Raw genomic sequence first — 56,614 nt, forward strand, 5'->3', positions numbered from 1 at the left:
CCTGCGCGTCCACTTGGCAGGCCTGCCAGGGCGTTTACCCTCTGGGAGCAGCCGCTCCAGCACCCGCCACTGCCGGTCGGTCAAGTCCTTGCGCCCCGCGATCGATACCCTGGCCATCGAGGTCTCCTGCAGATGGTCTTCTTGGTCGTTGATCCATCTACCGGAGACCTCACCTGTATCCAGGCACCGACATGCCGCGACCGAACCGACAACCAGGACTTTCTAAACACGGCCTAGAGGTAGACCTGTCCCGCCGAGGCCGCAGTAGCCGTTCGGGTTCTTGGCGTCCGACAGGTACTGCTGGTGGTAGGCCTCGGCGAAGTAGAAGGGGGAGGCCGCGGTGATCTCGGTGGTGATGCGGCCGTAGCCGGCTTCGGTGAGGACCTTCTGGTAGGCGTCGCGGGAGGCTTCGGCGGCCTTGCGCTGGGAGTCGTCCTGGTAGAAGACGGCCGAGCGGTACTGGGTTCCGATGTCGTTGCCCTGCCGCATGCCCTGGGTGGGGTCGTGGGCTTCCCAGAAGACGCGTAGGAGATCGTCGTAGGAGATCCGGGCCGGGTCGTAGACGACGCGGACGGTCTCGGTGTGGCCGGTCAGGCCGGTGCAGACCTCTTCGTAGGTGGGGTTGGGGGTGTAGCCGCCCTCGTAGCCGACGGCCGTGCTGACGACGCCGGGCGTCTGCCAGAACTTGCGTTCGGCGCCCCAGAAGCAGCCCAGCGCGAACTCGGCGACCGCGGAGCCCTCCGGGTAGGGCGGGGCGAGCGGGGCGTCGAGGACCTCGTGGCGAGGCGGGACGGGCATCGGCTCCTCCCGGCCGGGGAGCGCCTTCTCCGGGGAGACCATCTCGGTCTTCGCAAAGCCGAACATGTCTTCCAGACTAACGCGCGGACGCGGCGGCCATCAGGGGCCCGTCAGGAGTGTGTCCGGGTTTGACAGATTACGTCCTGATACCGTGATGCCCGTGGTGGATCGTCGGGGGATGCTGGCAGGCGTCGCCGCCTACGCGCTGTGGGGGCTGTTCCCGCTCTACTGGCCGCTGCTGAAGCCGGCAGGGTCGATGGAGATCCTGGCTCACCGGATCATGTGGTCGCTGGTGGCCGTGCTGGTGATGTGCGCGGTGCTGCGGCACTGGGGGTGGGTGCGCGCCGTCGGCGGGCGCCGGCTCGCACTGCTGACCGTCGCGGCCGTGGTGATCAGCGCCAACTGGGGCACCTACATCTACGCCGTCAACACCGGCCACACGATCGAGGCGTCGCTGGGGTACTTCATCAACCCGCTGATCAGCATCCTGCTCGGCGTGGTGGTGTTCCGGGAGCGGCTGCGGGCCGGGCAGTGGGCGGCGGTCGGGTTGGGTGCGGCGGCCGTCGCGGTGCTCACCGCCGACTACGGACGGCTGCCGTGGATCGCGCTGGTGCTCGCCTGCTCCTTCGGGACGTACGGGCTGGTCAAGAAGTTCGCCAACATGCCGTCGGTGGAGAGCCTGGCGGTGGAGACCGCGGTGATGTTCGTACCGGCGCTCGTGCTCGCGCTGGCGCTGGAGGCGGACGGCTCGGCGGCGTTCGGGCGCCACGGGGCGGGCAACATGGCGCTGCTGGCCGGCGCCGGGGTGGTGACCGCGATCCCGCTGCTGCTGTTCAACTCGGCGGCGACGCGGATCCCGATGAGCACGGTCGGCATGCTGCAGTACCTGGCGCCGGTGCTGCAGTTTTTGATCGGGCTGCTGGTGCAGCACGAGCAGATGCCGGCCAGCAGGTGGATCGGGTTCCTGCTGGTGTGGGCGGCGCTGATCGTGCTGACGGCGGACGGCATGTCGGCGGGCCGCCGGGCACGCCGGGCGGTGCGCTCCCCGGCCCCCGAGACCGCATGACCATTTCGGACGTTTCGATACATCCCTAGAGGTGGTGCCCGGAAGCCACTAGAGTGCCGACAGTCACGTCCCGCGGACGGCGCGTCCGCGGTGGACGGCACGTCCCCTGTCACCATCCCGAGGAGTACGGTTGCGCCTGCGCGGCATCGCCGTGGTCGGCACGGCCCTGGTCGCCGCCGGCCTGGTCTGCCCGGTCTCCGGACAGGCCACGGCGATCGGCGCGCGGCCGGTGCTGGTATCTCCGAACACGCCGCGCCCGGGCGAGCGGGTCGACGTCACGGTGCCCGGCTGCGACGCGGCGGGACCCGGGCGGCGCTGGGCCCGGTCGGCGGCGTTCACCAGGACGGTCACGCTGACCGGCGACGACGACTACGGCGTCGGCACGGCGGTGGTCCGCCGCGACGCGCGTCCCGGTGTGTACGACGTGACGGCCCGCTGCGGCGACCGGACGATCGTCGGCGGCATCAAGGTGTCCACCAAGCGGCCGTGGTCCGTCCTGCTACCGACGCCGCTGAACGCGCACATCGCCGACGCCGGTCGCCTCAAGGGCTGACGACACCCGTTTTATCCCTTTTGCCGGAATAAGCATGCACGCTATGCGGATAGCCGGAAAATCGATACTTCGTTCGACTGATCATGGCGAATAAATAACGCAGCGTGATTATCGGCGATCAGCCGTCACGCTGCGTTTTGTCAGGGCGCCTCAACAGCGCAGACAACGCGCCGGCAAGTGAGGAAGGTCACTCCCACGAGCCACAAAAGTCAACATGCGCACCCTTGATCGCGTTAATTGATCATGCGATACTTCCCCAGAAACGCCCATAACGTACAAGTTTCTCAAAAGCCAATAAACGCCTAGCTGCTCCCATCTCTTCCGCGTCGGGAATGCACCGCGAGAGGTCGAGGATGTCCGTCGGAACAGGCACCGCGCACAGGCGTAGGCCCTCCCTCTCGCGACCCGGCTCCCCTGTCAGGCGGCACCCGGCGGCCTGGCGGCCCGCCTGCCGCCGTCCCCGCGCGCGGCCTCCGGTGGCGCACACCGGTGTCACCGCAGGACGTCCGGGCACAGGAGCCGTGACCGGGATCGCGGGGAGCCGCCGATCGCCGGCAGAGGCAGGGACCGACAGGCACGCCCCGGCACCGCGGTTCGCGGGCTCGGCGAGCGGCAGGGCGGCCCGTCCGGCCGCCCGAAAGCTCCGCGGGCCGGCGCGGGACGCTCTCGGCGCGTCGAAGGAGATCGGCAACGCCCGGTCCGGACAGCGCCGACAGCTTCGGCTCCGACCTCGTCGACCTCTCACACCGGATCCTCGCTTTCGACGCGCCCGCGCTGGAGCGGCTGGACGAGCCGCAGGCGGCCGGCCGGCAGGCGCAGCGGCTGCTCGACGACCTGGCCTCCTTCTGCCGAGACGCCGAGCGGAGCGGCCTCAACGCGCCGCCGCTCGGCGTGAGCCGGGACGAGGCGACCGCGCGGCTCGGCGCGCTCGTCGACCGCTGCCGCCGCATGATCGAGCCCCCGCGGGCGGGCTGCCCCCGGGACGCGGCCTACCTGAACGCCAGACCGGCTCATACGGCCGCACCGATCACCGGGGCGAGCTGTGAGCCACACCATCCCCTCCCACGGCATGGACGACTGGAGCGAGCAGTGACAGTGGGCGACGCCATCTCCGTACGCACAGCCTCCGCAAGCACACAGGAACCGTCCGGCACGGAGGCCGACCTGGCCGCGGCCGCCCGTGAGCTGGTCGGCGGGCTCCTGGCCGAGCCCTGGGGGCAGGTGTCCCCGTCGATCTACGAGACCGGCAAGCTGGTGACCCTGGCCCCGTGGCTCACCGGCCACGGCAGGCGCGTGCGGTACCTGCTGTCGACGCAGCGGCCCGACGGCGGCTGGGGCGCGCCGGGCGGCTACGCCATGGTCCCGACGCTGAGCGCGGTGGAGGCGTTGCTGACGTCTTTGGACCGCGACAAAGGCGCCGCGCAGGCCGCCGAGCCGGGCGAACTGCTCGTGGCCGCCGACCGGGGGCTGCGGATGCTGGAGCGGCTGCTGCCCGCGCTCGACGCCGACGGCGTGCCGGACATGCCCGCGGTCGATCTCATCGCCGCCTCCCTCGTCGACTCGATCAACCGGCGGCTGGACGAGCTGGAGCGGACACGGCCGGACCTGGCCCGGTCCGTCTGGTCGCCGGGGGCCCGGCTCGGCCTGCCGCCCGGGCTGGACGACTCCCGGCTGGTCAAGATCCGCAAGGTGCTGGCGGCCGGCATCGCACCGCCCGACAAGGTGGTGCACGCGCTGGAGACCGTCGCCGACCTGGCCCGGGGCACCGCGGCGGTCCGACCGGCCGGCACGGGCACGATCGGCGCGTCCCCGGCGGCCACCGCGGCGTGGCTGGACGAGCGGTCCGCCGGCGATCCGGGCAACCCGGCGCGGATCTTCCTGGAGGCGGTCGTGAGCCGCCACGGCGGGCTGGCGCCGTGCGGCTTTCCCATCACCGTCTTCGAGCGGGGCTGGGTGCTGTCCATCCTGGCGCGCGCGGGTCTGGTGTCGTCGGTGCCGGCCGACCTGCGGACGAGCCTTCAAGACGCGCTCGGCCCGACCGGGACCCCCGCGGCGGAGGGGCTGCCGGCCGACGCGGACACCTCGTCCGGCGCCCTGTACGCCCTCGCCCTGCTCGGCGCGCCCACACCACCCGACCCGCTGTGGACGTACGAGACGGACACGCACATCTGCACCTGGCCCGGCGAGGACGGCTTCTCCGTGACGACGAACGCGCACGCGCTCGAAGCCTTCGGCGCCTACCTGCGGCACATCACGGCGAACGGCGCCTCCCGGCCGGACGGGACCGGCCGCGGCGGTCCCGTCCCCGTCGAGCGGTACCGGGCGACCGTCGACAAGCTCGTCTCGGTGCTGCGCCGGAACCAGCACGCGGACGGGAGCTGGACCGACCGGTGGCACGTCTCCCCCTACTACGCCACCATGTCCTGCGTGCTGGCTTTGCAGCACTTCGGCGGGCCCGAGGCGGCGGCCGCGGTCGAGCAGGCCCGGCGCTGGGTCCTCGACACCCGGCGGCCCGACGGGTCGTGGGGGCTGTGGTCGGGGACGGCCGAGGAAACGGCTTATGCCGTGCAAACCCTGCTGCCCAACACCGACACCTCCGAAGGACTGCGAAAAGTCGTTGCGCAGGCCAATGAATTCCTCTTGAGCCACGAAGTCGGACAAAACGGATACGGTGCCGGGCCGGCGCTGTGGCACGACAAGGATCTGTACCACCCCACCGCCATCGTCCGGGCGTCCGTTCTCGCCGCACGCCACCTGGCGCGCCGCCATCTGGGCGCGGAAGACTGAGTGGGAGCGCGCCCACGGCACCCTTGTCATGAACATCACACAAATGCGTGCCGTGGGCGCTTCCGAAGGTCAGAGCAATACACGCCTGATCACGTCGGCGTGATTCCGCATTAGCGCGACTCAGTGGGAACAAGGTACGCCAAGGCGGGCACCGACGTTGCTAAGGTACTTGCGCGTGCCATGCGGTCCACCTGACCGCACCGGATACCGGGACCCCTCCGGCTCGCCGCCGTCAGCCACCCTCATGACGGGCACCGAGTCCCCCGGGAGCCCATCTGAGGACTCACTGAGGACAAGCCGATGCGTTTCCGCAACTCGCGCCTGCGGACCAGGAGCACCGCCCTGCGCGCCTTCGCCGCATGGGCGCCCCTGCACGAGTTCCGGGCGTCGGTCCGCGGCGGTGGCGCCTGCGGGGCCACCGACCGGCGTCCCTGGGCGACGGTGGAGTCGGCCGGACACGCGGTCCGCGACGTCCCCCACCCGCTGAACGCGGTGTCGTCCTTCCCGCCGGACACGGTGGTGCAGGTCGGCGGGCACGCGGCGGCCGACGGCCTCGCCACCGACATCGACGGCCGGGGCATGACCGACGAGAAGTCGGCGCAGATCAACGAGCGGATCGCCGGCTCGGCAGAGCGGTACGGCGTGCAGGTGTCGCGCAAGCGCTCGGCCCACGGCGGCACCACCGCCGTCGCGGTCATCCCCCGCGCGCCGGTGGTCGAGCCGTCGGGCCTGCAGACCACCGCCAAGCCGCAGCAGACCACCGCGACGGCCGTGCGGAAGACCGCGGTGCCGGGCGGCCCCGGGGAGCACCGCCTGCCGGTCGCGGTCCCCTCTCTCACTTCCGAGCGTCCGGCGGCCCACTCCAACGGGTGGGGCGCCGCCTCGTCCACCGGCCGCGGCGGCGACGCTCGCACGGCCGGAGACGACAAGAGCGACGACGCGCCCGCCAAGGCCCGTACGCGTCCCGGCAGGGGGATCGCGAACGGCGCCGCGCGTCCCGAGGACGATTCCGAACCGCCGGAGGAGCAGCCAACCGTGCCCGAGAACGCCAGCACACCGTCCGGTCTGCCCGTCCGGGTCCCCCAGGCCAACCTGGTCTCGCCGCTGCGCGAGGCGGCGCAGGACGAGCGGCAGGACGAGGAGCCGGACGAGCCGGGCGGTCGCTCCCCGGAGGAGGTGCTGCGGATCATGGGTTCCTACCAGGAGGGCACCCGCCGCGGGCGTGATGAGGCGGCCCGGACGATGGGCACGCGAGCAGCAGAAGGCGAGGACGATCACTGATGCAGAAGTCTGCTTCGTCGGCCGATTTGGGCTGGTTGCTGGACGATCTGGTGAAGCGGGTGCCGCACGCCCGGCATGCGGTCGTGCTGTCCGCCGACGGCCTGCTGATGGCGGCCTCGCAGGGCATGAGCCAGGACGACGGCGAGCACCTGGCCGCCGTGGCGTCGGGCATCCAGAGCCTGGCCAAGGGCGCGGGCATCAGGTTCGACGGCGGTCCCGTCCGGCAGTCCATCATCGAGATGCAGTCGGCGTTCCTGCTGGTCACGGTGGCGGGCAAGGGCGCCTGCCTGGCCGTGCTTGCCGACGAGGCGGCCGACGTGGGCCTGATCGCCTACGAGATGGCCATGCTGGTCGGCAGCATGGGCCATCATCTGACGTCTCCGGCGCGGGTGCCGGGTGCCGAGGACCGGGCCGAGTGATGATGCCTCCCGAGGACGACGCAATGCCGCCCGAGGCCACAGGCGAACACACGCCCGACCAGCAGTGGTCCGACGGGCAGTGGTCCGACGGGCAGTGGTCCGAGGACAGCACCGGCCCAATGGTCCGCCCGTACGTGATGACCAGCGGCCGACTCGAACCCACCCGCGGCCACTTCGACCTCATCACCCTGGTCGTCGCCATCGGCCCCCTCCCCGACGGCGAGGTCGGACTCACCCCCGAACACCTGGCCATCCTGCAGCTGTGCCAGGAGGTCATGTCGGTCGCCGAACTCACCGGCCACCTGAACCTCCCCGTCGCCACCGTGCGCGTCCTGCTGGGCGACCTGCTCGACAAAGGGCTGATCACCATGCAGGAACCACACCCCGAAGCGGACATGCACGACATCAGGCTCTACAAGGCGGTGATCGATGGTCTCCGGGCCCTCTAAGCGCACGCCGAACGCCCGCAAACTCCCCACCGCGGTCAAAATCGTGATCGCAGGCGGCTTCGGCGTCGGCAAGACCACCATGGTCGGCACGGTCTCGGAGACCCAACCCCTGCGCACCGAAGAACTCCTCACCGACCGCAGCATCGGCATCGACGACGTCTCCGGCGTCGAACGCAAGACCACCACCACCGTCGCCATGGACTTCGGCCGCATCACCATGCGCGACGAATACGTCCTCTACCTCTTCGGCACCCCCGGCCAAGAACGCTTCTGGTTCATGTGGGACGAAGTCGCCCTCGGCGCCCTGGGCGCCGTCGTGCTGGCCGACACCCGACGGCTCAAGGACTGCTTCCCCTCGGTCGACTACTTCGAACGCCGCGGCACCCCCTTCGTCGTCGCCGTCAACTGCTTCGAAGGCGCCCGCCAATACGAACTCGGCGAAATCGAAACCGCACTCAACCTCGGCCCCAACGTCCCCGTCATGCTCTGCGACGCCCGCAAACTCGACTCCTGCAAGAACGTCCTGATCAACCTGGTCATGCACGCCATGAAAGTCCGCGGGCTGGACCCCGTCGCGCAGGTCTGATCCAGTGGCTGCCGAAGTCGGCCGGCTTCGGCAGCCGCTCGCCTTCCACCGGCCGACCGGCAACCCGGTTTCGAGTTGCAGCTGCTGGGGCGGTCGGCCCGTTCCACCCGGGGCATTCTGCGGCCATGCAGGCCACTGGGTGCCCTGCGGGTGGTTACAGCCGCACGGCGTGCCGGAGCCTGCCACGGTTGCCCATGTGACGCCGCCCGCGCGAGACACGGCGGCGTGACCGGCGCATCGCGTGGTGCAGCGGGGACCTGGACTTCGGACGTCCGCCCCTACGGCTCTTGAGCAGGCCGCTGCGGGAGCGGAAGAAGCGGGTCCGCGCCACGGGCGGGCGCGGGCTTGTGCTCGCGGCCGCCGGGCGTATCCCGATCGTGCCCGCCGTCGCCGGTGCACTCGGCGCGGTCGTCGCGCCGCGGACTCCACATCCCGTCCCTGTACCGGGCCCACGTCTTGCACAGATCAAGGTGGTCGGGGATTCGCGCGGCGTATCGGGCAGCACCGCCGTGCGCACGCATGGCCGCGAGCCGGCAGGCCATGGGGATCGTCTCGGTCCGCCATCCCGGCCCTGCGATGGGCATGCACGTACCCGTCCCTCCCCTGCCGGTCGCCTTGACCGACACTGTTACGATCAACGGCGGACACTGTAATGCCATGCGCATGCGCGCGCGGCACGATCGTTGACGTCGGCCTGCACCCGGCCTCCGGGCCCGGTCAGCGTTTGACGCGGATGCCCGGGAGAGACCCCGCCCACGCCGACCTGGTCCGCCATATTCGGCGGGGCGGGAGGACGGCTCCGTACGGGCGGTTCTCGGGCTGGGCGTCGGCCGCACCGGAAACAAGGTCGGTGATCAGTGCATGGTGCGGGTCGGGCGTGGACCGGCCGGTACGGCGGGCATGAATCGTGATCTTGGCGGGGCCGGGGGCTGCGGTCGGCCCGTCACGCAGGACAGGCGCCCAACCGCCGGGATGGCTGGCCGACCGGTACCCCTGGGTACCTGTTGCGCGGATACCTGTCCATGCTCTGATCTTCGAGCCGTGGCACGACAACGTGCTGTCGCCGCGGGACGAGCGTCGGTCACGCCGGTGATGGGGCAGGATGCAGCATCCGGCTGGGGCGCGAGGGGGACGCCATGGCGGCGGTCCGCGGCTCCGTCTGCGCGTCCGCCCTCGACCACGTCAGCTCTCTGGTTTGCTGCGGTTTGTCGCTGAAGATCACGGGCATGATCATCGGGGCGACTGCCATCGTCAGCCCGCCGCGTCGGGCCCCCTGGCCCCGCTACCCCGGCGCGCGGGTTCACCTGGTGACTCATAACCGCCACCCGAATCGATCTTGTAAGAAGATTGCACCATATGTGATACTTCGCTGCGGAGTGGTGCAAGGATCAGCGCGTTGTCTACTTTGTGGTGGAGTTCGCCAAGTGCAGACGAGAAATCGGTCACCCGCGCTACCTGCAGGCCGGACGTAATGGCATGAACCACGCCGCGCGACGGGGGACTCGCGAGACGCGAGGGGCGCACCTGTAAGTCCCATAGCTCTGCCAGGCCAAGGCCGCGTCTTGGAAAGGGGCCGCGTTGTCGATCACCGCCGACCACACCCGCACTACCCACCAGCACGCGCGAGACCCGATCAGCATCCCGTTCCGGCGTATCACCCGCGGCCTGCGGAAGACCGGTGACCTGTACAACGCGTTGACCGACATCGTGCAGGAGCATCAGGGCGGCATCTGCCGGCTGAACATGCTGGCGTTCCGCCCGTACCTGGTCACCCGGCCGGAACACGTCGAGCACGTGCTGCACGGAGCCACGGCCGAGAACTACCCGCGCGAAGGCATGATGTGGAAGCCGATGCAGCGGCTGGTGGGAGAGCAGGGCATCGGCACGCACGGCCCGACGCACCGGGCGGCGCGCGCCGCCCTGCAGCCCGCGTTCACCGGACGCGCGTTCCGCAACGCGTTCGACGGGCTCGCCGCCGCCATCGACGAGGCGGTGGACGACCTGGTCCAGCGCAGCGCCGACGGGCGGCAGCTCGACTGCTACATAGAGATGACCGGCATCATCCACCGGGCCGTCAACAACGTCTTTTTCGGCAGCAGGATCTCGCTTGAGGATTCCGCGGTGGTCGGCGAGGCCATCCGCGTCGCCGTGACCAGTTTCGCCGCCCGGCTCGCACTGCCGTGGGCGCCGAACTGGGTGCCGCTGCCGGGAGACAGGCGCTTCCGCCACGCGGTGGCCACCGTCGACAAACTGGTGCTGCCGCTGGTGCGGATGGCCCGGGAGGAGGGGGCCGACGCCCCCGGGATCGCCGGGATGCTCGCCCGCGCCGGCCGCACCGATCAGCAGATCCGCGACGACCTCGTCGCCACCTTCGTCGCGGGGTCGGAGAGCACGGCCGTGGCCCTCACCTGGCTGTGGCCCGTGCTGGAGCAGCACCCGGACGTGGCCGAGCGCATGTACGCCGAGGTCGACGCGGTGATCGCTTCCGGTTCGCCGAGCTGGGACCAGGTGCAGCGGCAGATGCCCTACACCAGGCAGGTGCTCAAGGAGCTGCTGCGGATCTACTCGGTTGGCTGGATCATCCCGCGCAAGTCCCGAGACGACGACGTGATCGACGGTGTGCGGATCAAGGGCGGCTCGTACATCATCATCAGCCCGTATCTCACCCACCGGGTGCCGGACGTGTGGCCCGATCCCCTCCGCTTCGATCCCGACCGCCATGACCCGGCCCTGTCCGCCGACCGGCACCGGCTCGCCTACCTGGCGTTCGGGTACGGCGAGCACAGCTGCGTCGGCCAGCCGTTCTTCTTCCTCGAAGCCCTGCTGATCCTGACGGCCCTGCTGCGCCGCTGCCGTCCCGTCGTGCAGCGGGGCACGACCGAGCTCAAACCGCGGGTGTCGCTGGCGCTGATCCCCAACCAGCCAGTCCAGATCGTTCTGGAGCCCCGGGCGCGGGCCGCGCAGCACTAGACTGCCGCAGCCGTTTCATGATCGGCGCGGGGCGGGCACCGCTCCGCGCCGCGCGGGTCGTCCGGCAGGCGACGCCCGCCGACGCCGCAGGGCGCGTCCTCGCCGGGCACTGCCGCCGGCGGCTCGGCGACCGACAGGTGCCGAACACAACAAGGAGTAGGGCGTGGAAGAGACCGCCGCAGACCACCGCTCCGCCCAAGGGACGGTGGGGCGCGACCTGCTGGACTGCCAGGCAGATCTGGACCAGGCCAGGGAGCGGTACCGCGATCTGTTCCCCTCTCCTCCGTTCAGCCGGAAGGTCACCTTCGGTGTGGCCGCGGCGGTCACCGCGCAGGCCCCCGGCTGCACCACCGAGCAGCTGCGGCCGAGCGCGCGCACCAGCCTGTGGATCTTCGGGCTGGACTACATCGTCGACACCCTGGCGACCGAGGCCGACCAGGTGCACGACGCCGTACAGCGATGCCGGAGCGTCGCCGACGGCGGCCGTCCCGCGCCCGGCGACACGCTCGCGGAGTTCCTGGCCGACCTGCGCGACGAGCTGGCCGCCGCGCCGGCCTACGGCATGCTGCAGCCGCGCTGGCGCAAAGCGCTGGACCGCATGCTGACCGCCATGGTCCGCGAATGGCACTGGAAGACCTCCGAGCGGCCCACCCTCGACCAGTACCTGGACAACGCCGACAACTTCGGTTCCACCTGGGTCAACATCACCCACTGGATCGCCACCTGCGACGAGCGGATCCTCGCCTGCCTCGACGAGCTGGAGGAGGCCAGCCAGCGGGTCCAGCAGGTGCTGCGGCTGTACAACGACCTGGCCACCCAGGAGCGGGACCGCACCTGGGGCGAGAACGGCGACCTGAACGCGCTGGCCCTGGTCGACGGCGACGAAGGCGCCGTCCAGCGCACGATCGACGACCTGCTGGCCGACTGCCGCCGGCTGCTGGAGCCGCTGCGCGACCGCTGCCCGCACGCAGCCGCCTACCTGCACCGGCAGATCGAGTTCAGCCGGAACTTCTACGTCCGCCGCCGCGACGACTACTGGGACCGGATGTAGTGCTCCCCCGCGCGCGGCGCGAGCGTGCCATACCTGTGGGAGACATTCGACATTCGCTGCGTTATCGACGTTGCTAGTGTTCTCACGAGTCATGTGGGACTGCTGAGGCCGCAGCCTCCGGGCATCCCCACAGCTCTCCTCCCTATGGCACGTGTTGATACGAGGACTGCTGATGCGTTCGCGCCTGCGCAAGGACGGCCGTACCCCCAAGGCTCGTCTGCGGCCGAAGATCACCGTCATGTTGATCGCGCTGTTCGCGCTGTGGATTTTCGCCGCCTGGGTCACCTGGAACGACGCCGGCAACCTGTGGACCGTCCAATCCCGTGACAACACCGCGGGACGCCCCACCAAGACGTTGATCAACGTGCTGCAGGTGGAACGGCGCGCGACGCTGGTGCAGATCGCCCAGTCGGCGACCCGCTCGGGCGGCGCCAAGGCCCAGGTGCGGCGCGACATCCGCGTGCAGACCGACCGCTACGTGGAGCAGTGGCGGAAGAAGGCCTTCAAGGCCGACCAGGAGATCATGCCGTATGTGAAGGAGACGGACCGGCGGTTGCGGAGGCTGGCCGGCGTCCGCGACGGTGCCGACGCCGGTGCCGTCTCGGCGGCCAGTGCGGCGCAGGTGTACAACGACGCCATCGACGCGGCCTTCCGGATCAGCCGTGCCACCGCGGGACTGGACGACCCCGAGCTCGCCGCGGACGGCCGCGCGCTCATCGAGCTGACCCGTGCCCGGGAGATGCTGGCCCGCGAGGACGCCACGGTGGCCGAGGTGCTGACGAAGGGACGGCTCGCCGCCGGCGACTACCAGCGGGTCATCGAGGCCATCAGCGCGCAGCGGCAGGTCACCAGCGACGCCGCCGCGTCCTTGTCGACCGACGCGCGGGACAGGTACGAACGCCTCAGCCAGACCCCCGCGTACGCCCAGATGGAAAGGCTGCAGAACCGGCTGCGCCAGGAGCAGCGCCCCAACGCCCGGGTCGTCGTGCGCCCCGCGGAGTGGCAGCAGGCCACCGAGCAGGTGTTGCAGCAGTGGGACGAGACGATCGACGCCGGCGGTGACCGGCTGGTCGAGCGGTCCTTCCCCATGGCCGCCGGCGTCATCGGGCGTCTGACCGTCGCCGGCGGGCTCGGTCTGGTGGCGGTCATCGCGTCGGCGTGGCTTGCGTTCACCGCGCTGCGCAACCTCGCCCGCGGCCTCAGCGAGCTGCGTTCGGCCGCCGAGGATCTGACCCGCAAGCTGCCGCATGTGGTGGAGCGGCTGCGCAGCGGGGAGAGGGTGGACGTCGACGCCGAGGTTCCGCCGCTGAAGGGCGGCGGGGACGACATCGACCGGGTCGCCAAGGCGTTCAACGAACTGGCGCGGGACGTCGTCTCCTCGACGGTGCGTGAGATCGACATCCACAACCGCCACAAGGAGGCGCTGCAGGAGGTCGCGCAGCGGCCCCAGGCGCTGGTCCGGCAGGCGCTCAGCACGCTCGACGAGCTCGAGCGGCGTCCGGACCTGGGCACCGAGGAACTGCGCCGCCTCTTCGTCGTCGACAACAAGCTGGTGCTGATCGGCCGGTTTTTGGCGAACCTGCAGTTGCTGTCCGGCGGCAGGCAGATCCGCGGTCTGATCCGGCCGCGCAGCCTCTACGACCTGATCCGCGCCGCGATCGGCGAGGTGGAGGACTACGACCGCGTTGTCAGCGAGCCCGTCGCCAAGGACTACTGGGTGATCGGGCCCGCCGTGGACGATCTGGTCCGCGTGCTGGCCGAGCTGATCGAGAACGGGCTGAAGTACTCCCCGTCGCAGAGCCCGGTGCAGATCTCCGTCACCTACCCCGCCAGCGGTGTGGCCATCGAGATCGTCGACCACGGTCTGGGGCTCACGCCGGAGAAGCTGGAGGAGTACAACCACCTGCTGGCGAACCCGCCCGCCGAGCTGGACCCCAAGCACATGGGTCTGTACGTGGTCGCCCAGTGCGCCAAGGCGCGCGGCATCCAGGTCACTCTCATGAGCGGCCCGTACGGGGGCGTTCAGGCGGTCGTCCTGCTGCCGCAGGACCTTCTGACGACCCCTCCGGCCCCGGCCCCCAAGCCCGCGAAGCCTCCTGTCGCCGGCTCGGTTTCGGGTGGCCACGCCGCCGTCTCCAACGGCGGCCGCCCGCAGGGCAGCGCCCCGTCCACCGCGCCCCAGCCGACGTTGAGCCTGGTCCGCTCCGCCCAGCCCAACGGCTCCCGCGACGCCGAGGGGTTGCAGACCCCGGCCACCGGCAATCGGATCCCGCAACGCGCCGAAGCGGAGGACCAGCGCCGTCCCGCCGACAACGGCACCGCAGGCCGGACGGACGAGGGGGCAAAGTCCCTCACCGAGAACGGGCTGCCGATCCGCAGACCGCAGGAGAGCCTCGCCGAACCGCTGCGCGAGCCGACTTCCGCCGACGCCGGTCACGTCGCCGAGGACGCGCCGAACCCCGAGGAGGTCCGCCGCCGCCTCAGCAACTACCAGAGGCTCACCCGCCAAGGCCGCGCCGACGCCCAGCGCACGCAGGCCGCCGACGCGGCAGATGCGCCGGCGCCCGCAGAGACGACCGACAGGGCCCCGGACGGGCAGTGACACGGCGAGGATGATGAACGAGCATTCGCAGCATCCCGAGCACCGCATGATCACGGATGCGGCGCGATCTCACGTCACCCATTCCGGCGCTTCGCGGCACCTGCGGTACCGCGAGTTCCATCCGCTCAGCATGGTCGTCGCCACCGTGCCGATGCGCCTGCCGGAAAACGGCGGAACCAGTCCCGCCATGGGGGGCGCTCTGGCCGGCTTAGAGAGGCTCAGTCCCGAATATCTGCGCCTGCTGGGCTTGTGCCAGCTCCCCCGCAGTGTTCTGGAGATCGCCCATTACTGCGGCGCGGCGACGCACGACAACGTGATGATCCGCGTCCTGCTGGACGACCTGCGCATCCCGGTCGGTGGCCGAGGCCTGCGTGAAGTGCTCAGCGACCTGCTCGACCAGGGCCTCATCCATGTCGAGCATCCCGATTTCGACGTCGAACTGCACGACCCAAGGCTGTATCGCGATCTGGCATTCCACCTCAGGGCTCTGCGAACGACGGCGGGCGCGTCGAGGCACATGCCGTCCCGGGCGGCCTCTGGTCTGTGAGGACCCGGGCACTCGCCGCGCGCAGGCGGCCCTCGGAGTGAAGTACCAGAGGCGCAGAAGGTGAGGACGACAGTGATGCAGAAGTCTGGTTCGCCGGCCGATTTGGGCTGGTTGCTGGACGATCTGGTGAAGCGGGTGCCGCACACTCGGCATGCGGTCGTGCTGTCCGCCGACGGCCTGCTGATGGCGGCCTCGCAGGGCATGAGCCAGGACGACGGCGAGCACCTGGCCGCGATCGCCTCGGGCCTGCACAGCCTGGCCAACAGCGGTGCCGACCGCTTCGACTGCGGCCCGGTGCGGCAGAGCCTGATCGAGATGCAGTCGGCGCTGCTGCTGGTCACGGTGGCGGGCGACGGCGCCCGCCTGGCCGTGCTGGCCGATGAGGAGGCCGACGCCGGGAGTATCGCCTACGAAATGGCGGCGCTCACCGCCAAGATGGGCCATCATCTGACGTCTCCGGCGCGGGTGCCGGGTGCCGAGGACCGGGCCGAGTGATGATGCCTCCCGAGGACGACGCAATGCCGCCCGAGGCCACAGGCGAACACACGCCCGACCAGCAGTGGTCCGACGGGCAGTGGTCCGACGGGCAGTGGTCCGAGGACAGCACCGGCCCAATGGTCCGCCCGTACGTGATGACCAGCGGCCGACTCGAACCCACCCGCGGCCACTTCGACCTCATCACCCTGGTCGTCGCCATCGGCCCCCTCCCCGACGGCGAGGTCGGACTCACCCCCGAACACCTGGCCATCCTGCAGCTGTGCCAGGAGGTCATGTCGGTCGCCGAACTCACCGGCCACCTGAACCTCCCCGTCGCCACCGTGCGCGTCCTGCTGGGCGACCTGCTCGACAAAGGGCTGATCACCATGCAGGAACCACACCCCGAAGCGGACATGCACGACATCAGGCTCTACAAGGCGGTGATCGATGGTCTCCGGGCCCTCTAAGCGCACGCCGAACGCCCGCAAACTCCCCACCGCGGTCAAAATCGTGATCGCAGGCGGCTTCGGCGTCGGCAAGACCACCATGGTCGGCACGGTCTCGGAGACCCAACCCCTGCGCACCGAAGAACTCCTCACCGACCGCAGCATCGGCATCGACGACGTCTCCGGCGTCGAACGCAAGACCACCACCACCGTCGCCATGGACTTCGGCCGCATCACCATGCGCGACGAATACGTCCTCTACCTCTTCGGCACCCCCGGCCAAGAACGCTTCTGGTTCATGTGGGACGAAGTCGCCCTCGGCGCCCTGGGCGCCGTCGTGCTGGCCGACACCCGACGGCTCAAGGACTGCTTCCCCTCGGTCGACTACTTCGAACGCCGCGGCACCCCCTTCGTCGTCGCCGTCAACTGCTTCGAAGGCGCCCGCCAATACGAACTCGGCGAAATCGAAACCGCACTCAACCTCGGCCCCAACGTCCCCGTCATGCTCTGCGACGCCCGCAAACTCGACTCCTGCAAGAACGTCCTGATCAACCTGGTCATGCACGCCATGAAAGTCCGCGGGGTCGGCGAGTTCGCCTCTGCCGGGAAGGTCTGACCGCTCGGGCACGGCCGCGGGCCCGCCGTCCCACCGTGCCCGAAGTCCGCCAAGCCCGCTTCCCGCGAGCAGAATGACCAGATGGGTGACGTGGAGATCCGCACATCGCACACCGCCGAGTTGGACGGCGCGACGCTCGCTTTGATCCGGGCGCTGCTGGACGACGTCTTCGAGGGCGACCTGTCCGACGCCGACTGGGAGCATGCGCTGGGCGGCGTCCACGCACTGGCCTGGGACGGCGCCGAACTGATCGGGCACGCGTCGGTGGTCCAGCGGCGCATGCTGCACGACGGCCGCGCACTGCGCACGGGCTACGTCGAGGCCGTGGGAGTCCGCGGCGACCGGCGGCGCGAGGGCTGCGGCGCCGCCCTCATGGCGGCCATCACACGCGTGCTGACGGGAGCGTACGAACTGGGCGCCCTGTCCGCCGCCGACCAGGCCGGCGAGTTCTATTCGGCGCTCGGCTGGACGCGGTGGCAGGGGCCGACCTACGCGCTCACCCCCCAGGGTGTCGTACGGACCGAGGAAGACGACGACGGCGTCTTCGTGCTCCCCCTGACCGCACCGGTGGACGTGTCCGGCGCACTCACCTGCGACTGGCGCGACGGCGACGTCTGGTGAAGCCACCCCGGGGCTTTCAGGCCGGCTCACACACCGGCAACCGCGCTCCGGCACCGTGGTTGACAGACCTGTCCCGAAAAGGCTCTACAAAAGACATCCGCGCCGAGCACGGGGCCCGGCGCGGAGGGAGAGGCGGACGGACGTCAGCCCGTGCGGGACACCACGTAGTCGCACAGGCCCGTCAGAGCGGCGCGGGCCGGGATGTCGGGCAGCGTCATCAGCTCGGCGCGGGCGTCCTCGGCCCAGGCGCGCAGGTCGGCGCGGGCCTGGTCCATGGCCGGGTGGGCGCGCAGCAGCGTGAGCGCCTCGCGGTGCAGCGCGTCGTCGGTCAGGTCGAGCGTCAGCAGCTCGCGCAGCCGGGCGTCGTCGGGGCCCGAGCCGATGCCGGCCTGCACGTGGTGGATCGGCAGGGTGCGGATGCCCTCCCGCAGGTCCGTGCCGGGCGTCTTGCCGGACTGCTCGGTCTCCGACGCGACGTCCAGGATGTCGTCCGACAACTGGAACGCAACGCCGATCTTCTCGCACGCCGAGGTAATGGTGTCGACGATATGCGCCGGCGCCCCGGCCAGCATGGCGCCGAGCTGGCCGGACGTGGCGATCAGCGACGCGGTCTTGTCGGCCAGCACCTGCAGGTAGTGCTTGAGCGGGTCGGCGTCCGCGGCCGGGCCGACGGTCTCCTGGATCTGGCCGCGCACCAGCCGGGCGAACGAGCGCGCCTGGATGCGCACCGCCTCCGGCCCGAGGTCGGCCAGCAGGTCGGAGGCGCGGGCGAACAGGTAGTCGCCGGTGAGGATGGCGACGGTGTTGGTCCACCGGGCGTTGGCCGACTGGTCGCCGCGGCGCACCGTCGCCTCGTCCATCACGTCGTCGTGGTACAGGGTGGCCAGATGGGTCAGCTCGACCACCACCGCGGCCGGGACGACCCCGGACGCGGTGGGATCCCCGAAGTGCGAGGCGAGCAGCACCAGCGTCGGACGGAACCGCTTGCCGCCCGCCTCCAGCAGGTGCCGGGACGCGTCCGCGAGCAGCGGTACGTCGCTGCGCACCGACTCGCGGAGCAGGTCCTCGACCGCGGCGAGCCGTTCCCGGATGTCCGCCGCGAGACCGTCATCCACTGTCAGGTCGAACGCAACGGCACTACTCACCAGGACCCCCGGTCTACCGGACGAACATCTGCGACGCGGCGTGCCCCGCGAGGTCCAGCACGGGCTGGGGCAGCACGCCGAGTACAACAGTAGCCGTCAGACCGAGCGCGACGGCCGTCGCGGTGGCCGGTCCGGCGACCACCCACGGCCCGTCGGCCTCCGGCTCGGAGAAGAACATCACCACGATCACGCGGACGTAGAAGAACGCCGCGATCGCCGAGGCGACCACGCCGACCACGACCAGCGGGGTGGCCCCGCCCTGCACGGCCGCGCTGAACACCGCGAACTTGCCGGTGAACCCGCTGGTCAGCGGGATACCGGCCATCGCCAGCAGAAAGAAGGCGAACGTTCCGGCCACCACCGGGGAGCGGCGCCCGAGCCCGGCCCAGCGCGACAGGTGCGCGGCCTCGCCGCCCGCGTCCCGCACCATCGAGATCACCGCGAACGCGCCGATCACGGTGAAGCCGTAGGCGGCCAGGTAGAACAGCGAGCCGGACAGGCCGTCGCGGGACGTGGCCACCACGCCCGTGAGCAGGAAGCCCGCGTGCGCGATCGAGGAGTAGGCCAGCATCCGCTTGACGTCGGTCTGGGTGATCGCGATGACCGCGCCGGCGACCATCGTGAGAATCGCCACACCCCACATCGCGGGCCGCCAGTCCCAGCGCAGGTTCTCGAACGCGACGTAGTACACCCGCAGGATCGCGCCGAACGCCGACACCGTGGTGCAGGACGCCATGAGCGCGGTGATCGGGGTCGGGGCGCCCTGGTACACGTCCGGCTTCCACATGTGGAACGGCACCGCGCCCAGCTTGAACAGCAGGCCCACCGACAGCAGCGCGGTCCCGGCCAGCAGCAGCGTCTCCTGGCCGGCATTGCGGCTGAGCTGGTCGGCGATGGCCGACAGCCGCACCGACCCGGCGTAGCCGTACAGCAGCGCCACCCCGTACAGGAAGAACGCCGAGGAGAACGCGCCCAGCAGGAAGTACTTGACCGCGGCCTCCTGCGACAGCAGCCGACGGCGCCGCGCCAGCCCGCACAGCAGGTACAGCGGCAGCGACAGGATCTCCAGCGCCACGAACATGGTCAGCAGGTCGTTGGCGGCCGGGAAGGTGATCATGCCGGCGACCGCGAACGTCATCAGCGGGAACACCTCGGTCTGGGTGCGTCCCGCCGCCGCGGTCGCCTGCTCGGCGTCCGTGCCGGGCAGCGCCGCGGCCTGCGCGGCGAAGTGGCCCTGCCGGCGCTCGGCGATCAGCAGCAGGCTGACCAGCGCCAGCACCAACACGGTGCCCTGCACGAACAGCGTCGGCCCGTCCACGCCGAGCGCGCCCTCGGCGGCGACGTGGAACGGCTTGTCGAAGGCGAGCTTGATCGTACCGAGCAGCGCCGCGATCAGGCCGACGAACGCCACCGTCAGCTGCACCGGGTACCGCCAGGCGCGGCCGACGAACGCCTCCACCAGCACGCCGAGCACGGCCGCGCCGAACATCACCAGGATCGGCGCGATCTGCCCGTACTCGATGTGCGGCGCGGGGATGTCGTTCTGCGCCAGCACGACGCTCACCGAAGTCGAGGTGCTCACGGACGCGCTCCGTTCTCAGCGACGATCTGGGGCGCCGGGTCGGACTTGTCGACCCGGGCCAGCGTGTGCTGCACCGAAGGGTTGATCACATTGAGGACCGGCTGCGGGAAGAAGCCCATCGCCACGATGATCGCGATGATCGGGCCGATGGCGAGCCGTTCGCGCAGCGACAGGTCCTTCATGCCGCCGACGGCCTCCTTGGCCGGGCCGCCCATGGTGCGCTGGTACATCCACAGGATGTAGATGGCGGCCAGGATGATGCCGGTGGCGGCCAGCACCGCGGCCACCCGGTAGCGGGTGAACGTGCCGGTGAGCACGAGGAACTCCGACACGAACGGCGCCAGCCCGGGCAGCGACAGCCCGGCCAGGCCGGCGATCAGGAAGCTGCCCGCCAGCAGCGGCGCCACCTTCTGCACGCCGCCGAACGCGTCGATCCGCGCCGACCGCCGCCGCGTGATCATGAAGCCGACCACCAGGAACAGCGCCCCGGTGGCGAACCCGTGGTTGATCATGTAGAGGGCGGCGCCGGACTGGCCCTGCGAGGTCATCGCGAACACGCCCAGCACGATGAACCCGAAGTGCGACACCGACGTGTAGGCCACCAGCCGCTTGAGGTCCACCTGCCCGATCGCCAGCACCGCGCCGTAGATCACGCTGATCACCGCCAGCGTGATCACCACCGGGGTGGCCCACTTGGCGGCGCCGGGGAACAGCTCCAGGCAGAACCGCAGCATGCCGTAGGTGCCGACCTTGTCCAGCACGCCGACGATCAGCACCAGCGCCCCGACCGGGGACTGCGCCGCCGCGTCCGGCAGCCAGGTGTGCACCGGCACCATCGGCGCCTTGATCGCGAACGCGACGAAGAAGCCGAGGAACAGCCACTTGGCCGTGGTCGGGTCGATCCGCAGCTCGGTCAGCTCGCTGAACAGGAACGTGCCGTGCCCGAGCCCGCCCTCGCTCACCGGGCGGTTCGACAGCGGGTACAGCCAGATGACGGCCACCAGCATCAGCAGCCCGCCGAACAGCGAGTACAGCAGGAACTTGACGGCCGCGTACGAGCGCTGCGCCCCGCCGTAGTACCCGATGAGGAAGTACACCGGGACCAGCATGGCCTCGAAGAAGACGTAGAAGAGGAAGACGTCGGTCGCCGCGAAGACGCCGATCATCATCGCTTCCATGGTCAGCAGCAGCGCGAAGTACGTCTTCACCGACCGGCGCGGCGGCACGTCCACGCCGCCGGAGCGGTCCTCGGCGCGCCAGGACGCCAGGATCACCAGCGGGACGAGGATCACCGACAGGCCGATCAGGGTCAGCGCGACGCCGTCCACGCCGAGCGCCCAGTGCACCCCGAACGCGCGGATCCACCAGTAGGTCTCTTCGAACTGAAAGCGCGGCCCGCCGGTGTCGAACTGGATCGCCATCGCCAGCGCGACCAGCGCGACCAGCACCGACACGCCCAGCGCGGCCTGCTTGGCCAGCTCCTCGCGGGCCCGCGGCAGCAGGCCGACGACCAGCGCGCCCACCGCGGGCAGCGCGATCAGGACGGACAGCCAGGGAAAGTCTTCCATCAGACGTTCACCACCAGCAGCGCCGCCACGACGATGGCCGCACCGAAGAGCATGGACAGGGCATAGGAGCGGACGAACCCGGTCTGTATCCGCCGCAGCCGGCCCGAGCTGCCGCCGATGCCGGCGGCCAGCCCGTTGACCACGCCGTCCACCCCGCGGTTGTCGAACCAGACCGCCAGCCGGGTCAGCCACTGCCCGGGACGCATCAGCAGCGACTCGTTGATGGCGTCGCCGTACAGGTCCTTGCGGGCCGCGACGGTGAGGAACGACCCGGCGGGCGCGCTGCGCGGCACCGGGCGGGCCCCGTACTGCCGCCACGCGATACCGACGCCGATGACCATCAGCACCAGCGTGGCGATGCCCGGCGCGGTGATCCAGTGGAACTCGCTTTCGTGCGGATGCCCGACCACCGGGCCGAGGAAGTCGGCGAACCCGCCGAGGATGAGGAAGCCGCCCGCGAACAGCGACCCGACCGCCAGCAGCATCAGCGGCACGGTCATCACCTTGGGCGACTCGTGCGGGTGCACGCCCTCGTCCCAGCGCTGCTCGCCGTGGAACGTCATGAACATGACCCGGGACATGTAGTAGGCGGTGACGCCCGCGCCGACCAGCGCGCAGGTGCCGAGGATCGCGCCGGACGTGCCGCCCTTGTGGAAGGCGGCCTCGATGATGGCGTCCTTGGTGAACCACCCCGACAGCAGCGGGAACCCGATGATCGCCAGGTAGCCCAGGCCGAACGTGGCCCAGGTGATCACCATGACCGCGCGCAGCGCCCCGTACCGGCGCATGTTCACGTCGTCCTTCATGGCGTGCATGACCGACCCGGCGCCCAGGAACAGCCCGGCCTTGAAGAAGCCGTGCGCGATCAGGTGCGCGATGGCGAAGGCGTACCCGGCCGGGCCCAGCCCGGCGGCCAGCATCATGTAGCCGATCTGCGACATCGTCGAACCGGCCAGGGCCTTCTTGATGTCGTCCTTGCCGCACCCGATGATCGCACCGGCCAGCAGCGTGGCCGCGCCGACGATCGTCACCACCAGCTGCGCGTCCGGCGCCATCTCGTAGATCGGGGCGGACCGAACGATCAGATACACGCCCGCGGTCACCATCGTGGCCGCGTGGATCAGCGCCGACACCGGGGTCGGGCCCTCCATCGCGTCCAGCAGCCAGGACTGCAGCGGCAGCTGCGCCGACTTGCCGCACGCGCCGAGCAGGAGCAGCAGCCCGATCGCGGTGGCCGTGCCGGTGCTCAGCTGGGACGCCGCGCCCACGTGCTCGGCACCCTCACCGAGCACCTGCTCGAACCCGACCGTGCCGAACGTGGCGAACATCAGCATGATCGCGGTGATGAAGCCGAAGTCGCCGACCCGGTTCACCACGAACGCCTTCTTGGCGGCGGTGGCCGCGCTGGGCTTGTGCTGCCAGAACCCGATCAGCAGGTAGGACGCCAGGCCCACGCCCTCCCAGCCGATGAACATGGCCAGGTAGTTGTCGCCCAGCACCAGCAGCAGCATCGCCGCCACGAACAGGTTCAGGTAGGCGAAGAAGCGCCGCCGGTCGGGGTCGTGCTCCATGTAGCCGATGGAGTAGATGTGGATGAGCGAACCCACCCCGGTGATCAGCAGCACGAAGCTGATGGACAGCGGGTCCACCAGCAGCCCCATGTCGACCTTGAACGACCCGACGTCGAAGAACTCCCACAGGTGCAGCATGCGGCGCCGCTGCTCCGGGTCGTAGCCGAGCATCTGGACGAACATCGCCGCGCCCACGACGAAGGACGCCAGCGACATGGCGACGCCGAGCAGATGCCCCCACCGGTCGGTGCGGCGCCCGCCGAGCAGCAGGACCGCCGCACCGGCCAGCGGCAGCGCGATGAGGAGCCAGGCGGCAGCCTGGATGCCTTCCGCTTTCATCCCCGGCCTCTCAGTACTTCAGCAGGTTCGCGTCGTCCACCGACGAGGACCTGCGGGTTCTGAAGATGGTCATGATGATCGCCAGACCCACCACGACCTCCGCGGCGGCCACCACCATCACGAAGAAGGCGATGATCTGGCCTTCGAGGTTGCCGTGCATGCGGGCGAACGACACGAACGCCAGGTTCGCGGCGTTGAGCATGAGCTCGACGCACATGAACACCACGATCGCGTTGCGGCGGACCAGCACGCCCACGCCCCCGATGGTGAACAGGATCGCCGAGAGCGCCAGGTAGTGCCCGGGACTCATTGACCTGCCTCCCCTTCGCTCGTCGCGGCGCCGCCGGAGCCGTCCGCGCCGCCGGCCTCGGGCGAGCCGCCGGACACGGGGGTGCCGCTCTTGGTCTCGCGCCCCTCGGCGCCCGCCGCGTCCGCCTCGGCGGTCGCCGCGCGCACCGCGGTCAGATCCGCCTGGACGGCCGCCGTCTCACTGCCGCCCTCCAGGTCGGCGTGCCGCCGCGCGGTGTCGACGCGGGCCGCGATGATCGGGCTGACCGACAGCTCCGACGGGGTGCCGTCGGGCAGCATCGCCGGCATGTCGACCGCGTTGTGCCGGGCGTAGGTGCCGGGACCGGGCAGCGGGCCGGGGTGCTTGCCGGTCTGAAACCGCCGCTTGGCCAGGTCCTTCTGCGTCGGCTTGGGCGTGGTGCGCTCGCGGTGCGCCAGCACCATCGCGCCCAGCGCCGCCGTGATCAGCAGCGCGCTGGTCGCCTCGAACGCGAACACGTACTTGCCGAACAGCAGCCGCGCCAGGCCGATGACGTTGCCCTCCTGGTTGGCCTGCACCAGCCCGACCGAGTCGTCCAGCGCCGCGTTGCCGAGCCCCGCGGTCACCAGCACCAGGAAGCCGAGCCCGGCGACCGCCGCCCACAGCCGCTGCCCGCGGATCGTCTCCACCAGCGAGTCGGTGGAGCTCACCCCGACCAGCATCAGCACGAACAGGAACAGCATCAGCACCGCGCCGGTGTAGACGATCACCTGGACGAACGCCAGGAACGGCGCCCCCTGGACCGCGTACAGCGCGGCCAGCGACAGCATCACCGCCGCCAGCAGCAGCGCCGAATGCACCGCCCGCCGCATGAAGACCATGCCGAGCGCGGCGCACACCGACACGATCGCCAGCAGCCAGAAGAAGAACGGCTCGCCCGACTGCTTGTCGGCGACCTGCGCCAGCACCGGCGCGTACTGGGCCGCCAGCACCTGCGCGTTCACTTGTCGTCTCCGCTCTTGCGCTTGCGCCGGCCCTCGCGCGCCGCGGCCGCGTCGGCGCTCGCGCGCCCGTCGCCCTCGGCCGGGACGGCGGCCGCGGGCTCCTCGGGCTGCAGGCCGAGGCGGTAGTAGTCCTCCTCGGTCTCGCCGAGCCGCATGGGGTGCGGCGGCGCCTCCATGCCCTCGCGCAGCGGCGCCAGCAGCATGTCCTTGGTGTAGATCAGGCTCTCGCGGCTGTCGTCGGCCAGCTCGTACTCGTTGGTCATCGTCAGCGCCCGGGTGGGGCACGCCTCGATGCACAGGCCGCACAGGATGCAGCGCAGGTAGTTGATCTGGTAGACGCGCCCGTACCGCTCGCCCGGGGAGTAGCGCTCCTCCTCGGTGTTGTCGGCGCCCTCCACGTAGATGGCGTCGGCGGGGCAGGCCCAGGCGCACAGCTCGCACCCGACGCACTTCTCCAGCCCGTCCGGCCACCGGTTGAGCTGGTGCCGGCCGTGGAAGCGCGGCGCGGTCGGCTTCTTGACCTCGGGGTACTGGACGGTCTCGCTCTTCATGAACATCTGGTGGAACGAGACCCCGAACCCCTTGACCGGGTTCAGGAAGTCAGTGAGTCCCACTGGTGACCTCCTTGGACGGGGTACGGGTCTTGCCGGGCTTCCCGTGGTAGTGCGGGGCGTCCATCGGCGGCACCGGGAAGCCGCCCGCCGCGGCGTCCTTCGCAGCGGCGCCCTTGCCCACGCCGCCCGTGACGATGCCGGAGGCGGACTCGGAGGCGGACTCGGCGGCCGCGGCCTTCTCCGCGGAGCCGCCCCGGACCATCTCCCACAGGATGGTGGCGACCAGGACGACGGCGGCGACGACCGCGACGATCAGCATGATCTGCCGGACCTCGTAGCCCTCGTTCTTGAACGCCTGGATGGCGGCGACCAGCACGATCCAGCCGAGCGAGAAGGGCATCAGCACCTTCCAGCCGAGCTTCATGAGCTGGTCGTAGCGGACGCGGGGCAGCGAACCGCGCAGCCAGATGAAGAAGAAGATGAACAGCCACACCTTGACCAGGAACCACAGCACCGGCCACCAGCCCTGGTTGGCGCCCGCCCAGACCGTGGAGATCGGCGCGGGCGCGCGCCAGCCGCCCAGGAACAGGGTGGTGCACAGCGCCGACAGGGTCGCCAGGTTGATGTACTCGGCGAGGAAGAACATCGCGAACTTCAGCGACGAGTACTCGGTGTGGAACCCGCCGACGATCTCGCCCTCGCCCTCGGGCAGGTCGAACGGGATGCGGTTCGACTCGCCCATCATCGTGATCACGTAGACCGCGAAGGACGGGAACAGCAGCACCACGTACCAGGTGTCCGTTTGCGCCGCCACGATCTCCGAGGTCGACATCGTCCCGGCGAACAGGAACACCGCCACGAACGACAGCGACATCGCGATCTCGTAGGAGATGATCTGCGCGGACGAGCGCAGCCCGCCCAGCAGCGAGTACGGCGACATCGACGACCAGCCCGCCAGCACCACGCCGTAGGCGCCCATGGACGCCATCGCCAGCACCAGCAGCACCGCCACCGGCAGGTCGGTGCCCTGCAGCGGGGTGTGGTGCCCGAAGACCGACACCTCGGGGCCGAACGGGATGATGGAGAAGGCGATGAACGCCGGGGCCGCCGACACGATCGGCGCCAGGACGAACACCACCTTGTCGACGCCGCGGGGGACGATGTCCTCCTTCAGCGCCAGCTTGATGCCGTCGGCCAGGCCCTGCAGCAGGCCGAAGGGGCCAGCGCGGTTGGGGCCGACGCGCAACTGCATCCGGCCGATGATGCGCCGCTCGACCCACATCGACAGCAGCACCGTCAGCACGAGGAAGACGAAGATGGCCAGGACCTTGCCCAGGATCAGCCACCAGGGGTCCTTGCCGAAGTCCTCCAGCGTGGGGCCCGTCTCGGCGGGCGCGGCGGCCAGCGCGGTCAGGCTCATGCGGCACCTCCAGGCGTGGTCGCGGAGCCGGCTGCGGCGCCGTCACCCGCGGCGATCTTGACGATCTGGCCGGTGTCGGCGCCCAGCTCCCGGTACAGCGCGCAGCCCGCGGAGTCGGTCGGCAGCCACACCACGCGGTCCGGCAGGTCCGGGACGATCTCCAGGGGCAGCGTCAGCGCGCCGCGGGTCTGCGACGACACCGTGACCGTGCCGCCCTCGGCGGCGCCGATCTCGGCGGCGGTCGCGGGCGACAGCCGGGCCACCGCCGGTTTGGCGGTACCGGCCAGGTACGGCTCACCGTCCTGCATGCGGCCCTTGTCGAGCAGCAGCTTCCAGGTCGCCAGCAGCGCCTCGCCCTCGCCGGGACGCGGCGGCACGAACGGCGTCACGTCCGGCGCGGCGGGCCGCTCGCCCCGGTAGGCGCCCAGCTCGGTCAGCTCGCGGCGGGCGGCCTCGGGGCCGGGCAGGCCCAGGTGCACGTCCATCTCCCCGGCCAGGGCGTCCAGCACCCGCAGATCCGACAGCTTCGCGGCGGACTTGAGGGCGGTGTCGAACTGGCGGCCGCGGCCCTCCCAGTCGACGAACGTGCCGGACTTCTCCGGGACGGCCGCGACCGGCAGCACCACGTCGGCGCGGTCGGTGACGGCGCTGACCCGCTGCTCCAGGCTCACCACGAACGAGGCGGCCTCGATGGCCTCCAGCGCGGCGGCCGGGTCGGGCAGGTCGTAGGGGTCGAACCCGCCGACCAGCAGGGCGGCGCCTTCGCTCCGCGCGGCCGCCAGGATCCCGGCGGTGTCGCGTCCGGGGGCGGCGGGCAGGTCGGCCACGCCCCACACGCGGGCGACCTCGGCGCGCGCCTCGGGGTCGGTGACCGGGCGGCCGATCGGCAGCAGCCCGGGCAGCGCCCCGGCCTCCAGCGCGCCGCGCTCGCCGGCCCGGCGCGGCACCCACGCGATCTTCGCGCCGGTGACCTGGCCGAGCCTGACCAGGCTGGACAGCGCGCCGGGGCTGGCGGCCAGCCGCTCACCGGCCAGCACCACCGCGCCCGGCTGCGACAGCAGCCGGTGGATGGCGGCGACCTCGTCACCGCCGTCGGTGGCGGTGGTGAGGGTGCCGATGACCTCGGCCTCCGCGCCCGGCAGGGTCGGCAGCAGCGTGCCGCCCATCTTCTTCAGACCGCGGGTGGCGTACGGGGCGATCGAGTAGACCTTCACGCCCTTCTTGCGGAAGCCCTTGCGCAGCCGCAGGAAGACGATCGGCGACTCCTCTTCCGGCTCGAACCCGGCCAGCAGCACCACCGGGGCCTTCTCCAGGTCGGTGTAGGACACCTCGATGGAGCGGCCCGCGACCGAGGACGCCAGGAACTCGGCCTCCTCGCGCGAGTGCGGGCGGGCGCGGAAGTCGACGTCGTTGGTGCCGAGCGCGATCCGGGCGAACTTGGCGTAGGCGTAGGCGTCCTCAAGGGTGAGGCGCCCGCCGGTCAGCACGCCCGCGTTGCCGCGCGCCGCCGCCAGGCCCTTGGCCGCTATGGCCAGGGCCTCCGGCCAGGACGCGGTCTCCAGCACCCCGTCCTCGTTGCGCACCAGGGGGTGGGTGAGCCGGTCGGGCTGGGTGACGTAGGTGAACGCCCACCGGCCCTTGTCGCAGTTCCACTCCTCGTTGACCTGCGGGTCGTCCCCGGCCAGCCGCCGGGTGATCTTGCCGCGCCGGTGGTCGGTGCGCAGCGCGCAGCCGGACGCGCAGTGCTCGCACACGCTCGGCGAGGACACCAGGTCGAACGGGCGGGACCGGAACCGGTACGCCGCGCCGGTCAGCGCTCCCACCGGGCAGATCTGCACGGTGTTGCCGGAGAAGTAGGACTGGAACGGCCGGTCCTCGGCGGCGCCGACCTGCTCCTTGGCGCCGCGTTCGAACAGGTCGATGAAGGCGTCCCCGGCGATCTGGTCGGAGAAGCGGGTGCACCGGGCGCACTGGATGCACCGCTCGCGGTCCAGCAGCACCTGGCTGGACAGCGCGATCGGCTTGGGGAAGGTGCGCTTGGTCTCGGTGAACCGCGACTCGCCGCGCCCGTTGGACATCGCCTGGTTCTGCAGCGGGCACTCGCCGCCCTTGTCGCAGATCGGGCAGTCCAGCGGGTGGTTGATCAGCAGCAGCTCCATCACGCCGTGCTGGGCCTTGTCGGCCACCGGCGAGGTGAGCTGCGTCTTGACCACCATGCCCGGCATGACCGCGGTGGTGCAGGACGCCTGCGGCTTGGGCATGCCCCGTCCGTTGCCCGCGTCGGGGATCTCCACCAGGCACTGGCGGCACGCCCCGACCGGGTCGAGCAGCGGGTGGTCGCAGAACCGCGGGATCTGGATGCCCAGCAGCTCGGCGGCCCGGATGATGAGCGTGCCCTTGGGCACCTCGATCTCGAACCCGTCGATGGTGACCTTCACCAACTCTTCGGCCCGCTTTTCGGTCGGGGCGGTGTCGCCTTTGGTCACCGTCACTTGCCGTCACCTCCCCAGAGGGTGGAGGCGGCCGGGTCGAACGGACAGCCGCCTTGCTCGAAGTGCTGGACGTACTCGTCGCGGAACCGCTTGATGGACGACGTGACCGGGCTGGTCGCGCCGTCGCCGAGCGCGCAGAACGCCCGGCCGAGGATGTTGTCGGACAGGTCGAGCAGGGTCTCCAGGTCCTCCTCGGTGCCCTGCCCGGCCTCCAGCCGCTTGAGCATCTGCTTGTACCAGTAGGTGCCCTCGCGGCACGGCGTGCACTTGCCGCACGACTCGTGCGCGTAGAACTCCGACCAGCGCAGCACGGCCCGCACCACGCAGGTGGTCTCGTCGAAGATCTGCAGCGCCCGGGTGCCGAGCATGGACCCGGCCGCGCCGACCGACTCGAAGTCCAGCGGGACGTCCAGGTGCTCCTCGGTGAAGATCGGGGTGGACGAGCCGCCCGGCGTCCAGAACTTCAGCCGGTGCCCGGCGCGGATACCGCCCGCCATGTCGAGCAGCTCCCGCAGCGTCACCCCGAGCGGCGCCTCGTACTGACCGGGCCGGGTGACGTGCCCCGACAGCGAGAAGATCCCGAAGCCCTTGGACTTCTCGGTGCCCATCGAGGCGAACCAGTCGGGCCCGTTGGCCACGATCGAGGGAACCGACGAGATCGACTCGACGTTGTTGATGACCGTAGGCCCGCCGTACAGGCCGGCGACGGCCGGGAAGGGAGGCTTGAGCCGGGGTTGTCCGCGGTAGCCCTCGAGCGAGTCCAGCAGCGCCGTCTCCTCGCCGCAGATGTAGGCGCCCGCGCCGGTGTGCACCACCAGCTCCAGGTCGTAGCCGGAGCCGAGGATGTCCTTGCCGAGGTAGCCGGCCTCGTACGCCTCCGCGACCGCCTGCTGCAGCCGGCGGATGACGTGCAGCACCTCGCCGCGCACGTAGATGAACGCGTGGTTGGACCGGATCGCGTAGGAGCTGATGATGACGCCCTCGACCAGCACGTGCGGGTTGGCCATCATCAGCGGGATGTCCTTGCACGTGCCCGGTTCGGACTCGTCGGCGTTGACCACCAGGTAGCGCGGGTTGGGGCTGCTCGGCGGCAGGAACCCCCACTTCATGCCGGTGGGGAACCCCGCGCCGCCGCGTCCGCGCAGCCCGGAGTCCTTGACCGCCTGCACGATGGCGTCGGGGTCCATCGCGAGCGCCTTGCGCAGCGCCCGGTAGCCGCCCGCCCGTTCGTACCCCTCGCGGGTGAACGAGTCGGGCTGGTCCCAGTTCCTGGTGAGGACGGGGGTGAGCGTCGTGGTCACTTGTTGCGCCCCTCCTGACTACCGGGCTCGGCCTGCCCGTCGCCCCTGCCGTCCGCGCTGCCGTCCGCGCCGCCGTCCGGCGCCTGGTCGGCGGGGGGAGCGGTCCAGCCGTTGCGCTTGGCGACCTCCAGTCCGCGCAGCGACTCGGGGCCGGCCTGCACGCCCTCGTGCGCCCTCCCGTCGGGGAACCCCGCCAGGACCCGGGACGCTTCCTTCCAGGTGCACAGCCGGTTCGGCCCTCGGGTCGGCGCGACCTGCTTGCCCGCGCGCAGGTCGTCGACCAGCTGCCTGGCCTTCTCGGGAGTCATGTTGTCGAAGAACTCCCAGTTGACCATCATCACCGGCGCGAAGTCGCAGGCCGCGTTGCACTCCAGGCGCTCCAGCGAGATCTTGCCGTCCGGGGTGGCCTCGTCGTGGCCGACGCCGAGGTGCTCGCTGAGCTCCTCCCAGATCTGGTCGCCGCCCATCACCGCGCACAGCGTGTTGGTGCACACCCCGACGTGGTATTCGCCGACGGGCTCGCGCTTGTACATGGTGTAGAAGGTGGCGACGCCGGTGACCTGCGCGGGCGTGATGCCGAGCTGCTCGGCGCAGAACTCGATGCCGTCCTGGCTGATATAGCCGTCCTCCGACTGCACCAGGTGCAGCAGCGGCAGCAGCGCCGAACGCGGCTTGGGGTACCGCGCGATGATCTCCTTGGCGTCCCGTTCCAGCCGCTCGCGTGTCTCCACGGAGTAGCTCATCGGTCAACTCCCCCCATCACCGGGTCGAGGCTGGCGACCGCCGCGATGACGTCGGCCACCATGCCGCCCTCGCACATCGCCGGGACGGCCTGCAGGTTGGTGAACGACGGGTCGCGGAAGTGCACGCGGTACGGACGGGTGCCGCCGTCGCTGACGACGTGCACGCCGAGCTCGCCGCGCGGCGCCTCCACCGCCGCGTACGCCTGGCCGGCCGGGACGCGGAAGCCCTCGGTCACCAGCTTGAAGTGGTGGATCAGGGCCTCCATCGAGGTGCCCATGATGTGCGCGATGTGGCGGGGCGAGTTGCCCATGCCGTCGGCGCCGATGGCCAGCTGCGCGGGCCACCCGATCTTCTTGTCCTCGATCATCACCGGGCCCTTGACCGTCTGCAGCCGCTCCACGCACTGCTCGACGATCTTCAGGGACTCCTCCATCTCGCGCACGCGCACCAGGTAGCGCCCGTACACGTCGCAGGTGTCCTCGGTGATGACGTCGAAGTCGTAGGTCTCGTAGCCGCAGTAGGGCTGGGACTTGCGCAGGTCCCACGGCAGGCCGGTGGCGCGCAGCACCGGGCCGGTCACGCCGAGGGCTATGCAGCCGGTCAGGTCCAGGTAGGCGATGTCCTTGGTGCGGGCCAGGTAGACCGGGTTGTGGTCCATCAGCTTGCGCAGCGCCTGGATGCGCTTGGGCATGCGGTCCAGGTAGTCGCGCAGCTTGCTGAGCGCACCGCTGGGCAGGTCCTGCGCCACGCCGCCGGGCCGCACGTAGGCCATGTTCATCCGCAGCCCGCAGATCTCCTCGAACAGGTCGAGGGTGTACTCGCGCTCGATGAACCCGTTGAGCATGACGGTGGTGGCGCCGAGCTCCAGGCCGAACGTGGCGATCGCGACCAGGTGCGAGGAGATCCGGTTGAGCTCCATCATCATCACCCGGATGATCTGGGCCCGCTCGGGCACCTGGTCGGTGATGCCGAGCAGCTTCTCCACACCCAGGCAGTACGCCGTCTCGTTGAAGATCGGCGACAGGTAGTCCATCCGGGTGCAGAACGTTGTGCCCTGCGTCCAGGTGCGGAACTCCATGTTCTTCTCGATGCCGGTGTGCAGGTAGCCGATGCCCACCCGCGCCTCGGTCACCGTCTCGCCGTCGAGGGTGAGGATCAGCCGCAGCACCCCGTGCGTGGACGGGTGCTGGGGACCCATGTTGATCACCAGGCGCTCGTCGCCGAGGTCCTCGGCGCCGGACACGACCTGGTCCCAGTCCTGCCCGTTGACGTCGAAGACCCTGCCCTCGGCCGCCTCCTCGTCGGCGGCGGCGTAGGCGTCGTACTCGGTGTACTTGGTGGACGGGCTCACGTGTACGACCTCCGCTGGTCCGGCGGCGGGGTCTCCGCGCCGCGGTACTCGACGGGGATCCCGCCGAGGGGGTAGTCCTTGCGCTGCGGGTGGCCCACCCAGTCGTCGGGCATCTCGATGCGGGTCAGCGCCGGATGGCCGTCGAAGACGATGCCGAAGAAGTCGTAGGTCTCCCGCTCGTGCCAGTCGGCGGTCGGGTAGACCGACACGACCGACGGGATGTGCGGGTCGGCGTCGGGGCAGGCGACCTCCAGCCGGACCCGCCGGTTGTGCGTGATGGACAGCAGGTGGTAGACGGCGTGCAGCTCGGCGCCGGTGTCCTGCGGGTAGTGCACGCCGGACACCCCGGTGCACAGCTCGAACCGCAGGTCGGGCTCGTCGCGCAGGCGCCGCGCCACGTCCGGCAGCCGCTCGCGCCGCACGTGGAAGGTCAGCTCGCCGCGGTCGACGACGACGCGTTCGACCGCGTCGTCGAAACCGGAAAGGGACCGCTCCAGCGTGTCGGCGATCTCGTCGAACTCGCCGGGCTCGCCGGTGACGTCCGGCCCGCCGTAGGGACGCGGCGACGCCACCTTCGGCGCCTGCCGCACCACCAGGCGGCCGTAGCCGGAGGTGTCGCCGGTGGTCTTGGCGCCGAACATGCCGCGCCGGACGATGGGCTGCTCCTGCGGCTTGGGCGCGGGCTGCGCGGGCAGCCGGTCGGCGGCCTGCTCGGCCTTCTGCTCCGGATGCTGCGAGCTCACAGCGCACCTCCCGGCCGGCCGAGCAGCGGCAGCTGCCGCCGCTTGGCCTCCTCCAGCTCGGCGATCTGCCGCCGGCGCTGCGCACCGAGCTTGGTGTTGCGGATCTTGTCGTGCAGCTTGACGATCGCGTCCAGCAGCATCTCCGGCCGCGGCGGGCAGCCGGGCAGGTAGATGTCCACCGGGACGATGTGGTCGACGCCCTGCACGATCGCGTAGTTGTTGAACATGCCGCCGGACGAGGCGCACACGCCCATCGCGATGACCCACTTGGGCTCGGTCATCTGGTCGTAGATCTGCCGCAGCACCGGCGCCATCTTCTGGCTCACCCGGCCCGCCACGATCATCAGGTCGGCCTGCCGCGGCGTGGCCGAGGCGCGCTCCATGCCCCACCGGGAGAAGTCGTGCCGCGGGTCGCCGGTCGCCATCATCTCGATCGCGCAGCAGGCCAGGCCGAACGTGGCCGGCCACACGGAGCTGGCGCGCGCCCACCCGGCCACCTGCTCCACCGTGGTCAGCAGGAACCCGCTCGGGAGTTTCTCTTCCAGGCCCATGTCAGTCCCACTCCAGACCACCGCGCCGCCAGATGTAGGCGTACGCCACCAGCACGGTGAGGATGAACAGGACCATCTCCACCAAACCAAAAAGCCCCAGACGGTCGAAGGCGACCGCCCAGGGGTAGAGGAAGATGATCTCGATGTCGAAGACGATGAACAGCATCGCCGTCAGGTAGTACTTGATCGGGAAGCGCCCGCCGCCCGCCGGCTGCGGCGTCGGCTCGATGCCGCACTCGTACGCCTCGAGCTTGGCGCGGTTCCACCGCTTGGGGCCGGTGACTGACGCCGCCAGCACCGAGAAGACGGCGAACCCGAAGGCGAGCGCCCCCAGCACGATGATCGGAACATAGAGATCCATGTCTCTACAGCCCCTCCTCGGTTCGTACGACGCTGTACGAGGCACGCGGCCCGATGCCGCCCACCGGGGTGCGGGCGGCGCGGACCGGACGCGCCGACGCGGCGGCGCAACCCGTCGCACATCCGTGAAGTTCCTCACGGACACGGGTCGCCACCTTAGCCAAGGTGACCAAATCCACTCCCCTCGGGGGTCGGCCCACGCTCATGGCGTGCTCTCGCTCATGCCGCCGGCGCCACCTTCTGCATCGCGTTGATGAGGCGGTCCATGGCGTCGCCGCCACGCCGGTCGGTCAGGTTGGCCAGCAGCTTCAACGTGAAGCGCATCAGGGTGGGGTGCGGCAGGCCGTGCGAGGTGAGGAACTTCATCACCCGCGGGTCGCCGATGGCCTGGACGAAGATGCGGGCCAGGGTGAAGTAGCCGCCGTGCTCGTCCTTGAGGATGCGCGGGTACTCGTGGAGCGTCCGCTCGCGCTGGGCGGGGGTGCGGCGGGACAGCGCCTGCACCATGATGTCGGCGGCCAGCCGGCCGGACTCCAGCGCGTAGTCGATGCCCTCGCCGTTGAACGGATTGATCATGCCGCCGGCGTCGCCGACCAGCAGCATGCCGCGGGTGTAGTGGGGCTGGCGGTTGAAGCCCATGGGCAGTGCGGCGCCGCGGATCGGGCCGGTGGCGTGGTCCTCGTCGAACTGCCATTCCTCGGGCATCTGCGCGCACCAGGCGCGCATCATGCCGCGGTAGTCGACGTTCTGGAACGCCTTGCTGGTGTTGAGCAGGCCGAGGCCCACGTTGGAGGTGCCGTCACCGGCCGGGAACACCCAGCCGTAGCCGGGGAGCAGGCGCTGCCCGTCCCACAGCTCCAGCCACGCCTCCATGTAGTCGTCGTCGTGGCGGGGCGTGCGGAAGTACCGGCGGACGGCCACGCCCATGGGGCGGTCCTCGCGGCGGCGCAGCCCCATGGCGACCGACAGCCGGGTGGAGTTGCCGTCGGCCGCGACCACCAGCGGCGCGTGGAACTCCACCTCCTCGCCGAGGTACTTGGCGGTGACGCCGATGATGCGGTCGTTGCGCTCGTGCAGGATCGGGCCGGTGACGGTGCAGCCCTGCAGCAGCCGGGCGCCGGCCTTGGCGGCGTGCTCGGCCAGCAGCTGGTCGAGGTCCATGCGGGGGCGCACCAGGCCGTAGTCGGGGAAGCTGGCGAGCTCGGGCCAGGGCAGCTCGATCTTGACGCCGCCGCCGTAAATGCGCAGGCCCTTGTTGCGGGACCAACCGGGGGCGTTGACGTCCACGCCCATGCCGACGAGCGCGCGCACGGCGCGCGGGGTGAGCCCGTCACCGCAGATCTTGTCGCGCGGGAACGTGGCCTTCTCCAGCAACAGCACGTCGAGGCCCGCCTGGGCCAGCCAGTAGGCGGTCGACGACCCCGCGGGGCCTGCCCCGACGACGATGACGTCTGCCTGTCGGGTGGAGTCGGTCACAGCGTTCCTTCTCAGCTCGTTCGCTTGTGAAGTACTTCACAAGGTTTTCGTCAGGGAGTCTATTCCTTCTTGACGGCCGATGGGTACCTCTGGCCCGTCCCGGTTTTGGACCGGTCCCAACGGCCTTGCCCGGTTCAGCCCGCGTTCACGGCCCGGTGCAGCGCCACCACGCCGAACGTCAGATCGCGCCAGCGCACCGACGTCCAGCCCGCCTCCTGCAGCAGCCGGGCCAGGGCCGCCTGGTCGGGCCAGGCCAGCGTCGACTCGGCCAGGTAGCGATAGGAGTCGGGGTTGGAGCTGACCCGCGCGAGCAGCGGCAGCCCGTAGCGCAGGTGCAGGCGGTGCCCGAAGCGCAGCAGCACGTTGGGCGGGTGACTGACCTCACACACCAGCAGCCGGCCGCCCTTGCGGGTGACGCGGCGCAGCTCGCGCAGCGCCTGGACGGTGTCGGCGACGTTGCGCAGCCCGAAGGAGATCGTCACGGCGTCGAACGCCCCGTCGGCGAACGGCAGGCGCAGCGCGTCCCCGGCGACGAAGCGCGGGCCCGCCGGGCCGCCGTTGCGGCGCGTGCCCACGCGCAGCATGCCGAGGGAGAAGTCGCAGGCGACGGTGCGGGCCCCGGCCGCGGCGAACGGCACCGCGGAGGTGCCGGTGCCGGCGGCCAGGTCCAGCACCTTCTCGCCGGGTCCGGCGTCCAGCGCCCGGACGACCTCGCGCCGCCAGTACCGGTCGCGGCCGCCGGTCATGAGGCTGTTGAGGAGGTCGTAGCGTTCGGCGGTTCGGTCGAACATCGCGGCCACGTCGGCGGGCCGCTTGTCGAGGAAGGCGCGGGTCATGCCCCCCAGCCTAGGGGGCGGGGTTCAGGCGTCCTCTCGGGCGCGGGACTCCTGGAAACGGCTGCGGCGCCGACTCAGCCCCGCCACCACGGACGCCGACATCGCATCGCGCTGCGCGGACAGCAGCACATAGCTGATCAGCCCGCTGATCACCAGCGCGCCCAGCAGCAGGAACAGCGGCGCCTTCTGCATCGGCGTCAGCCAGAGCACGCCCGCGGTGGCCAGGAAGATGCCCAGGCGGGCGGAGGTGTAGACGAGGACGGCTCGCATGACAGTTCAGAGCCTACCTGCGCCGTTCGTCCCGTCCATCACCACCCGCCCCTCGGCGCCCCGCGAGGACTCAGGCGTAGATGTCCAGGAACAGGGCCGGATCGACATTGCCGCCCGACAGCACCGACACGTAGGTGCGCGCGTCCGGCAGCTCGTCGCGGCGGAACAGGTACGCGGCGGTCGCCACGGCACCGGCGGGCTCGGCGATCAGCCGGGCCTCGCGGGCCAGGCGGCGCACCCCCTGCCGGATCTCGTCCTCGGTGACCGTGACGATGCCGTCGACGAACTCGCTGATGTGCGCGAACGGCACGTCACCGAGCCGCTGGGCGCGCAGGGCGTCGGCGACGGTGCGGCCGGTCTCCTCGGCGGCCCAGGACACCGGGTGCCCGGCGCGCAGCGAGGCGCGGGCGTCGGCGGCCAGCTCGGGCTCGACGCCGATCACCTTCGCCTGCGGGCGCAGCGCCTTGACCGCGGCGGCCACGCCCGCCAGCAGTCCGCCGCCCCCCACCGGGACCAGCACCACGTCGGCCTCCGGGCAGTCCTGGGCGATCTCCAGGCCCACGGTGCCCTGCCCGGCCACGATCCGCGGGTCGTCGAACGGCGGAATCATCGCGAACCCGTGCGCCTCGGCGAGTTTTTCGGCGGTGGCGATCCGGGCCTCCATGGTCGGTTCCACGTACACGATCTCGGCGCCGTGCCGGACGCAGGCGTCGACCTTCACTCCCGGAGTGGTGTGCGGAATGACCAGCACCGCGCGAATTCCGAGCAGCCGCGCGGTGTAGGCGACGGCCTGCGCGTGGTTGCCGCTGGAATGCGTCACCACGCCGCGCGCGCGTTGCCTGTCCGGCAGCGCCGAGATCGCCGCGTACGCGCCGCGCAGTTTGAACGCGCCGATCGGCTGGAACGACTCGGCCTTCACCAGCAGCGGGGGGTCGGTCGAGGGAAAGGGGACCAGCGGGGTGCGCACGCAGACGCCGGCCAGCCGTTCGGCCGCCCGCTCGACGTCCGCCAGTGACACGAGATCCGACATGTGAGGGAGACTATGCCGTGCGGTGCGCCGCGCGGGAACCCTGGTTCCGGTGACGATTCGCGCGTGCTGCGGGGGCGGTTGTGACCGCAGGAGCCGAAGCACCATTTACTTCTCGTTATTTGCGCAGGTCAACCGGCTACGCTCGGTGATCTTTTCCGAAAACAAGGGAGAAATCGGTCTTGAGCCGCCACACTAGAAACAGTCCACCCGCACCGAGAGCGGGACAAAGGGGGAGAGACAACGTGGAAAGCACCAGCGAGCGCCTGCTGACCCCCGGAGAGGTCGCCGCCCTCTTCCGGGTCGATCCGAAGACGGTCACCCGATGGGCCGCGGCGGGCAGGATCAGCAGCATCCGCACTCCCGGGGGCCACCGCCGCTTCCGCGAGTCGGAAGTGCACGCGCTGCTGCGCGGGGAAGAGCCGGTCGCCGAGCACTCGGCGCGCTGATTTCGCGCCCGGTCCGTCCGGCCCGGCCGCCCGGCGGCCACCCCTCCGCCCGGCATCCGGTCGCGTGATCACCCTTCCGCTCCGGACGGTCCGTCGCCCTCCAGGTCCGCCTTCCACTCCTCGAACCGGCGCAGCAGGTCCGCATCCTCGTCCCGCCACCGGCGCCTTTTCTCCGCCAGCTCCTCCTCGGTCAGCGACTGGCCGAGCAGCCGGTCGTAGTCGGGGTCGCCGGGACCGATCTCCACATACGCCTGGGCGATGATCCGTCCCGTTCCCTCCGCGGAGTCGGCAAGAACGCTGTGCGGAACGCGGAGCCTGCCGTCGGGCAGCCGGATCACGTACATCGTCGATCACCTTCGGTGCTGGTCGTCGCACATCGGCATGTGCCGGTCGTCGTCGCGGCTGGTACGGATCGGCATGTCAGATCCCGAAGCGTCGGTTGAAGAACAGCATGACATCCAGCGCCAGCCGGATGTCGCCGGCGAGCATATCGACCAGAGCGGGGCGCTGGCGGGCGGAGATCGCGGCGAACGCGTCGGCGAAGAACTCGCGGCGGCCGAGCGCCGCGGGCTGCTTGTGGAAGTCGCTGGCCAAATGCGGGCGGACCCGGTCGTAGAGGGCGCGGAACTCCGGGCTGTCGGACGTCCAGCCGCCCGGGCCGCCGTCGATGTCGTCGAGCGCGTGGCCGACCTCGTGCATCATCACGTCGGGGGTCGGGGACGGCCGGTCGCCCACGACGATCTTGCGGTCGCCGTAGGCGCCCGCGCAGATGTCCCAGGTGGCCGCGCCGGACGGCAGGGGCCGGTCGCGCAGGTGGCCCATGTCGTCCAGCTGCGGGACGCCGCCCGGCCCGACGTAGATGCCGTCCAGCCCGGCGGCCAGCTTGGCCTTCAGCCGGTCGGGCAGGGCGGCCAGGCTCTCCACCGCGCGGATCACCTCGGGCGTCGGCGGGCCCTGCCGGGCGTCCCACTGCCGGTGCAGGATGCGCTCCAGCACGCCGCAGTGCCGCCGGCCGTCCGGGGCATGCGGCAGGCCCGGCGGGTGGGGTTCGACGCGCGGCTGCCGCGGTTCGTCGTCCAGTTCGAAGTCGCGCCAGGAGAAGCCGTCGCGGGGGCTGACGTGCCTGCCGCGGGGACGCTGCCCGCGGTCCGGGACGGCGTCCGGGTCGGCCTCCGCGCGGGGTGCGTCGGCTGCGGTGAAGGCGTCGTCGCGTCCGGCCTTGCGGAAGCGGCCGAAGCGGTCGCGCGGCTGGTTGAGGCGCGGCCGCACCCAGCGCGGGATGCGTGCCGCGTCGGCGGCGCGGGCCGGGTCCGGGGACCGCGGCGGATCCTGGGACGAGTCCGGCGGCGAGGGCGAGTACGCCGCGTCCCTGCTCTCCCGGGGCTTGCGGTGGATGCCTCTGAAGCGCATCGGGCTCCTCTGTCAGCGGGCCCGCTTCGGGCCTCCGTGGCAGAGTAAGCCCCCGGCCGACTCTCCGTCATCCCCGCACGTTACGGACTACTCTCTTGACATGGCGTATGTGCTGCTCGCCCTCGTCCTGGTCGGAGTGTGGCTGTTCTGTCTGTTCGACGTGCTGGCCACGGACGAGGAAGAGGTACGTCACCTGCCCAAGTTCGGCTGGTTTCTGATCGTGCTGCTGGGCGCCTTCCCCGGTGCGGGCCTGTGGCTGGCGCTGGGCCGTCCCCGCCGCTCCCTCGTCGGCATGCCCGGCGCCGCTCCCCGTCCGGACGCGCCCAAGGGACCCGACGACGATCCGGCCTTCCTGCGCGAGCTCGAACGCCGTCTGCGCGGCGACGACGACCGCACCTGATCACCGCGCCTGATCACCGCGCCCGGCCGCCGCGCCGGGGTCGGGCGCAGCGGCCGGGCGCGGCGGCGGTCAGGCGTAGGAGTGCAGGCCCGAGAACATGTAGTTGACGCCGAAGAAGTTGAACAGCAGCGCGGCGAACGCCACCAGCGACAGGATCGCGGCGCGGCGGCCCTTCCATCCGGCGGTCGCGCGGGCGTGCAGGTAGGCGGCGTACCCGATCCAGGTGACGAACGACCAGATCTCCTTGGGGTCCCAGCCCCAGTAGCGGCCCCAGGCCTCGTCCGCCCAGATCGCGCCCATGATGATGGCGGCGGTCCAGATCGGGAAGGCGAACGTGGTGACGCGGAACGCCATCCGGTCCAGGACGTCGGTCGCCGGGATGCGCGCCCACACGCCCTCGCCGGCCTTGCCGCGCGCCTCCTGCCGGCTCTTGAGCATGTAGAGGATGGTGGACGCGCCGGCGACGGTGAACGCGCCGGTCGCGACGATGGCGGCGGTGACGTGGATGGCGATCCAGTACGAGTTGAGCGCCGGGACGACCGGGCCCACCGAGTTGTAGAGCCAGATGTTGGCGATGCCGAGTGCGACCACCGCGGCCAGCATCACGAAGGCGCCGAGGAAGCGGGCCCGGAACCGCCACATCACGATCAGGAAGGCGGTCACCGCGGCGAACGCGATCGCGGTGAGGAATTCGTACATGTTCGCCCACGGCCACCGGCCCGCGGCGGCCGCGCGGGTCACCAGGACGCCCAGGTGCGCGCCCCAGCCGAGGACGTTCAACACGACGGCCAGCCGCGCCCACTCGACGCGGTTGCCGGCGGTCTCGTCCTGCTCCGCCCCGGCGGTCGCCTCGGCGGCCGGCTCGCAAGCCGCCGTCTCGGCGGCCGCCTGCGCGTCGCCGCCCGCGCCGGCGCCGACCAGCACCTTGGCCTCGGCCTTGACCTGCGCCTTCACCTCGGCTTCGGCGTCGGCCCCGGTCTCGGCGGCCGCCGGGCGGCGGCGGAAGCCGAGATCGGCCGCGTAGGCGACCATGGCGACGATGTACAGCACGACGGTGCTCAGCATGAGCTTGTCGCTCAGCTCGGCGAGCTCGGCACTACTCACCTGGTCACTCCTTCGCTTCGGTTGCCGACGCGTCCGCCCCGCCGGAAGCGTCCTTATCCCGGCCGTCCGCCGGGGCGTCCCCGGCACCCCGCAGCGCGGTCACGATGTCGTCGAATTCGGATGTCGGGTGGCCGAGCGTGAGCCCGCCGACCTCGACCACGGTACGCCCGCCGTCGCCGGGCCGCGCACGGACCCACACCCTGCGGCGGCGCACCATGAACGAGGCGACCAGGCCCAGCACGGCGAGGACGGCCGCGACGAGGGCGGGCATGCGGCCCGGGTCGTGGTTGACCGACAGGCTGGCCCACTCCCGCACGCCCTCGAAGGTGATCGAGCCCGAGCCGTCCGGAAGCTTGAACGTCTGGCCCGGCTCCAGCAGTTTCTGCCCGTCCTTGACGGGCTGCAGCGTCTTGCCGATGCCCTCCAGCCGGTACACCGACTGGGGGTTGCCCGAGTCCAGGCCGATGTCGCCCTTGAACGCGGTGATCGTCACCACCGGGCGCAGCGCCGCGGGGAACGCCGAGACGATCTGCTTGCCGTCCTCCGACGACGCGGCGCTCGGCCACAGGATCGCGTAGAACGCCAACTGCTCGGGCTCGGCGTCGGGAGCCTTGATGACGCCCTCGGAGGTGTAGTTGCGCTGCTCCATCGGCAGGAACGGCACGGCGTCCTGGTAGGCGATGTTGCCCTTGGCGTCGCGCACCGTGAACACCGGCGAGTACCCGTGGTTCAGCAGGTACACCTTGGCGCCGCCCACCTTGAGGGGGTGGTTGACGCGCAGGTCGTGGGTCTTCTCCGGGGAGGTGGGGGTCTCCCGGTAGCGCACCTTGGCGAGGTAGTCGGTGGCCTGGCCGCGCCGCGCGCCCTGGGTCTCGTACGTGGCGGTGAAGCTGTCCAGCTGGAAGGAGAACGGGGCCAGCTCGCTGCTGTCGAACTGGCGGCCCGGGGTGAACTGGTCGTACTGCGCCAGCGAGTTGGCGAACGACTTGCCCTCGGTCAGCAGCACGTTGCCGCGGTAGCCGAACGCGTTGCCGATCCCCAGCGCGAACAGCAGCCCCAGCAGGGCCAGATGGAACACCAGGTTCCCGGTCTCGCCCAGGTAGCCCTTCTCGGCGGCCACCCAGCGCCCGGCCTCGGGGCCTCCCCCCTCGTCCACCCGGAAGCGGCGGCGGCGCAGCAGCGCGCGCGCCTGCGCCAGCGCCTCGTCGGGTGAGGCGTCGGTCTCGTACGTCGCGGACTGGGGAAGCCGCAGCAGGTTGCGGGGCGCCGCCGGGGGACGCGACCGCATCGCCCGGTAGTGCTGGACCGCGCGCGGCAGCACGCACCCGGCCAGCGACACGAACAGCAGGATGTAGATCGCGGCGAACCACGGCGCGGCGAACACGTCGAACAGCGAGAACCTGTCCAGCCACGGCGCCAGGGTCTTGTGCTGCTCGAAGTAGTCGGCGACGCGCTCGGGGGACTGCCCGCGCTGCGGCAGGATCGAGCCGGGCACCGCGCCCAGCGCCACCAGGAACAGCAGCACCAGCGCGGTGCGCATCGAGGTCAGCTGGCGCCAGCTCCAGCGCAGCCAGCCGATCACGCCCAGCCCCTTGGGCGCGGGGCCGCCGTCGTCGGGCGTCGTCAGCCCCTCCGGGGTCGCGGCCGCGGCCTCCAAAGTCTCGTCCTGCAGGGTCTCGTCCTGCTCGCCCTCGGTGCGGGCTTCACCCTCGGTGCGCGTCCGGACGGTCCCGGAGGCGGCGCCGGCGGTGTTCGGCGTGTCGCTCATGGTCAGATCACCGTCTCGAAGCCGCCGATCCACGACTTCAGCTCAATGGTCAACTCGCCCCACAGGCCCGTCACCAGCAGCACCCCGATGGCGACCAGCATGCCGCCGCCGATCCGCATGACCAGGCCGTAGTGGCGCTTGACGGCGCCGAACGCGGTCAGCGCCCGGCGGTAGGCCAGCGCGGTCGCCACGAACGGCAGCCCGAGGCCCAGGCAGTACGCCAGCGACAGCAGCGCCCCGCGCCCGGCGGACGCCTCGCTGAACGACAGCGCCTGCACCGCGGCCAGGGTGGGGCCGATGCACGGCGTCCAGCCCAGTCCGAACAGCACGCCGAGCAGCGGCGCCCCGGCCAGCCCGGCGGCGGGCAGCCGGCCGGACTTGACGGTGCGCTGCAGCCCCGGCACCAGGCCCATGAACGCCAGCCCGAACACGATCGTGACCGCGCCGAGCACCCGGGTGATCGGGTCGGCGTACTCCAGCAGCCAGCGGCCGAGGCCGCCGAACGCCAGCCCGGCGCTGACGAACACCAGGCTGAACCCCGCGATGAACAGCACGGCCCCCGCCACCAGCCGCCCGCGGCGCTGCTCGGCCAGGTCGGCGCCGGTCATCCCGGTCACGTACGACAGGTAGCCGGGCACCAGCGGCAGCACGCACGGGGACACGAACGACACCAGACCGGCCAAAGCGGCCAGCGGCCCCGCCACCAGCAGCGATCCGCTGGTGACGGTCTGGTCCACCCCCGCCGAGACGATCACTTCTCCGCGAGGACCCGGGTGACGATCGGGTTCAGCTTGGAATAGGTGGTGGCGCCGATGACGCGGGCGGCGACGCGGCCCTGGCGGTCCAGGACGAGCGTGGTGGGGATCGCGTTGGGCGGCACGGAGCGGAACGCCAGCGTGATGCGGCCGTCGGCGTCGAACAGGCTCGGGTAGCCGACCTTGAACTTGCGCTCGAACGCCTGGGCGTTCTGCTTGCTGTCCTTGAAGGCCACCCCGAGGAACTCGACGCCCTTGCCCTTGTTCTCGCTGTGCACCTGCTCCAGCGACGGCGCCTCGCCCCGGCAGGGGGCGCACCAGGACGCCCAGAAGTTGACGACGGTGACCTTGCCCTTGTAGTCGGCGAGCGCCACCTTCTTGCCGTCCAGGGTGTCGCCCTGGACGCCCGTCATCGGCTTGCGCTCGGACACCGGGATCGCCTGCGCGGAGCCGTCGCCCGCGATGAAGCGGTTGTCGCTGCCGCCGGGCCCGTTCTGGGACGCCTGCGAACCCGCGCAGCCCGCCAGGAGCCCGCACATCGCGGCCGCGACGGCGATCCGGGCGGCGGCCGGGACGCGCCTGGGCCGGATCGCGGCGGTGCTCGGCACGGCGGAGATCCGGGGGCTCACCAAACCCTCCTACTACAGGATGTAGTACTCAATGTAGCGACCGGTTCAGGCCCCTGCGACACCGGGGTCCTTGGCCAGCCCGGCGGCCGGCTCGCAGTAGGAGACCTCCACCAGGCGGGTGCCCTCGAACGTCAGGCTCGTCACGCTGCACAGCCCGCACTGCCGCTTGCCCGGGTGGTGCCACAGGCGCCGGTGCTCGGCGCGGCGGCGCAGCACCCAGATGGGCAGCTGGTGGCTGACGCACACCGCCTCGTGGCCGCGCGCCGCCTCCCGGGCGCTGATCACCGCGGCCTTCATCCGCGCGGCGAGCTCCTTGTAAGGCTCGCCCCACGACGGCTTGAACGGGTTCACCAGGCGGCGCCAGTGCTCGGGGCGGCGCAGCGAGCCCTTGCCCACGCCGAACGTCAGCCCCTCGAAGTGGTTGGCGGCCTCGGTGAGACGCTCGTCCACCGTCACCATGAGGCCGAACGCGTCGACCAGCGGCGCGGCCGTCTCCAGCGCCCGCTGCAGGGGGGAGGAGAACAGCGCGGTCACGTCCCGGTCGGCGAACCATTTGGCGGCCGCCTTGGCCATGAGGACCCCGTCCTCGCTGAGCCGATAGCCCGGCAGCCGCCCGTACAGGACGCCTTCGGGGTTGTGCACCTCACCGTGGCGCAACAGGTGAACGATCGTCTTGTCAGTCATGGCCTGGCCAGGTTATCCCCCGCGGGCCACCGGCCAGACCTCCGCGGGGCAGGTCAGCGCCGCGACGAGGTGACGGCCGCGGAGATGGTCTTGACCACGCGGTCGAGGTCGGCCTGCCCGACGCCCTTGACGTTCTGGATGAACCAGTACGTCAGCGCGGCGGTGCAGATGGACGCCCGGTCCCACGGCATCACGCACCGGATCGGCATCGGGACGCCGTCCTTGCCCAGCGTCGCCAGCGTGACCGACACGTAGGGGGACGGCGGGGGCTGCTCGCCGTCGGGGGCGTCGGTGGCGATGATCGCCTGCGTGCCGGGCACGCCGGTCGGCAGGTCGCGCCGCGTCCGCAGCGTCGAGCTGCAGTCGGTGCCGGGCCGGGGCTGCGCCGAGTCGGGGAAGTACTGGCACATGGACAGCTCGATGCCGGCGACCGAGCCCTGGAAGTTGTGCTCGACGACGCCGGTGCGCATCTGCCCGATCGAGGTGACCCCGCCGGCCGCGCCGAACGACCGCGAGCACTCCGTCCCCGCCCGGCCGATGATGTACTGCTTCTGCTTGTCGTCCAGGATGTAAACGCCCGCGCCCTGCGGCAGCCGCACCTGCGCGGGAAGCCTGACCTGCGTCGGCCGTCCGATGGCCGTGCCGTCGGCGCCGGCGGCGAACAGCTTGCAGGGCTGCGCGGTCACGGTCTGCGCGACGGGCCGCGTCGTCGAGGCGCTCGGGGTCGGCCGCGGCTCCTGCCCTCCGCGGAACGCCTGCGTCCCCACGACCGCCCCGGTTCCGACGACGGCCGCGGTCCCGACGGCCACCGCCGCCGTCACCCCGGCGCTGCCGAAGATCGCTTTGATGCCTCCGGCGGCGGCCGCCTTCCCGGCCATCCCGGCGGCGCCTGCGGCACCCCCGGCGCTGCCGCCGCCCGCGGCGCCCGCCGCCGTCCCGGCCGCGCCGCTCGCCGACGCCGCAGCGGTCCCTCCGGCACCGGCACCCGCAGCACCGGCACCTGCAGCACCGGCGCCGGCACCGCCGGCACCTGCACCCGCTGCTCCAGCGGCACCCGCACCAGCACCAACGCCACTTGCAGCCCCGGCGGCACCGGCGCCCGCCCCAGCCGCACCGGCACCAGCACCAGCTGCGCCCGCACCAGCACCCGCCGCACCGGCACCCGCAGCACCCGCAGCACCCGCGGCGCCAGCCGCACCGGCACCAGCCGCACCGGCCGCGCCGGCGCCGGGCAGGGCGAGGGCGGCGAGCGGGAACAGCGCGGCCAGCGCGACGGCGGCCCCGGCGAGCCTGCGGATGCCCCGGGCCTCCCAGTCGCGTCCGTAGGCGTGCTGCGCGATGCGCTCCAACTCGTCGACGAACGCCGCCGCGCTGTCCGGCCGGTGCTCGGGGTCCTTGGCCATGCCCCGGGCGACCAGCGACCGCAGCGGCTCCGGCACCGCCTCCACCGGGACGGGCGCGGTCAGGTGCGCCGCGCGCAGCGCATCCCGGTTCCCGGTGAACGGCCTGCGGCCGGTCACGCACTCCACGAACACGCACGTCGCCGCGTACACGTCCGCCGACGGCGAGGCGATCTGGCGGGCCCACTGCTCGGGCGCCATGTAGAGCGCCGTGCCCTCCCCCTCGGCGACCTGACCGGCCGGGATCGCGATGCCGAAGTCGACGAGCTTGCTGCACCCGTCCTGCGGGACGACGACGTTGGCGGGCTTGTAGTCGCGGTGGACCACGCCCAGTTCGTGCGCCGCCGCCAGGCCCAGCAGCGACCCCTTGAGGACGGTGAGCGACGCCTCGGGTCCCAGCGCCCCGTGCCGCGCAAGGATCTCCTTCAGCGACGCGCCGTCCACCGCCTCCATGACGATCGCGGTGCCCTTGGCGTGTTCGACGAGCTGGTAGAGCCGGGCGACGTGCGGGCTCTGCACGCGTCCCAGCATCTGGGCCTCATGCCGCAGCCGGTCCCGGGCCTGCTCCCCGGCCCCCGCCGCCAGGTACTTGATCGCCACTGGCGTGCCGGTCTCCTCGTGGACGGCCAGCACCACCCGGCCCTGTCCCCCCGCCCCGAGCTCGCGCACCTCGCGGAATCCGGAGACCTGCCACTGCGCCGTCACGCGCCCCTCCTCCACCAGCCGTTCGACCGCACCGGGACTTAAAGACGACATCAACGCCACGCCGGTTCGATCCTGCGTGACGGTTTCGGCGGCCGTTCAGCAGTCCTCTGCGGCGGCGGCCCGGAGGGCCTCCAGGGTGGCGCGCAGGGCGGGGCGGCGGGCGGCCTCCTCCCGCCACAGCCCGTAGACGCGGCGGGTCAGCGGCGTCTCCAGCTCGACGAGCCGTACGCCCTCGGGCACGTCGCAGCGGCCCATGCGGGGCAGGATCGTGTTGCCCAGTCCGGCCGCGACGAGGGCGAGCTGGGTGGCGAACTCGTAGGCCATGTGGTCGATGCGCGGTTCGGCGCCGATGGAGCGCAGGGTGGTGGTGAGCCAGTCGCAGCAGATGCTGCCGGGGGTGGAGGCGATCCACGCGTCACCCGCCAGCTCCTTGAGCTCGACCCGTTCGCGGTCGGCAAGGGGGTGGTCGGCGGGCACCGCGACGTCCGCGACGTCGTCGCAGATGACGCCCCTGTGCAGCCCGTCGGGGATGGGCAGCGGCGCGTTGTTCCAGTCCTGCACGATCGCCATGTCGAGGTCGCCGCGCAGCAGCAGCGGGATGCTCTGCATGGGGTCCTCCTCGCGCAGCCGCACCCGCAGCCCCGGATGGTCGGCGCGCAGGCGGCGCAGCGCGGCGGGCAGCAGCCCGCGCGCGGCGGTGGGGAACGCGGCGAGCGTCACCTGCCCGACCACGGCCCCGCGGTGCGCCTCCAGGTCGGCCTTCGCCCGCTCCACCAGCGACAGGATCCGGTCGGCGTGGTTTACCAGCAGTTCGGCGGCGTCGGTGAGCCGCACGCCGCGCCCCTTGCGCTCCAGCAGCTTCTGCCCGGTCTCCCGCTCCAGCTTGGCCAGCTGCTGGGAGACGGCGGAGGTCGTCACGTGCAGGACGTCGGCGGCCGCGCTCACCGACCCGTAGGTGGCGACGGCATGCAGCGCCCGCAACCGCTCCAGATCTAGCATGAAGCAATGCTAAACCGTTGGACCGACGATAACTAGACGTACCTAAACCCGCCCGTGCGCACCGGCGGAACCGCGCCCGCCGCGCCCGCGGTTATCCTGCGAATGCACGGCCTCGGCCGATGCGGCGCAGGGAGCGGCGGCGATGACCACCAAGCCCTTCGACTACGACGCGTTCCTTTCCAGCACGCCCGACAGGTGGCGTGAGCTGGGCCTGCACTGGCACTGCTACGGCTGGCGCGGCACCGGGGAGGAGTGGAGCGACGAGGCGCAGCGGCAGGACCCGTCCTCGTTCCTGCCGCCCACCTCCGTCCGGGACTGGCTGAACAAGCCCGCCAGGATGCTGCGCACCGTCGAGCACACCCCCGAGGACGCCCTCGCCTGGCTGCGCGACCAGTGGACCCCGTTGACGTCCGACGCCCTCCACGGCGCCCCGGAAGGCTTCCTGACCGGCGAGACCCGCTGGCGCCTCGCCCTCTACGACCTGCGCAACGGAGCGGACGTCTACTGGACTCTGTGGACCACGGGCCCCTACCTCCACGCCTTCGCAGTGATCGGCACCTCGGCGTCCTGCCACTCCGCCTGACGGTCAGACGTCGCCGAACATCCGGCGCTTGTCGCTCTCCGGAGCGTCGAGGGTGCGCAGTGCGTAGCTCAGCGAGCCTTCCTCGTACGCGAAATGGGCCTTCATGACGGCCTTGATCTCGTTGATCTGCTCGAACAGCTGCTGCGGGGACGCCTCCGGGGAGTCCAGGCACCGCTGGAAGTCGGCGAGCAGCCGCGCGAGGACCCGGTGCTCGTGCCGCAGGCGCGTGATCGCGGGCTCCAGCTCCGGCATCCGCCTCAGCAGCGTCGGGAAGAAGTCGGCGTCCTCGCTGCGGTGATGGCTGCCCAGCGCGGAGCAGAAGGCCAGGCAGAAGTCGCGCAGGTCCGGCTTGAGCGCCTGGGCGCGGACGCCGGAGCGAAGCTGCCTGCGGGCGTCCTCCAGGGCCTTCTCCAGGCGGTGGTGGACGTTCTGCAACTCCAGGTGCCAGGCGAAGACGCGCTTACGTAGCACGATGGGCCCCTCCTTCCGCGGGTCCGGCGGCGTCCGCGTCGCGCCGCCGGGCGTGCGTGTTCCTGCGGGTCCTCTCCTCGCGGATCAGCTCGGGAAGGCCCGACGCCAGTTCCCGATGCCAGGCGATCTCCGCCTGCAGCCGGACGATGCGGTGCCGCATCGCCAGAGACTCCGCCTTGGTCAGATAGCGGGCGACCGCCCCGGCATGCGCCTCGTACTCGGCGAGCATCGCCTCAAGGGCCTTGATCCGGGCCTCGATGGCGGGCGGCAGGTCGTCCAGCCGGTCCGGATCGAGCCTGGTGAGCACGAGGTCGAACGGGTCGGGTTTGACGACGATCTCGCGCAGCCCGCTCAGCCGCAGCGACGACAGCGCCCGCGCGCCGGCCTCGGTGATCCGCCAGACCTTGCGGTGCGGGTACGACCCGACCCGCTCCGTCCGCTCCTCTGCGATCAGCCCTTCCGCGGCGAGGCGTTTGATCGCCCCGTAGAGCCCGCCGATGGTGATGTCGGTCCACAGGTGGAGGTGCTCCTCCTCGGCCAGGCGCCGCAGCTGGTGGCCGTGCATCGGGCCGCGCTCGGACAGCGCCCCGAGAATGAAGACGCGTATGGACGACACGCGACTACTCCCGCAAGAGTACTCGCATGCGGTCAAGCGCCTGAGCGATGCCGGCCGAAACGGGCGTGCTCGGGCCCGCGCGTGCCGCTACACACGTCCGCGCCCGCGCCGGGAAGGGCGGCGCGGGTGCGGACGTGCCGAGAGGTGAGTGGAGAAGATCAGCGGGCTGCGGCGGCCGCCGCAGCCGCGGCTGCGTGCGGCAGGGCGTCGGTGATGCGTTCCAAGGCCCGGTCGTCGTGGGCGGCCGACAGGAACCACACCTCGTACGACGACGGCGGCAGGTAGACGCCGCGTTCCAGAGCGGCGTGGAAGAACGCCGCGTACGCCTTGGTGTCCTGGCGCTGGGCGGCGGCGAAGTCGCCGACGGCCTCGTCGGTGAAGAAGATCGAGAAGAGGTTGCCCGCCGTCTGCAGCCGGTGCGGGACGCCCTCCTTGGCCAGCGCCTCGGACGCCGCCGACGACACGATGCCGGCGGCCCGGTCGATCGCCGCGTACACCTCGTCGGTGGCGCCGCGCAGCGTGGCCAGCCCGGCGGCGGTGGCGAGCGGGTTCCCCGAGAGGGTGCCCGCCTGGTAGACGGGACCGGCCGGGGCGAGCCGGTCCATGATCTCGGCGCGGCCGCCGAACGCGGCGGCGGGCAGCCCGCCGCCCATGACCTTGCCGAACGTCATCAGGTCGCCAGCCACGCCCTCCAGCCCGTACCAGCCGGAGCGGGACGCCCGGAAGCCGGTCAGCACCTCGTCAATGATCAGCAGCGCCCCGCTGCGCTCGCACAGCGACTTCAGCAGCGCGTTGAAGCCCTCCAGGGGCGGCACCACGCCCATGTTGCACGGCACCGCCTCGGTGATCACGCAGGCGATCTCGTGGCCGTGCTCGGCGAACGCCTGCTCCACGGCGGCGACGTCGTTGTACGGCAGCACGATCGTGTCGGCCGTGGCGGCGCCGGTCACCCCGGGCGTGTCGGGCAGCCCGAACGTGGCGACGCCCGAGCCCGCCGCGGCCAGCAGCGCGTCCACGTGCCCGTGGTAGCACCCGGCGAACTTGACCACCTTGGCACGGCCGGTGAAGCCGCGGGCCAGCCGGATCGCCGACATCGTCGCCTCGGTGCCGGAGTTGACCAGCCGCACCTTCTCGACGGGCGCGCGGGCGACGATCTCCTCGGCCAGCTCCACCTCGGCGGGCGTGGGCGCGCCGTAGGAGGTGCCGCGCGCGGCCGCCTCCCGCACCGCCTCCACCACGGCCGGATGCGCATGGCCGAGGATCAGCGGCCCCCACGAGCAGACCAGGTCCACGTACTCGGTGCCGTCGGCGTCGATGAGGTACGGGCCGCGCCCGGCGGTCATGAAGCGGGGGGTCCCGCCCACCGCGCCGAAGGCCCGCACCGGAGAGTTCACTCCGCCCGGAATCACCCGGTTCGCACGGTCGAACAGCCCTTGGGAGTATCGGATGTCGGTCACCGGTACAGTCTCTCAGTTGCAGTTTGGCGACTCGGCTTGACCCGGCCCGTTTGCTGCCGATATTCCACCAAGTACGCGGTGCCGGAGCGGACGGACGGCGCCGCGGATTCACCGGCACCGGCCGTAAGCGGACCTATTCGAAAGGGATGGCGCGCCAAGTGGTTGACGGCTGGACGGTCCCGGGCTTCACCCACGTGCGGGAGCTGGGCGGTGGCGCCTCGGGCCGGGTGGTGCTGGCGGTTGACGACGTGACCCAGACCAAGGTCGCCATCAAATACCTCGACCGGAGGCTGGACGGGAACGAGGCGTTCCTGTCGCGGTTCCGGCTCGCGGCCCGCCGGCTCGCCCAGATCGAGGACCCCAACCTGGTGGACTTCTACGACTTCGTGGAGGCGCCGCACGGTGGGGCCGCGATCGTCATGGAATGGGTGGACGGCGTCAGCCTGCGCCGGGTGGTGGACGCCCAGGGTCCCACCGGGCCGCTGGCCGCGCTGTCCATGCTGGGCGGCGTGCTGGTGGGCCTGGCCGCGGCGCACGCCAAGGACCTGGTGCACGGGTCGCTGCGCCCGGCCAACGTGCTGGTGGACGGCGAAGGCAACGGACGCCTGGTCGACCTGGCGCTGACCCCGCCCGGCTCCGAGGCGCAGAGCGGCCCGGTCTACGCGGCGCCCGAGCTGTGGGACGGCGCGGCCGCCGGCCAGGCCAGCGACATCTACGCGGCCACCGCCATCTTCTACGAGTGCCTGACCGGGCACCCGCCGTACTCCGGGCGCAGCCAGTCCGCGCTGGCCAAGGCGCACCGCGAGGCGCCGATCCCGGCCGACGAGGTGCCCGGGCCGCTGCGCGACCTGATCCTGACCGGCCTGGCCAAAAAGCCCTCGGAGCGGCCCTCGTCGGCCGCCGACTTCCTGGGCGCGGTGGAGGAGGCCGCCGTCGCCGCGTACGGGCCCGCCTGGGAGGCGCAGGGCCGCAGCCGCATGACCGAGCTGGTGAAGCAGACGCAGGCCCTGCCCGAGCCGGCCCCGTCCCGCGGCGGGAGCCGCGCCCCGGCCGCGGCGCCGGCCGCCAAGCGCGGCGGCCGCGGACGGCTGGTGGCCGCGGTGGTCGCGGGCGTGGTGGTCGTGGGCGGCGCGGGAGGCGCCGCGCTCGCGTTCGGCAGCGGTGACGACGGCAAGAAGGCGGTGCAGCCGCCGCCGTCCCCGGCGACGTCCGGCACGCCGACTCCGGCCCTGCCCGCCGGTCCCGGGCCGGTGAACCCGGCGGCCGCGGCGGCGCTGGCCGCCCAGGTCGAGCAGGCCGTGGCGCGCACCCCGACCGGCGCGTTCAGCTACCGGCGCACGGGCGGCTCGGCGATCAAAGCGCAGGGGTCGTTCGCGCAGGCGACCGCGGCCTCGCCCTCGTACCAGATGTCGGTGTCCGGGCAGGGCGCGAACGTGCGGCGCACCGCCCAGGCGCGGCTGGTGGCCGACACCACGTACCTGCGGTCGCGCAACACGTGGCGGCCCGCCGGCAACAATGCGCGGACGCGCGGCTATGTCAACCTGGTGTCGCACGTGCGGTGGAGCAGCTCGGTGTCGAACGTGACGACCCTGCTGCGCACGAGCACGTCCCTGCGCAAGACGAACGCTACGACCTACCAGGGGACGGTTCCGCTGGCGCGGCTGTCGCAGGCGCCCGGGCTGGGCCCCCTGTACGCGGAGGTGGCCAGGACGACGGGCGCCCAGCAGGTGACGTTCGTGATGCAGTTCGACGGCGCGATGCGTCCCCTGCAGGTACGGGTGAGGGCCGCGGGCCCCGGCGCCAAGCCCCGCTCCCAGCTGCTGCACACCAGCTACTCGCGGTGGGGGCAGAAGGTCTCGATCACCGCCCCTCGCGGCGCGGGCTGACCCTGAAACCCCTGCCGGAGCCGCCCCGCGGGCCCCTCAAGGCCACCCCGGGTCCCGCGCACGGCTCCCAGGGGCCGCGCACGGTTCAGACGGCCTCACAGCTGTCGGAGAGGACCTCCAGCAGCCGCAGCGGGTCGGGCAGCGGGGAACCGTCCGGCGGACGCACCCAGGTCACCTCACGCCCGTACGGGAGCACCGAGGGCGGCGCCACCACATAGCTGTCGCGGCAATGCCAGCGCATGCCGGGCGTCTCGGCCACCGTCTCGGGGAAGCAGTCCAGGTGGCACGACCACCACTCGTCCTCGTCCACGGGCGCGCCGCGGGTGGCCACGAAGAACAGGTACCGGTCGTCGCCCATCGACGCCACGGGGCCGACCGGCAGCCCCTCCTGGGCGATGCGCGACAGGGCCAGCACCCCGGCGGCGGCGGGCACGTCGAACACGTCGAAGACCCGGCCGGTCGGCAGGATGATGTTGGCGTCGGGACGTTCGCTCCACCAGCGGTTCAGCACCTCGACGTCGACGCTGGCCTGCATCGCCCACGTGGCCGCCACCGGGTGCGCCGCCGGGTCGGGACACCCGATACGGTCGCACGAACAGGCCCGGTCGCCGCCGCCCGGATGCGCACCCGGACTGCAGGGCCACCCCAGCCCCGCGTAGTCGCGCGCCGCCGCCGCCATGTCGCGCTCGCGCTGGCGTTTGCCCGCCTGCCGCCTACGGGCCTTGCCCCGTCGTTTCCCGCCGGTGACCGCCAGCATGATGCCCCCTCACCCAACGCCGTACACGGGCCGTTGCTATCGATGATGCCGCTCACGCCGGAAGGCGGAGACAGCAACCCCCCGCAAACGACCCCAATTGACTAGGCAGGCCTCACCTGGCGGGTAGCCGGGCCCGGGAGCACGGGCCCAAGGACGCCCGCGCCCCTGGGCTCTCTTGGGCCCAGTGCACGGCGCGCCCGAGGGCGCCGGGGCTCAGCGGTGGCGCAGGCGGCGGGCCACCTCGGTCGCCCAGTAGGTGAGGATGATGTCGGCGCCGGCCCGGCGGATCGACACCAGCGACTCGTCGATGGTGCGCTCGCGGTCCAGCCAGCCCTTCTCCGCGGCCGCCTCGATCATCGCGTACTCGCCGCTGACCTGGTAGGCGGCCACCGGCACCTGCACCGCGTCGCGCACGCGACGCACGATGTCCAGGTAGGGGCCGGCGGGCTTGACCATCACCATGTCGGCGCCCTCCTCCAAGTCCAGCAGCACCTCGCGCAGCGCCTCCTCGGCGTTGGCCGGGTCCTGCTGGTGGGACGAGCGGTCGCCGAACTGCGGCGCGCACTCGGCGGCGTCGCGGAACGGGCCGTAGTACGCCGAGGCGTACTTGGCCGAGTACGCCATGATCGCCACGTCCCGGTAGCCCGCGGCGTCCAGCGCCGAGCGGATCGCGCCGACCTGGCCGTCCATCATGCCGGACGGCGCCACCACCGCGGCCCCGGCGTCGGCCTGCGCCACCGCGATGGAGGCGTACCGCTCCAGGGTGGCGTCGTTGTCGATCTCACCGCCGGGGGTGAGCAGGCCGCAGTGCCCGTGGTCGGTGTACTCGTCCAGGCACAGGTCGGTCATGACGACCACGGCGTCGCCCAGGTCGGAGGTCAGGTCGCGCAGCGCCAGCTGGACGATTCCGGCCGGGTCGTCGGCGGCCGAGCCGGTGCCGTCCTTGACCGCGGGGATACCGAAAAGGATCAGCCCGCCGACGCCGGCCTCGGCCGCCTCGTGCGCGGCCTTGCGCAGGCTGTCGCGGGTGTGCTGGACGACGCCGGGCATGGACGGCACCGGCTGCGGCTCGGACACGCCCTCCTTGACGAACATCGGCAGCACCAGGTCCGCCGGGGCGAGCCGGTGCTCGGCCACCAGGCGGCGCAGCGCGGGGGTGCGGCGCAGCCGCCGGGGCCTGGCGACGGGGAACTGTGCGGACATCTTCTCCTCCAGGGCCGCGGGACGGCGTCCGGCGGCCCGGGCTCGACGGGTGGGCCGGGGCGGCTACCTGCGGCGGCGCGCACCCCGGCGCATCTGGCTCGGCTTGCGCAGCGGCGCGCCCGACTCGATCTGGGCCGCCCTGCGGTTGGCACCGTACTCGGCCAGCGCCTCGGCCAGGGCCGAGACCGACGGCTTGGGCGCCATCACGTCCACGCGCAGCCCGTACTCCTCGGCGGTGCGGGCGGTCTGCGGGCCGATGCAGGCGATCACCGTGACGTTGTGCGGCTTGCCCGCGATGCCGATCAGGTTCTTCACCGTGGACGAGGAGGTGAACAGCACCGCGTCGAACCCGCCGCCCTTGATCGCCTCGCGGATCGGGGCGGGCGGCGGCGCGGCCCGCACGGTGCGGTAGGCGGTGACGTCCTCGCACTCCCAGCCCAGCTCGGTCAGCCCGGCGATCAGCGTGTCGGTGGCGATGTCGGCGCGCGGCAGCAGCACCCGGTTGATCGGGTCCAGGTCCTCGTCGTAGGGCGGCCACACCTTGACCAGGCCCTCGCTGGACTGCTGCCCGGCCGGCACCAGGTCGGGCTGCACGCCGAACTCCACCAGCGCCTTGGCGGTCTGCTCGCCGACGGCGGCGACCTTCAGCCCGGCGAACGCGCGGGCGTCCAGCCCGTAGGCGGCGAACTTCTCGCGGATGGCCCGCACGGCGTTGGTGGAGGTGAACACCACCCACTCGTAGCGGCCGGTGACCAGGCCCTTGACGGCCCGCTCCATCTGCTGCGGGGTGCGCGGCGGCTCCACCGAGATCGTGGGGACCTCCTCGGGCACCGCGCCGTACTCGCGCAGCTGCTCCGACAGCGAGGCGGCCTGTTCCTTGGTGCGCGGCACCAGCACCCGCCAGCCGAACAGCGGCTTGGTCTCGAACCACGACAGGGTGTCGCGGCGGCGCACCACGTCCCCCACGATGATCATCGCGGGGGACTCCATGCCCTTGGTGTCGGCGGCCAGCCGCTGCAGGGTGGACACCACGGTCTCCTGCTCGGTGGTGGTGCCCAGGCTGGTCATCGCGGCGGGCGTGGTGTCGGGGCGGCCGACCGCCATCAGCCCCTTGGCGACCTCGCCGACGGCGCCCTCGGCGCCGAGGATCACGAGCGTGACGTCGGGTGCGGCGAACCGCTCCCAGTCGACGCCGCCGCCCGAGGCGTCGACGATCCGCACCTCGCGGTGGTCGGGGTCGGTCAGCGGGATGCCCGCGTAGCCGGGCACGCCGGTCACGGCCGACACCCCTGGGACGATCTCGAACGCGACGCCCGCCTCGGCCAGCGCGTCGCCCTCGGCGGCCAGGTTGCAGCCCAGCCCGGGGTCGCCGTGGAACAGCCGGACCACGTAGGCGCCCTCGCGGGCGGCGCGCACCGCGGCCTCGACGGGGTCGGTCTCGGCGGTGTCGGCGACCTCCACGTCCGG

At 71.6% G+C, this 56,614-nt stretch carries 54 protein-coding genes (1 of these 54 cut by a window edge); 19 read left to right on the forward strand and 35 right to left on the reverse strand.

Annotated elements, in window-relative coordinates; translation table 11 throughout:
- Nucleotides 1-222 precede the first annotated feature (222 nt).
- Entirely contained in the window at nucleotides 223-864 is a 642-nt protein-coding gene (msrA, locus tag QSK22_RS26530; RefSeq protein ID WP_285497109.1) for a peptide-methionine (S)-S-oxide reductase MsrA, read from the reverse strand.
- 88 nt (nucleotides 865-952) lie between these two features.
- On the opposite strand from msrA, the gene rarD reads away from it, so the two are divergent.
- From rarD to QSK22_RS26605, 15 genes are all read left to right on the forward strand, one after another.
- Entirely contained in the window at nucleotides 953-1,864 is a 912-nt protein-coding gene (gene rarD / locus QSK22_RS26535) for an EamA family transporter RarD (RefSeq protein ID WP_285497110.1), read from the forward strand.
- Nucleotides 1,865-1,994: 130 nt separating this feature from the next.
- Complete coding sequence (locus QSK22_RS26540; protein WP_285497111.1) at nucleotides 1,995-2,417, forward strand: hypothetical protein; 423 nt, start codon at nucleotides 1,995-1,997, stop codon at nucleotides 2,415-2,417.
- Between the two features lie 1,089 nt (nucleotides 2,418-3,506).
- Nucleotides 3,507-5,204 carry a prenyltransferase/squalene oxidase repeat-containing protein gene (locus QSK22_RS26545; RefSeq protein WP_285497112.1) on the forward strand — a complete coding sequence of 566 codons (1,698 nt, stop codon included), beginning with the start codon at nucleotides 3,507-3,509 and terminating at the stop codon, nucleotides 5,202-5,204.
- A 300-nt stretch (nucleotides 5,205-5,504) separates the two neighbouring features.
- A complete protein-coding gene (locus tag QSK22_RS26550; RefSeq protein WP_285497113.1) occupies nucleotides 5,505-6,485 on the forward strand; it encodes a hypothetical protein in 981 nt (326 codons plus the stop codon).
- Complete coding sequence (locus QSK22_RS26555) at nucleotides 6,485-6,904, forward strand: roadblock/LC7 domain-containing protein (RefSeq protein WP_285497114.1); 420 nt, start codon at nucleotides 6,485-6,487, stop codon at nucleotides 6,902-6,904. The genes QSK22_RS26550 and QSK22_RS26555 overlap by 1 nt, the downstream gene beginning before the upstream one ends.
- Entirely contained in the window at nucleotides 6,904-7,353 is a 450-nt protein-coding gene (locus QSK22_RS26560) for a DUF742 domain-containing protein (RefSeq protein ID WP_285497193.1), read from the forward strand. The genes QSK22_RS26555 and QSK22_RS26560 overlap by 1 nt, the downstream gene beginning before the upstream one ends.
- On the forward strand, nucleotides 7,334-7,939 hold the full coding sequence (locus QSK22_RS26565; protein WP_285497115.1) for a GTP-binding protein: 606 nt from the start codon (nucleotides 7,334-7,336) through the stop codon (nucleotides 7,937-7,939). The genes QSK22_RS26560 and QSK22_RS26565 overlap by 20 nt, the downstream gene beginning before the upstream one ends.
- Nucleotides 7,940-9,517: 1,578 nt before the next feature.
- Entirely contained in the window at nucleotides 9,518-10,909 is a 1,392-nt protein-coding gene (locus tag QSK22_RS26570) for a cytochrome P450 (RefSeq protein ID WP_285497116.1), read from the forward strand.
- A 163-nt stretch (nucleotides 10,910-11,072) separates the two neighbouring features.
- Nucleotides 11,073-11,960, forward strand: coding sequence for a terpene synthase family protein (locus QSK22_RS26575; protein ID WP_285497117.1), 888 nt, complete (start codon nucleotides 11,073-11,075; stop codon nucleotides 11,958-11,960).
- A gap of 172 nt (nucleotides 11,961-12,132) precedes the next feature.
- Nucleotides 12,133-14,562: a sensor histidine kinase gene (locus QSK22_RS26580; RefSeq protein WP_285497118.1), complete on the forward strand. Its 2,430-nt coding sequence runs from the start codon at nucleotides 12,133-12,135 to the stop codon at nucleotides 14,560-14,562.
- Nucleotides 14,563-14,572: 10 nt separating this feature from the next.
- On the forward strand, nucleotides 14,573-15,109 hold the full coding sequence (locus QSK22_RS26585) for a helix-turn-helix domain-containing protein (protein WP_285497119.1): 537 nt from the start codon (nucleotides 14,573-14,575) through the stop codon (nucleotides 15,107-15,109).
- A 75-nt stretch (nucleotides 15,110-15,184) separates the two neighbouring features.
- Nucleotides 15,185-15,604 (forward strand): roadblock/LC7 domain-containing protein, encoded by a 420-nt coding sequence (locus tag QSK22_RS26590; protein WP_285497120.1) that lies wholly within the window; start codon nucleotides 15,185-15,187, stop codon nucleotides 15,602-15,604.
- The gene (locus QSK22_RS26595) at nucleotides 15,604-16,053 is read left to right on the forward strand and encodes a DUF742 domain-containing protein (RefSeq protein ID WP_285497193.1); all 450 of its coding nucleotides are present in this window, start codon (nucleotides 15,604-15,606) and stop codon (nucleotides 16,051-16,053) included. The genes QSK22_RS26590 and QSK22_RS26595 overlap by 1 nt, the downstream gene beginning before the upstream one ends.
- Nucleotides 16,034-16,648, forward strand: a complete 615-nt coding sequence (locus QSK22_RS26600; protein ID WP_285497121.1) for a GTP-binding protein — start codon at nucleotides 16,034-16,036, stop codon at nucleotides 16,646-16,648. Before QSK22_RS26595 ends, QSK22_RS26600 begins: the two co-directional genes overlap by 20 nt.
- An 81-nt stretch (nucleotides 16,649-16,729) precedes the next feature.
- Entirely contained in the window at nucleotides 16,730-17,269 is a 540-nt protein-coding gene (locus tag QSK22_RS26605; protein ID WP_285497122.1) for a GNAT family N-acetyltransferase, read from the forward strand.
- 143 nt (nucleotides 17,270-17,412) lie between these two features.
- Here the strand turns inward: QSK22_RS26605 and QSK22_RS26610 are convergent, their stop codons facing one another.
- The 19 genes from QSK22_RS26610 to QSK22_RS26700 all read right to left on the reverse strand — a co-directional run bounded on the left by QSK22_RS26610 (nucleotide 17,413) and on the right by QSK22_RS26700 (nucleotide 37,874).
- Nucleotides 17,413-18,390 carry a polyprenyl synthetase family protein gene (locus QSK22_RS26610; RefSeq protein ID WP_285497194.1) on the reverse strand — a complete coding sequence of 326 codons (978 nt, stop codon included), beginning with the start codon at nucleotides 18,388-18,390 and terminating at the stop codon, nucleotides 17,413-17,415.
- 37 nt (nucleotides 18,391-18,427) lie between these two features.
- Nucleotides 18,428-19,996, reverse strand: coding sequence for an NADH-quinone oxidoreductase subunit NuoN (gene nuoN, locus QSK22_RS26615; RefSeq protein WP_285497123.1), 1,569 nt, complete (start codon nucleotides 19,994-19,996; stop codon nucleotides 18,428-18,430).
- Nucleotides 19,993-21,564 carry an NADH-quinone oxidoreductase subunit M gene (locus tag QSK22_RS26620; protein WP_285497124.1) on the reverse strand — a complete coding sequence of 524 codons (1,572 nt, stop codon included), beginning with the start codon at nucleotides 21,562-21,564 and terminating at the stop codon, nucleotides 19,993-19,995. Before QSK22_RS26620 ends, nuoN begins: the two co-directional genes overlap by 4 nt.
- On the reverse strand, nucleotides 21,564-23,474 hold the full coding sequence (gene nuoL / locus QSK22_RS26625; protein ID WP_285497125.1) for an NADH-quinone oxidoreductase subunit L: 1,911 nt from the start codon (nucleotides 23,472-23,474) through the stop codon (nucleotides 21,564-21,566). The genes QSK22_RS26620 and nuoL overlap by 1 nt, the downstream gene beginning before the upstream one ends.
- 10 nt (nucleotides 23,475-23,484) lie before the next feature.
- Nucleotides 23,485-23,784 (reverse strand): NADH-quinone oxidoreductase subunit NuoK, encoded by a 300-nt coding sequence (gene nuoK, locus QSK22_RS26630; RefSeq protein WP_285497126.1) that lies wholly within the window; start codon nucleotides 23,782-23,784, stop codon nucleotides 23,485-23,487.
- Nucleotides 23,781-24,746, reverse strand: coding sequence for an NADH-quinone oxidoreductase subunit J (locus tag QSK22_RS26635; protein ID WP_285497127.1), 966 nt, complete (start codon nucleotides 24,744-24,746; stop codon nucleotides 23,781-23,783). Before QSK22_RS26635 ends, nuoK begins: the two co-directional genes overlap by 4 nt.
- Nucleotides 24,743-25,303 carry an NADH-quinone oxidoreductase subunit NuoI gene (nuoI, locus tag QSK22_RS26640; RefSeq protein WP_502872372.1) on the reverse strand — a complete coding sequence of 187 codons (561 nt, stop codon included), beginning with the start codon at nucleotides 25,301-25,303 and terminating at the stop codon, nucleotides 24,743-24,745. Before nuoI ends, QSK22_RS26635 begins: the two co-directional genes overlap by 4 nt.
- A 43-nt stretch (nucleotides 25,304-25,346) precedes the next feature.
- Nucleotides 25,347-26,720 (reverse strand): NADH-quinone oxidoreductase subunit NuoH, encoded by a 1,374-nt coding sequence (gene nuoH / locus QSK22_RS26645; RefSeq protein WP_285497129.1) that lies wholly within the window; start codon nucleotides 26,718-26,720, stop codon nucleotides 25,347-25,349.
- Nucleotides 26,717-29,212 (reverse strand): NADH-quinone oxidoreductase subunit G, encoded by a 2,496-nt coding sequence (locus QSK22_RS26650; protein ID WP_502872370.1) that lies wholly within the window; start codon nucleotides 29,210-29,212, stop codon nucleotides 26,717-26,719. Before QSK22_RS26650 ends, nuoH begins: the two co-directional genes overlap by 4 nt.
- On the reverse strand, nucleotides 29,209-30,513 hold the full coding sequence (gene nuoF, locus QSK22_RS26655) for an NADH-quinone oxidoreductase subunit NuoF (RefSeq protein WP_285497130.1): 1,305 nt from the start codon (nucleotides 30,511-30,513) through the stop codon (nucleotides 29,209-29,211). Before nuoF ends, QSK22_RS26650 begins: the two co-directional genes overlap by 4 nt.
- Entirely contained in the window at nucleotides 30,510-31,256 is a 747-nt protein-coding gene (gene nuoE / locus QSK22_RS26660) for an NADH-quinone oxidoreductase subunit NuoE (protein WP_285497131.1), read from the reverse strand. The genes nuoF and nuoE overlap by 4 nt, the downstream gene beginning before the upstream one ends.
- A complete protein-coding gene (locus QSK22_RS26665; RefSeq protein WP_285497196.1) occupies nucleotides 31,253-32,500 on the reverse strand; it encodes an NADH-quinone oxidoreductase subunit D in 1,248 nt (415 codons plus the stop codon). The genes nuoE and QSK22_RS26665 overlap by 4 nt, the downstream gene beginning before the upstream one ends.
- Before the next feature lie 104 nt (nucleotides 32,501-32,604).
- The gene (locus tag QSK22_RS26670) at nucleotides 32,605-33,351 is read right to left on the reverse strand and encodes an NADH-quinone oxidoreductase subunit C (protein ID WP_285497132.1); all 747 of its coding nucleotides are present in this window, start codon (nucleotides 33,349-33,351) and stop codon (nucleotides 32,605-32,607) included.
- Nucleotides 33,348-33,902 (reverse strand): NuoB/complex I 20 kDa subunit family protein, encoded by a 555-nt coding sequence (locus QSK22_RS26675; protein WP_285497133.1) that lies wholly within the window; start codon nucleotides 33,900-33,902, stop codon nucleotides 33,348-33,350. Before QSK22_RS26675 ends, QSK22_RS26670 begins: the two co-directional genes overlap by 4 nt.
- Before the next feature lies 1 nt (nucleotide 33,903).
- Complete coding sequence (locus QSK22_RS26680) at nucleotides 33,904-34,263, reverse strand: NADH-quinone oxidoreductase subunit A (protein WP_285497135.1); 360 nt, start codon at nucleotides 34,261-34,263, stop codon at nucleotides 33,904-33,906.
- A gap of 218 nt (nucleotides 34,264-34,481) precedes the next feature.
- Nucleotides 34,482-35,738 (reverse strand): geranylgeranyl reductase family protein, encoded by a 1,257-nt coding sequence (locus QSK22_RS26685; RefSeq protein WP_285497136.1) that lies wholly within the window; start codon nucleotides 35,736-35,738, stop codon nucleotides 34,482-34,484.
- Nucleotides 35,739-35,872: 134 nt separating this feature from the next.
- The gene (locus QSK22_RS26690) at nucleotides 35,873-36,574 is read right to left on the reverse strand and encodes a demethylmenaquinone methyltransferase (protein WP_285497137.1); all 702 of its coding nucleotides are present in this window, start codon (nucleotides 36,572-36,574) and stop codon (nucleotides 35,873-35,875) included.
- A 24-nt stretch (nucleotides 36,575-36,598) separates the two neighbouring features.
- The gene (locus tag QSK22_RS26695) at nucleotides 36,599-36,844 is read right to left on the reverse strand and encodes a DUF4229 domain-containing protein (RefSeq protein WP_285497138.1); all 246 of its coding nucleotides are present in this window, start codon (nucleotides 36,842-36,844) and stop codon (nucleotides 36,599-36,601) included.
- A 70-nt stretch (nucleotides 36,845-36,914) separates the two neighbouring features.
- Entirely contained in the window at nucleotides 36,915-37,874 is a 960-nt protein-coding gene (locus QSK22_RS26700) for a threonine ammonia-lyase (protein ID WP_285497139.1), read from the reverse strand.
- Between the two features lie 242 nt (nucleotides 37,875-38,116).
- Here QSK22_RS26700 and QSK22_RS26705 point away from each other — a divergent pair, with 242 nt between their 5' ends.
- Nucleotides 38,117-38,320, forward strand: a complete 204-nt coding sequence (locus QSK22_RS26705) for a BldC family transcriptional regulator (protein WP_021593176.1) — start codon at nucleotides 38,117-38,119, stop codon at nucleotides 38,318-38,320.
- A gap of 68 nt (nucleotides 38,321-38,388) precedes the next feature.
- Here the strand turns inward: QSK22_RS26705 and QSK22_RS26710 are convergent, their stop codons facing one another.
- Entirely contained in the window at nucleotides 38,389-38,664 is a 276-nt protein-coding gene (locus tag QSK22_RS26710; protein ID WP_285497141.1) for a hypothetical protein, read from the reverse strand.
- Nucleotides 38,665-38,740: 76 nt separating this feature from the next.
- Nucleotides 38,741-39,730: a hypothetical protein gene (locus QSK22_RS26715; RefSeq protein WP_285497143.1), complete on the reverse strand. Its 990-nt coding sequence runs from the start codon at nucleotides 39,728-39,730 to the stop codon at nucleotides 38,741-38,743.
- A 100-nt stretch (nucleotides 39,731-39,830) separates the two neighbouring features.
- Between QSK22_RS26715 and QSK22_RS26720 the strand changes: the two genes are divergently transcribed.
- The gene (locus tag QSK22_RS26720; RefSeq protein ID WP_285497144.1) at nucleotides 39,831-40,130 is read left to right on the forward strand and encodes a PLDc N-terminal domain-containing protein; all 300 of its coding nucleotides are present in this window, start codon (nucleotides 39,831-39,833) and stop codon (nucleotides 40,128-40,130) included.
- A 69-nt stretch (nucleotides 40,131-40,199) separates the two neighbouring features.
- On the opposite strand, the gene ccsB is transcribed toward QSK22_RS26720, so the two are convergent.
- The 7 genes from ccsB to QSK22_RS26755 all read right to left on the reverse strand — a co-directional run bounded on the left by ccsB (nucleotide 40,200) and on the right by QSK22_RS26755 (nucleotide 48,174).
- Complete coding sequence (ccsB, locus tag QSK22_RS26725; RefSeq protein ID WP_285497145.1) at nucleotides 40,200-41,234, reverse strand: c-type cytochrome biogenesis protein CcsB; 1,035 nt, start codon at nucleotides 41,232-41,234, stop codon at nucleotides 40,200-40,202.
- A gap of 4 nt (nucleotides 41,235-41,238) precedes the next feature.
- Nucleotides 41,239-43,002 (reverse strand): cytochrome c biogenesis protein ResB, encoded by a 1,764-nt coding sequence (gene resB, locus QSK22_RS26730; RefSeq protein WP_285497146.1) that lies wholly within the window; start codon nucleotides 43,000-43,002, stop codon nucleotides 41,239-41,241.
- A gap of 2 nt (nucleotides 43,003-43,004) precedes the next feature.
- Nucleotides 43,005-43,757 carry a cytochrome c biogenesis CcdA family protein gene (locus QSK22_RS26735; protein ID WP_285497147.1) on the reverse strand — a complete coding sequence of 251 codons (753 nt, stop codon included), beginning with the start codon at nucleotides 43,755-43,757 and terminating at the stop codon, nucleotides 43,005-43,007.
- Nucleotides 43,754-44,386, reverse strand: coding sequence for a TlpA family protein disulfide reductase (locus tag QSK22_RS26740; protein WP_285497148.1), 633 nt, complete (start codon nucleotides 44,384-44,386; stop codon nucleotides 43,754-43,756). Before QSK22_RS26740 ends, QSK22_RS26735 begins: the two co-directional genes overlap by 4 nt.
- A gap of 45 nt (nucleotides 44,387-44,431) precedes the next feature.
- On the reverse strand, nucleotides 44,432-45,070 hold the full coding sequence (locus QSK22_RS26745) for a histidine phosphatase family protein (protein WP_285497149.1): 639 nt from the start codon (nucleotides 45,068-45,070) through the stop codon (nucleotides 44,432-44,434).
- Nucleotides 45,071-45,123: 53 nt separating this feature from the next.
- Nucleotides 45,124-47,175, reverse strand: coding sequence for a serine/threonine-protein kinase (locus QSK22_RS26750; RefSeq protein WP_285497151.1), 2,052 nt, complete (start codon nucleotides 47,173-47,175; stop codon nucleotides 45,124-45,126).
- Between the two features lie 96 nt (nucleotides 47,176-47,271).
- Nucleotides 47,272-48,174 carry a LysR family transcriptional regulator gene (locus QSK22_RS26755; RefSeq protein ID WP_285497152.1) on the reverse strand — a complete coding sequence of 301 codons (903 nt, stop codon included), beginning with the start codon at nucleotides 48,172-48,174 and terminating at the stop codon, nucleotides 47,272-47,274.
- Nucleotides 48,175-48,316: 142 nt separating this feature from the next.
- Here QSK22_RS26755 and QSK22_RS26760 point away from each other — a divergent pair, with 142 nt between their 5' ends.
- Complete coding sequence (locus QSK22_RS26760; protein WP_285497153.1) at nucleotides 48,317-48,757, forward strand: hypothetical protein; 441 nt, start codon at nucleotides 48,317-48,319, stop codon at nucleotides 48,755-48,757.
- A 3-nt stretch (nucleotides 48,758-48,760) separates the two neighbouring features.
- Here QSK22_RS26760 and QSK22_RS26765 read toward each other — a convergent pair whose 3' ends face one another.
- From QSK22_RS26765 to hemL, 3 genes are all read right to left on the reverse strand, one after another.
- A complete protein-coding gene (locus QSK22_RS26765; RefSeq protein ID WP_285497154.1) occupies nucleotides 48,761-49,228 on the reverse strand; it encodes a hemerythrin domain-containing protein in 468 nt (155 codons plus the stop codon).
- Nucleotides 49,218-49,844: a PadR family transcriptional regulator gene (locus tag QSK22_RS26770; RefSeq protein ID WP_285497155.1), complete on the reverse strand. Its 627-nt coding sequence runs from the start codon at nucleotides 49,842-49,844 to the stop codon at nucleotides 49,218-49,220. The genes QSK22_RS26765 and QSK22_RS26770 overlap by 11 nt, the downstream gene beginning before the upstream one ends.
- 158 nt (nucleotides 49,845-50,002) lie before the next feature.
- Nucleotides 50,003-51,301: a glutamate-1-semialdehyde 2,1-aminomutase gene (gene hemL, locus QSK22_RS26775; protein WP_285497156.1), complete on the reverse strand. Its 1,299-nt coding sequence runs from the start codon at nucleotides 51,299-51,301 to the stop codon at nucleotides 50,003-50,005.
- 146 nt (nucleotides 51,302-51,447) lie between these two features.
- Here hemL and QSK22_RS26780 point away from each other — a divergent pair, with 146 nt between their 5' ends.
- On the forward strand, nucleotides 51,448-53,187 hold the full coding sequence (locus tag QSK22_RS26780) for a serine/threonine-protein kinase (protein WP_285497157.1): 1,740 nt from the start codon (nucleotides 51,448-51,450) through the stop codon (nucleotides 53,185-53,187).
- Nucleotides 53,188-53,272: 85 nt separating this feature from the next.
- On the opposite strand, the gene QSK22_RS26785 is transcribed toward QSK22_RS26780, so the two are convergent.
- The 3 genes from QSK22_RS26785 to QSK22_RS26795 all read right to left on the reverse strand — a co-directional run.
- A complete protein-coding gene (locus QSK22_RS26785) occupies nucleotides 53,273-53,944 on the reverse strand; it encodes a bifunctional DNA primase/polymerase (RefSeq protein WP_502872371.1) in 672 nt (223 codons plus the stop codon).
- Nucleotides 53,945-54,157: 213 nt separating this feature from the next.
- On the reverse strand, nucleotides 54,158-55,147 hold the full coding sequence (gene hemB / locus QSK22_RS26790; RefSeq protein WP_285497158.1) for a porphobilinogen synthase: 990 nt from the start codon (nucleotides 55,145-55,147) through the stop codon (nucleotides 54,158-54,160).
- Nucleotides 55,148-55,210: 63 nt separating this feature from the next.
- Nucleotides 55,211-56,614 carry the 3' portion of a bifunctional uroporphyrinogen-III C-methyltransferase/uroporphyrinogen-III synthase gene (locus tag QSK22_RS26795; RefSeq protein WP_285497198.1) on the reverse strand. 126 nt of this gene lie beyond the right edge of the window, so only the last 1,404 of its 1,530 coding nucleotides appear in the window; its start codon lies beyond the right edge, outside the window; the stop codon is at nucleotides 55,211-55,213.

The organism is Actinomadura sp. NBRC 104425 (assembly GCF_030269545.1).
Classification (GTDB): domain Bacteria; phylum Actinomycetota; class Actinomycetes; order Streptosporangiales; family Streptosporangiaceae; genus Spirillospora; species Spirillospora keratinilytica.

Bases quoted from the DNA above. Each gene is read 5' to 3' on its own strand.
- rarD (WP_285497110.1), top strand. From the start codon at position 953: ATGCCCGTGGTGGATCGTCGGGGGATGCTGGCAGGCGTCGCCGCCTAC.
- nuoI (WP_502872372.1), bottom strand. From the start codon at position 25,303: ATGTTCATGAAGAGCGAGACCGTCCAGTACCCCGAGGTCAAGAAGCCG.
- QSK22_RS26590 (WP_285497120.1), top strand. From the start codon at position 15,185: ATGCAGAAGTCTGGTTCGCCGGCCGATTTGGGCTGGTTGCTGGACGAT.
- QSK22_RS26605 (WP_285497122.1), top strand. From the start codon at position 16,730: ATGGGTGACGTGGAGATCCGCACATCGCACACCGCCGAGTTGGACGGC.
- QSK22_RS26700 (WP_285497139.1), bottom strand. From the start codon at position 37,874: ATGTCGGATCTCGTGTCACTGGCGGACGTCGAGCGGGCGGCCGAACGG.
- QSK22_RS26565 (WP_285497115.1), top strand. From the start codon at position 7,334: ATGGTCTCCGGGCCCTCTAAGCGCACGCCGAACGCCCGCAAACTCCCC.
- QSK22_RS26560 (WP_285497193.1), top strand. From the start codon at position 6,904: ATGATGCCTCCCGAGGACGACGCAATGCCGCCCGAGGCCACAGGCGAA.
- QSK22_RS26585 (WP_285497119.1), top strand. From the start codon at position 14,573: ATGATGAACGAGCATTCGCAGCATCCCGAGCACCGCATGATCACGGAT.
- QSK22_RS26620 (WP_285497124.1), bottom strand. From the start codon at position 21,564: ATGGAAGACTTTCCCTGGCTGTCCGTCCTGATCGCGCTGCCCGCGGTG.
- QSK22_RS26720 (WP_285497144.1), top strand. From the start codon at position 39,831: ATGGCGTATGTGCTGCTCGCCCTCGTCCTGGTCGGAGTGTGGCTGTTC.
- QSK22_RS26715 (WP_285497143.1), bottom strand. From the start codon at position 39,730: ATGCGCTTCAGAGGCATCCACCGCAAGCCCCGGGAGAGCAGGGACGCG.
- resB (WP_285497146.1), bottom strand. From the start codon at position 43,002: ATGAGCGACACGCCGAACACCGCCGGCGCCGCCTCCGGGACCGTCCGG.
- QSK22_RS26680 (WP_285497135.1), bottom strand. From the start codon at position 34,263: ATGGATCTCTATGTTCCGATCATCGTGCTGGGGGCGCTCGCCTTCGGG.
- msrA (WP_285497109.1), bottom strand. From the start codon at position 864: ATGTTCGGCTTTGCGAAGACCGAGATGGTCTCCCCGGAGAAGGCGCTC.
- QSK22_RS26785 (WP_502872371.1), bottom strand. From the start codon at position 53,944: ATGCTGGCGGTCACCGGCGGGAAACGACGGGGCAAGGCCCGTAGGCGG.
- QSK22_RS26580 (WP_285497118.1), top strand. From the start codon at position 12,133: ATGCGTTCGCGCCTGCGCAAGGACGGCCGTACCCCCAAGGCTCGTCTG.
- QSK22_RS26600 (WP_285497121.1), top strand. From the start codon at position 16,034: ATGGTCTCCGGGCCCTCTAAGCGCACGCCGAACGCCCGCAAACTCCCC.
- QSK22_RS26550 (WP_285497113.1), top strand. From the start codon at position 5,505: ATGCGTTTCCGCAACTCGCGCCTGCGGACCAGGAGCACCGCCCTGCGC.
- QSK22_RS26555 (WP_285497114.1), top strand. From the start codon at position 6,485: ATGCAGAAGTCTGCTTCGTCGGCCGATTTGGGCTGGTTGCTGGACGAT.
- nuoE (WP_285497131.1), bottom strand. From the start codon at position 31,256: ATGAGCTACTCCGTGGAGACACGCGAGCGGCTGGAACGGGACGCCAAG.
- QSK22_RS26675 (WP_285497133.1), bottom strand. From the start codon at position 33,902: ATGGGCCTGGAAGAGAAACTCCCGAGCGGGTTCCTGCTGACCACGGTG.
- QSK22_RS26755 (WP_285497152.1), bottom strand. From the start codon at position 48,174: ATGCTAGATCTGGAGCGGTTGCGGGCGCTGCATGCCGTCGCCACCTAC.
- hemB (WP_285497158.1), bottom strand. From the start codon at position 55,147: ATGTCCGCACAGTTCCCCGTCGCCAGGCCCCGGCGGCTGCGCCGCACC.
- QSK22_RS26690 (WP_285497137.1), bottom strand. From the start codon at position 36,574: ATGACCCGCGCCTTCCTCGACAAGCGGCCCGCCGACGTGGCCGCGATG.
- QSK22_RS26780 (WP_285497157.1), top strand. From the start codon at position 51,448: ATGGCGCGCCAAGTGGTTGACGGCTGGACGGTCCCGGGCTTCACCCAC.
- nuoH (WP_285497129.1), bottom strand. From the start codon at position 26,720: ATGAGCCTGACCGCGCTGGCCGCCGCGCCCGCCGAGACGGGCCCCACG.
- QSK22_RS26710 (WP_285497141.1), bottom strand. From the start codon at position 38,664: ATGTACGTGATCCGGCTGCCCGACGGCAGGCTCCGCGTTCCGCACAGC.
- QSK22_RS26695 (WP_285497138.1), bottom strand. From the start codon at position 36,844: ATGCGAGCCGTCCTCGTCTACACCTCCGCCCGCCTGGGCATCTTCCTG.
- nuoK (WP_285497126.1), bottom strand. From the start codon at position 23,784: ATGAGTCCCGGGCACTACCTGGCGCTCTCGGCGATCCTGTTCACCATC.
- nuoL (WP_285497125.1), bottom strand. From the start codon at position 23,474: ATGAAAGCGGAAGGCATCCAGGCTGCCGCCTGGCTCCTCATCGCGCTG.
- QSK22_RS26760 (WP_285497153.1), top strand. From the start codon at position 48,317: ATGACCACCAAGCCCTTCGACTACGACGCGTTCCTTTCCAGCACGCCC.
- QSK22_RS26595 (WP_285497193.1), top strand. From the start codon at position 15,604: ATGATGCCTCCCGAGGACGACGCAATGCCGCCCGAGGCCACAGGCGAA.
- QSK22_RS26745 (WP_285497149.1), bottom strand. From the start codon at position 45,070: ATGACTGACAAGACGATCGTTCACCTGTTGCGCCACGGTGAGGTGCAC.